General features: G+C 73.2%; 47 protein-coding genes, 1 tRNA gene and 1 pseudogene (2 of these 49 only partly in view). 24 read left to right on the top strand and 25 right to left on the bottom strand.

The features are described 5' to 3' along the window. The 4 genes and pseudogenes from ABZY20_RS18210 to ABZY20_RS18195 form a co-directional block, all read left to right on the top strand. Window positions 1-168: the end of a vitamin K epoxide reductase family protein gene (locus ABZY20_RS18210; RefSeq protein WP_356442529.1), read on the top strand. The gene continues 438 nt to the left of window position 1, outside the view; the window shows 168 of its 606 coding nt (coding positions 439-606); the start codon falls outside the window, past its left edge; the stop codon is at window positions 166-168. 159 nt (window positions 169-327) lie between these two features. Further along, window positions 328-785: pseudogene (locus tag ABZY20_RS18205) on the top strand (hypothetical protein). A gap of 116 nt (window positions 786-901) precedes the next feature. Next, window positions 902-1,408 carry a tyrosinase family oxidase copper chaperone gene (locus ABZY20_RS18200; protein ID WP_356442528.1) on the top strand — a complete coding sequence of 169 codons (507 nt, stop codon included), beginning with the start codon at window positions 902-904 and terminating at the stop codon, window positions 1,406-1,408. After that, the gene (locus tag ABZY20_RS18195) at window positions 1,392-2,258 is read left to right on the top strand and encodes a tyrosinase family protein (RefSeq protein WP_356442527.1); all 867 of its coding nucleotides are present in this window, start codon (window positions 1,392-1,394) and stop codon (window positions 2,256-2,258) included. Before ABZY20_RS18200 ends, ABZY20_RS18195 begins: the two co-directional genes overlap by 17 nt. A gap of 76 nt (window positions 2,259-2,334) precedes the next feature. On the opposite strand, the gene ABZY20_RS18190 is transcribed toward ABZY20_RS18195, so the two are convergent. From ABZY20_RS18190 to ABZY20_RS18180, 3 genes are all read right to left on the bottom strand, one after another. Beyond that, a complete protein-coding gene (locus ABZY20_RS18190) occupies window positions 2,335-2,688 on the bottom strand; it encodes a chaplin (RefSeq protein ID WP_356442526.1) in 354 nt (117 codons plus the stop codon). Between the two features lie 240 nt (window positions 2,689-2,928). Further along, window positions 2,929-3,888: a D-2-hydroxyacid dehydrogenase family protein gene (locus ABZY20_RS18185; protein WP_356442525.1), complete on the bottom strand. Its 960-nt coding sequence runs from the start codon at window positions 3,886-3,888 to the stop codon at window positions 2,929-2,931. Between the two features lie 199 nt (window positions 3,889-4,087). After that, window positions 4,088-4,163, bottom strand: a tRNA-Arg gene (locus ABZY20_RS18180). 321 nt (window positions 4,164-4,484) lie between these two features. Between ABZY20_RS18180 and ABZY20_RS18175 the strand changes: the two genes are divergently transcribed. The 9 genes from ABZY20_RS18175 (at window position 4,485) to ABZY20_RS18135 (ending at window position 16,066) form a co-directional block, all read left to right on the top strand. Then, window positions 4,485-6,092, top strand: coding sequence for a dynamin family protein (locus tag ABZY20_RS18175; protein WP_356442524.1), 1,608 nt, complete (start codon window positions 4,485-4,487; stop codon window positions 6,090-6,092). 3 nt (window positions 6,093-6,095) lie between these two features. Then, the gene (locus ABZY20_RS18170) at window positions 6,096-8,021 is read left to right on the top strand and encodes a YfjP family GTPase (RefSeq protein WP_356442523.1); all 1,926 of its coding nucleotides are present in this window, start codon (window positions 6,096-6,098) and stop codon (window positions 8,019-8,021) included. A gap of 252 nt (window positions 8,022-8,273) precedes the next feature. Continuing rightward, entirely contained in the window at window positions 8,274-8,750 is a 477-nt protein-coding gene (locus ABZY20_RS18165) for a single-stranded DNA-binding protein (RefSeq protein ID WP_356442522.1), read from the top strand. Window positions 8,751-9,027: 277 nt separating this feature from the next. Continuing rightward, window positions 9,028-10,443 (top strand): Cys-Gln thioester bond-forming surface protein, encoded by a 1,416-nt coding sequence (locus ABZY20_RS18160; protein ID WP_356442521.1) that lies wholly within the window; start codon window positions 9,028-9,030, stop codon window positions 10,441-10,443. Between the two features lie 532 nt (window positions 10,444-10,975). Next, complete coding sequence (locus ABZY20_RS18155; RefSeq protein ID WP_356442520.1) at window positions 10,976-12,250, top strand: hypothetical protein; 1,275 nt, start codon at window positions 10,976-10,978, stop codon at window positions 12,248-12,250. A gap of 96 nt (window positions 12,251-12,346) precedes the next feature. Beyond that, a complete protein-coding gene (locus tag ABZY20_RS18150; protein WP_356442519.1) occupies window positions 12,347-13,093 on the top strand; it encodes a hypothetical protein in 747 nt (248 codons plus the stop codon). Between the two features lie 227 nt (window positions 13,094-13,320). Beyond that, complete coding sequence (ettA, locus tag ABZY20_RS18145; RefSeq protein WP_356442518.1) at window positions 13,321-14,985, top strand: energy-dependent translational throttle protein EttA; 1,665 nt, start codon at window positions 13,321-13,323, stop codon at window positions 14,983-14,985. Between the two features lie 2 nt (window positions 14,986-14,987). Further along, entirely contained in the window at window positions 14,988-15,401 is a 414-nt protein-coding gene (locus ABZY20_RS18140) for a thioesterase family protein (RefSeq protein ID WP_356442517.1), read from the top strand. Next, window positions 15,398-16,066, top strand: a complete 669-nt coding sequence (locus ABZY20_RS18135) for a hypothetical protein (protein WP_356442516.1) — start codon at window positions 15,398-15,400, stop codon at window positions 16,064-16,066. Before ABZY20_RS18140 ends, ABZY20_RS18135 begins: the two co-directional genes overlap by 4 nt. 18 nt (window positions 16,067-16,084) lie before the next feature. Here the strand turns inward: ABZY20_RS18135 and ABZY20_RS18130 are convergent, their stop codons facing one another. Continuing rightward, window positions 16,085-16,498, bottom strand: coding sequence for a globin (locus ABZY20_RS18130; RefSeq protein ID WP_356442515.1), 414 nt, complete (start codon window positions 16,496-16,498; stop codon window positions 16,085-16,087). Between the two features lie 68 nt (window positions 16,499-16,566). Between ABZY20_RS18130 and ABZY20_RS18125 the strand changes: the two genes are divergently transcribed. Further along, window positions 16,567-17,550, top strand: a complete 984-nt coding sequence (locus tag ABZY20_RS18125; RefSeq protein ID WP_356442514.1) for a methyltransferase domain-containing protein — start codon at window positions 16,567-16,569, stop codon at window positions 17,548-17,550. 21 nt (window positions 17,551-17,571) lie between these two features. Here the strand turns inward: ABZY20_RS18125 and ABZY20_RS18120 are convergent, their stop codons facing one another. The 12 genes from ABZY20_RS18120 to ABZY20_RS18065 form a co-directional block, all read right to left on the bottom strand. Continuing rightward, entirely contained in the window at window positions 17,572-18,888 is a 1,317-nt protein-coding gene (locus tag ABZY20_RS18120) for an FHA domain-containing protein (protein WP_356442513.1), read from the bottom strand. 32 nt (window positions 18,889-18,920) lie between these two features. Next, window positions 18,921-20,267 (bottom strand): VWA domain-containing protein, encoded by a 1,347-nt coding sequence (locus ABZY20_RS18115; protein ID WP_356442512.1) that lies wholly within the window; start codon window positions 20,265-20,267, stop codon window positions 18,921-18,923. Between the two features lie 98 nt (window positions 20,268-20,365). Continuing rightward, the gene (locus ABZY20_RS18110) at window positions 20,366-21,769 is read right to left on the bottom strand and encodes a PP2C family serine/threonine-protein phosphatase (protein WP_356442511.1); all 1,404 of its coding nucleotides are present in this window, start codon (window positions 21,767-21,769) and stop codon (window positions 20,366-20,368) included. A 3-nt stretch (window positions 21,770-21,772) separates the two neighbouring features. Then, window positions 21,773-24,331 (bottom strand): tetratricopeptide repeat protein, encoded by a 2,559-nt coding sequence (locus ABZY20_RS18105; RefSeq protein WP_356442510.1) that lies wholly within the window; start codon window positions 24,329-24,331, stop codon window positions 21,773-21,775. Continuing rightward, on the bottom strand, window positions 24,324-25,682 hold the full coding sequence (locus ABZY20_RS18100) for a hypothetical protein (protein WP_356442509.1): 1,359 nt from the start codon (window positions 25,680-25,682) through the stop codon (window positions 24,324-24,326). Before ABZY20_RS18100 ends, ABZY20_RS18105 begins: the two co-directional genes overlap by 8 nt. A gap of 92 nt (window positions 25,683-25,774) precedes the next feature. After that, entirely contained in the window at window positions 25,775-26,803 is a 1,029-nt protein-coding gene (locus tag ABZY20_RS18095) for a glutamate ABC transporter substrate-binding protein (protein ID WP_356442508.1), read from the bottom strand. Window positions 26,804-26,832: 29 nt separating this feature from the next. Further along, window positions 26,833-28,284 (bottom strand): hypothetical protein, encoded by a 1,452-nt coding sequence (locus ABZY20_RS18090; protein WP_356442507.1) that lies wholly within the window; start codon window positions 28,282-28,284, stop codon window positions 26,833-26,835. 274 nt (window positions 28,285-28,558) lie between these two features. Beyond that, on the bottom strand, window positions 28,559-29,536 hold the full coding sequence (locus ABZY20_RS18085) for a BadF/BadG/BcrA/BcrD ATPase family protein (protein ID WP_356442506.1): 978 nt from the start codon (window positions 29,534-29,536) through the stop codon (window positions 28,559-28,561). Next, complete coding sequence (locus ABZY20_RS18080) at window positions 29,527-30,792, bottom strand: 6-phospho-beta-glucosidase (protein ID WP_356442505.1); 1,266 nt, start codon at window positions 30,790-30,792, stop codon at window positions 29,527-29,529. Before ABZY20_RS18080 ends, ABZY20_RS18085 begins: the two co-directional genes overlap by 10 nt. Window positions 30,793-30,796: 4 nt before the next feature. Next, the gene (locus ABZY20_RS18075; RefSeq protein WP_356442558.1) at window positions 30,797-31,027 is read right to left on the bottom strand and encodes a hypothetical protein; all 231 of its coding nucleotides are present in this window, start codon (window positions 31,025-31,027) and stop codon (window positions 30,797-30,799) included. Window position 31,028: 1 nt separating this feature from the next. Continuing rightward, window positions 31,029-32,240, bottom strand: a complete 1,212-nt coding sequence (locus tag ABZY20_RS18070) for an ROK family transcriptional regulator (RefSeq protein WP_356442504.1) — start codon at window positions 32,238-32,240, stop codon at window positions 31,029-31,031. Window positions 32,241-32,554: 314 nt separating this feature from the next. Beyond that, entirely contained in the window at window positions 32,555-33,646 is a 1,092-nt protein-coding gene (locus ABZY20_RS18065) for a mechanosensitive ion channel family protein (RefSeq protein WP_356442503.1), read from the bottom strand. A 311-nt stretch (window positions 33,647-33,957) separates the two neighbouring features. Between ABZY20_RS18065 and ABZY20_RS18060 the strand changes: the two genes are divergently transcribed. Next, the gene (locus ABZY20_RS18060) at window positions 33,958-34,494 is read left to right on the top strand and encodes an HNH endonuclease (protein ID WP_356442502.1); all 537 of its coding nucleotides are present in this window, start codon (window positions 33,958-33,960) and stop codon (window positions 34,492-34,494) included. 88 nt (window positions 34,495-34,582) lie between these two features. Here the strand turns inward: ABZY20_RS18060 and ABZY20_RS18055 are convergent, their stop codons facing one another. The 4 genes from ABZY20_RS18055 to ABZY20_RS18040 all read right to left on the bottom strand — a co-directional run bounded on the left by ABZY20_RS18055 (window position 34,583) and on the right by ABZY20_RS18040 (window position 40,132). Then, window positions 34,583-35,974 carry an FtsX-like permease family protein gene (locus ABZY20_RS18055; RefSeq protein WP_356442501.1) on the bottom strand — a complete coding sequence of 464 codons (1,392 nt, stop codon included), beginning with the start codon at window positions 35,972-35,974 and terminating at the stop codon, window positions 34,583-34,585. After that, complete coding sequence (locus ABZY20_RS18050; RefSeq protein WP_356442500.1) at window positions 35,971-36,657, bottom strand: ABC transporter ATP-binding protein; 687 nt, start codon at window positions 36,655-36,657, stop codon at window positions 35,971-35,973. Before ABZY20_RS18050 ends, ABZY20_RS18055 begins: the two co-directional genes overlap by 4 nt. Beyond that, window positions 36,654-37,187: a PadR family transcriptional regulator gene (locus tag ABZY20_RS18045; RefSeq protein ID WP_356442499.1), complete on the bottom strand. Its 534-nt coding sequence runs from the start codon at window positions 37,185-37,187 to the stop codon at window positions 36,654-36,656. The genes ABZY20_RS18050 and ABZY20_RS18045 overlap by 4 nt, the downstream gene beginning before the upstream one ends. A gap of 86 nt (window positions 37,188-37,273) precedes the next feature. Continuing rightward, window positions 37,274-40,132 (bottom strand): beta-N-acetylglucosaminidase domain-containing protein, encoded by a 2,859-nt coding sequence (locus tag ABZY20_RS18040; RefSeq protein ID WP_356442498.1) that lies wholly within the window; start codon window positions 40,130-40,132, stop codon window positions 37,274-37,276. Between the two features lie 221 nt (window positions 40,133-40,353). Between ABZY20_RS18040 and ABZY20_RS18035 the strand changes: the two genes are divergently transcribed. The 3 genes from ABZY20_RS18035 to ABZY20_RS18025 all read left to right on the top strand — a co-directional run bounded on the left by ABZY20_RS18035 (window position 40,354) and on the right by ABZY20_RS18025 (window position 43,160). After that, window positions 40,354-40,623 carry a hypothetical protein gene (locus ABZY20_RS18035; RefSeq protein ID WP_356442497.1) on the top strand — a complete coding sequence of 90 codons (270 nt, stop codon included), beginning with the start codon at window positions 40,354-40,356 and terminating at the stop codon, window positions 40,621-40,623. Between the two features lie 104 nt (window positions 40,624-40,727). Further along, entirely contained in the window at window positions 40,728-42,809 is a 2,082-nt protein-coding gene (malQ, locus tag ABZY20_RS18030; RefSeq protein WP_356442496.1) for a 4-alpha-glucanotransferase, read from the top strand. A gap of 63 nt (window positions 42,810-42,872) precedes the next feature. Then, a complete protein-coding gene (locus tag ABZY20_RS18025) occupies window positions 42,873-43,160 on the top strand; it encodes a hypothetical protein (RefSeq protein WP_356442495.1) in 288 nt (95 codons plus the stop codon). Window positions 43,161-43,219: 59 nt separating this feature from the next. Here ABZY20_RS18025 and ABZY20_RS18020 read toward each other — a convergent pair whose 3' ends face one another. Further along, on the bottom strand, window positions 43,220-43,732 hold the full coding sequence (locus ABZY20_RS18020; RefSeq protein WP_356442494.1) for a MarR family transcriptional regulator: 513 nt from the start codon (window positions 43,730-43,732) through the stop codon (window positions 43,220-43,222). A gap of 118 nt (window positions 43,733-43,850) precedes the next feature. Here ABZY20_RS18020 and ABZY20_RS18015 point away from each other — a divergent pair, with 118 nt between their 5' ends. Then, on the top strand, window positions 43,851-44,798 hold the full coding sequence (locus tag ABZY20_RS18015; protein ID WP_356442493.1) for an EamA family transporter: 948 nt from the start codon (window positions 43,851-43,853) through the stop codon (window positions 44,796-44,798). Between the two features lie 93 nt (window positions 44,799-44,891). Here the strand turns inward: ABZY20_RS18015 and pepN are convergent, their stop codons facing one another. After that, entirely contained in the window at window positions 44,892-47,471 is a 2,580-nt protein-coding gene (gene pepN / locus ABZY20_RS18010; protein ID WP_356442492.1) for an aminopeptidase N, read from the bottom strand. Window positions 47,472-47,673: 202 nt separating this feature from the next. Here pepN and ABZY20_RS18005 point away from each other — a divergent pair, with 202 nt between their 5' ends. Continuing rightward, window positions 47,674-48,159, top strand: coding sequence for a DUF1203 domain-containing protein (locus ABZY20_RS18005; protein ID WP_356442491.1), 486 nt, complete (start codon window positions 47,674-47,676; stop codon window positions 48,157-48,159). On the opposite strand, the gene ABZY20_RS18000 is transcribed toward ABZY20_RS18005, so the two are convergent. Then, window positions 48,156-49,172: an aspartate-semialdehyde dehydrogenase gene (locus ABZY20_RS18000; protein ID WP_356442490.1), complete on the bottom strand. Its 1,017-nt coding sequence runs from the start codon at window positions 49,170-49,172 to the stop codon at window positions 48,156-48,158. The genes ABZY20_RS18005 and ABZY20_RS18000 overlap by 4 nt on opposite strands. Before the next feature lie 407 nt (window positions 49,173-49,579). Here ABZY20_RS18000 and ABZY20_RS17995 point away from each other — a divergent pair, with 407 nt between their 5' ends. Together ABZY20_RS17995 and ABZY20_RS17990 are read left to right on the top strand one after the other, a co-directional pair. Beyond that, the gene (locus tag ABZY20_RS17995; RefSeq protein WP_356442555.1) at window positions 49,580-50,092 is read left to right on the top strand and encodes a sigma-70 family RNA polymerase sigma factor; all 513 of its coding nucleotides are present in this window, start codon (window positions 49,580-49,582) and stop codon (window positions 50,090-50,092) included. 1 nt (window position 50,093) lies between these two features. Next, window positions 50,094-50,852, top strand: a complete 759-nt coding sequence (locus ABZY20_RS17990; RefSeq protein ID WP_356442489.1) for a hypothetical protein — start codon at window positions 50,094-50,096, stop codon at window positions 50,850-50,852. A gap of 69 nt (window positions 50,853-50,921) precedes the next feature. Here ABZY20_RS17990 and ABZY20_RS17985 read toward each other — a convergent pair whose 3' ends face one another. Then, window positions 50,922-54,230, bottom strand: a complete 3,309-nt coding sequence (locus ABZY20_RS17985; protein ID WP_356442488.1) for a S8 family serine peptidase — start codon at window positions 54,228-54,230, stop codon at window positions 50,922-50,924. A 218-nt stretch (window positions 54,231-54,448) separates the two neighbouring features. Here ABZY20_RS17985 and ABZY20_RS17980 point away from each other — a divergent pair, with 218 nt between their 5' ends. Continuing rightward, window positions 54,449-54,928: an NUDIX hydrolase gene (locus ABZY20_RS17980; RefSeq protein WP_356442487.1), complete on the top strand. Its 480-nt coding sequence runs from the start codon at window positions 54,449-54,451 to the stop codon at window positions 54,926-54,928. A gap of 209 nt (window positions 54,929-55,137) precedes the next feature. Next, window positions 55,138-56,895, top strand: coding sequence for a TIGR03767 family metallophosphoesterase (locus ABZY20_RS17975; protein WP_356442486.1), 1,758 nt, complete (start codon window positions 55,138-55,140; stop codon window positions 56,893-56,895). 70 nt (window positions 56,896-56,965) lie between these two features. Here ABZY20_RS17975 and ABZY20_RS17970 read toward each other — a convergent pair whose 3' ends face one another. Further along, window positions 56,966-57,671 carry the 3' portion of a hypothetical protein gene (locus ABZY20_RS17970; RefSeq protein WP_356442485.1) on the bottom strand. The gene runs 335 nt beyond the window's last position, so 706 of the gene's 1,041 nt are visible here — the last part of the coding sequence; its start codon lies beyond the right edge, outside the window — the gene reads right to left on this strand; it ends in the stop codon at window positions 56,966-56,968.

The raw sequence follows: 57,671 nt of genomic DNA, 5'->3' as shown, positions 1-57,671 counted from the left end.
CCCCTGTTCTGGTACGTCACGTCGTTCGCCGTACGCCACCGCCTCCTGCCCGCGCCCGGCCCGGTGCGGCGCTTCCTCGACGAGTTCACCTGGGTGCCGCCGGTGCTGCACCTCGGCGTCGTCGGCATGCTCGTCCTGACGCGCTGGTGGGACTTCTGGACGAGCTGACGGACACGCTGACGGGCACCCGCGTCCGGCCGGGCGGTCCGTCGTACTGCTGCGGCAGCCGGGGGAATTGTGCGCTGGTGCGGCTCCCCGGCTCGTTACTCGGGACGCACGCTGAGCACACGCTGAGCCCCCCCACACGCGAAAGGGACCGTACCCCTGATGAAGCCGACCACCCGAGGAACCCTCGCCGCAGTGATCACGTGTGTGGCGGCCGCGGCCGGCGCCGAGAAGGCCTCGACGTCGAACTGCCCGAGGTCAAGGGGGAGCTGCCCGTGCCGCTGCCGGGCGCTCCCGAGGGGCCCCGCTACGTCGAGGGCCGGCTGCTTCCGGAGCGGGCCGTGCCGCAGCTGCCGGTGCACGGCGGACTGCCCGGCGCGGACGCTCGGGCGCCCCTGCCGCACCTCCTCGGCACCGGCTCCGACCACCTTGGCGTCGACGCGCCCGCCTCCGACCTGCGCACGCTGGCGCCGGGCCTCTCCGTCGACGCTCCGCTCACCTCGCCCCACGCCGGCGGCTTCGGCCTGCCCCAGGCGAAGCTCCCGCAGGCCGGTGTGCTCACCCCCGTGGTGCAGACGGTGCCGGCGGCGGCGGCCCTGGGCGTCGGCCCCCGCCTGTAGGCGGCGGACCGTACGCCGGACGTACGGGGCGTTCTCGTGTGGCCCTTGCGGTGGTGACCGCGGGGTCCTTCGCGCGGTTACCGCAGTGACAGCCCGAGCGGAATGAGGAGCACAGGATGGTCGTAGGGGCAGGCGGAGTACCGGTGGGTGCCGAGCACCGGCCGGCGGAGGACCGTGACGCGCGGCGGACGCGGCGCACGCGGCGGGGCGTGATGCGCGGGCTGGTGGTCGCCGCACTCGGCGCCGCGACCGTTCCCGTCGTCGTGTCCACCCGGTCGGAGGAGCAGTCCGGGGACAAGAACACGGACGTGCGGGCCGGGGACGGCATGTTCGAGGAGACGTACCGGGGCCGCCGCATCCGCGGCATCCCGGTCCCGGCCCCGGACCGGACCCTCGGGGACGTCGAGTGGCACGTCACCGTCGACGGCCGGCCGCTGCACCTGATGCGCCGCGCCGACGGCAGCTGGCTGAGCATGGTCGACCACTACCGCTCCTACCCCACCCCCCTGGCGGCGACCCGCGCGGCCGTCGACGAACTCGGCCCCGGCCGGCACCTGCGCGACCTGCCCCACCGCGGCCCGGGCGCGGACCCGGAGGAGGGCCCGCATGGCGTACACGCGTAAGGACGTCAGCACCCTGACGCGCAGCGAGAGGCGCCGCTTCGTGAAGGCGATGCTGGAGGTCAAACGGCGCGGCGAGTACGACGAGTTCGTGCGCATCCACATCGAGTACTACACCGCCGACGGCGAGGACGGCCTGCGCACCGCCCACATGGCGCCCTCCTTCCTGCCCTGGCACCGGCAGTTCCTGCTGGACCTGGAGAAGGCGCTGCGCCGGGTCGACTCCTCGGTGTCCGTGCCGTACTGGGACTGGACCCGCAACCGTTCGGCCACGTCCACACCGTGGACCGCCGACCTGCTCGGCGGCACCGGGCGGCGTTCCGACCGCCAGGTGATGACCGGGCCGTTCGCCTACGCGGAGGGCAACTGGACCATCAAGCACGGCGTGACCGACGAGGAGTTCCTCACCCGCGACCTCGGCCGCGCCCGCGACCCGATCCAGCTCCCCACCAGGACCGATCTGGAACGGGCCCTCAAGGACCCGCTCTACGACGCCTCCCCCTGGGACTCGACGGCCCGCAAGGGCTTCCGCAACAAGCTGGAGGGCTGGGGGAGCGGGCGGGGCAGCGCCTCCTGGCTCAACCACAACCGGGTGCACCGCTGGGTCGGCGGGGCCATGGTCGGCGGCGCCTCCGTCAACGACCCGGTCTTCTGGATGCACCACGCCTTCATCGACCTGGTGTGGGACCGCTGGCAGCGGCGCCACCGCGAGCACCGCTACCTCCCGGCGAAGCCGCCCGGGCCGGGCAGCGCACAGCACCGGCGGATCGTGGCACGCCACGAGAAGCTGCCGCCGTGGAACGTGACGCCGCAGCAACTGGAGGACCACAGCAGGATCTACCGGTACGCCTGATTCCTCCCCGAGCATGCGGAGAGCCCCGGCGCTCGAGGTGCCGGGGCTCTCCGGTGGGTGCACGGGGTGCGGACGATCAGCGGCCGTAGCCGTGGCCACCCGCGTGGTGACCGCCACCGTGGTGACCGTGACGCGGGTCGCCCTTGTGGTGCCCCTTGTGGTGCCCCTTGTGGTGCCCCTTGTGGTGCTCGGACTTGTTTTCGCACTCGTTGCCGAACGCCGGGTTGAGCAGACCGATCAGGTTGACGGTGTTGCCGCACACGTTGACCGGGATGTGGACCGGCACCTGGATGACGTTGCCCGACAGGACACCCGGCGACCCGACGGCCGCAGCCTGGGCGCCCGCGTCGGCCATGGCCAGACCGGCTCCGCCGAGCACCACGGCACCCGTGCCGAGCGCGACACCGGCCGCCTTCGCGATGCGAGACATCACGTTCTCCTTCTGACTGGATGAGCACGACGGCAGGGGGCGCCGCCGCACTCCCCGTTCAACGCGCCGTCCCATGGGGGGTCACGGCGACCATGGCCGGATCACCCGTCCTGAAGAGCCGGATAGAGCCGTCCGGGGGAGTCGGGCGGGATGGACGGGGTCGGGGGAAGGCTGGCGGGCGGGCGGACGGGGCGTCGGAGAGAGCGAGATGCGTGTGTGGGCGCGCGGGCGGACTGATCGTCAGGGAAGGCGTCGTACGGGTGCGCCGTCGAGGAAGGCGCGGATGTCCTCCACGGCGTGCCCGTAGTACGTCGCGTAGTTGGCGCGGGAGACGTACCCGAGGTGGGGAGTGGCGAGGAGACGCGGGGCCGTGCGCATCGGGTGGCCGGCGGGGAGGGGCTCGACGTCGAACACGTCGACGCCGGCCCCGGCGATACGCCCGGCGTGCAGGGCGTCGAGGAGGGCGTCCTGGTCGACGATGGCCGCGCGCGAGGTGTTGATCAGGTAGGCGGTCGGTTTGAGGAGGGCGAGTTCGGCGCGGCCGAGCAGCCCGCGGGTGCGGTCGCCGAGCACCAGGTGCACGGACACGAAGTCGCTGTCGGCGAGCAGTACCTCCTTGGACGCGGCGAGTTCCACTCCGACCTCGTCGGCGCGCTCCCGGGTGAGGTTCTGGCTCCAGGCGCTGACCCGCATGCCGAAGGCGAGGCCGACCTGGGCGACCCGGCTGCCGATCTTCCCCAGCCCGAGGAGCCCGAGGCGGCGACCGTGCAGATCGGCACCGACCGTGCTCTGCCAGGGGCCGCCCGAGCGCAGGGCCGTGCTCTCCTCGACGATCCCGCGGGCGAGGCCGAGCAGCAGGGCCCAGGTCATTTCGACGGGCGGCGTGGCCGAACTGGCCGTACCGCACACCGTGACGCCGTGGGCCTCGGCGGCGGCGTAGTCGATGACGGTGTTGCGCATGCCGGAGGCGACGAGCAGCTTCAGCCGGGGCAGCCGGGCGATCAGGGACCCGGGGAAGGGCACGCGTTCGCGCAGGGTCACCACGATGTCGAAGTCGGCCAGGGCGGCAGCGAGGGCGTCCTCATCGTCGAGGTGCGTGTCGAACGACACGACGTCGACGTCCTCCGCGACCACCGACCAGTCGGCGACCTCGGTCGCGACCTTCTGGAAGTCGTCCAGCACAGCACAGCGCAGCCGCACGTCACACCTCTCTCACGGCACGGGGTCCCCGGGTCATGCTCATGATCGCGTGCGGGTGGGGGTTGCGGGAAGGGCCTCCGGCCGGTGACCTGGCTGGGGGTGGGTCGGCCGAGGGCAGGGCCGAAGGCGGGGGAGGGGGCGGGAACGCGAAACGCCCTGGAGGGGGTCCCCTCCGGGGCGTTCTTGGTCTGGCAGGAGGTGGCGCCCCCGGCAGGACTCGAACCTGCGGCCAAGCGCTTAGAAGGCGCCTGCTCTATCCACTGAGCTACGGGGGCCGGGTGTGGTGGCCTCTGTCGTGGTGCCCTGGTGTGGGCCGTTCCGTGACGTTGCCGGGGACAAGGATAGGGCTCCCGCATCCTTGCCCCTGTTGCTTCGCCTCCGTGGCTCGATGTGGAGGTTCAGTGAAGCGGTCCTGATAATCGCAGGCAGGTACGAATCGTGCATCGCTTTTGGGGTCTGTCGCATCGGGTGTTGTGCACTCGTTATGCCTGGACTGTGCCCGTGTCCCAGTCGCCCCTTCCGTCCCTTCTGTTCCGTCGGCGCGCAGACATGCTCATATGCTTCAGAATTCCCCTAAAATTGGGCATTCTTCACATGTGGTGACCTTGGACGTACGGCCTCAGCTGCTCGACGCACTCTCCGCCCTGCGCGACCGTGTCGCCGCCGCACGCTTCCCGCTGCCCCTGGCGGGGGCCCCACGCGCGCGTGCCAACCGCGACGAACTGCTCGCGCAGCTCGACGACTACTTGGTGCCCCGCCTGCGGGATCCCGAAGCGCCGCTTCTGGCCGTCGTGGGAGGTTCCACGGGCGCCGGGAAGTCCACCCTGGTGAACTCCCTCGTGGGGCGGCGGGTCAGTGAGGCGGGCGTGCTGCGGCCGACGACACGGACGCCCGTGCTGGTCTGCCATCCGGAGGACCAGCACTGGTTCAGCGGCATGAGGGTGCTGCCCGACCTCACCCGCGTCTGGGTCCCCCAGCAGGACTCCGCCGACGACCTGCTGCTCCCCGGAGAGAACCCGGCGCGCGTGCTCCGCGTCGAGACCACCGAGACGCTGCCCCCCGGCCTCGCCCTCCTCGACGCGCCCGACATCGACTCCCTGGTCGCCGACAACCGCGTCCTGGCCGCCGAACTCATCTGCGCCGCCGACATCTGGGTGATGGTCACCACCGCCGCCCGCTACGCCGACGCCGTGCCCTGGCACATGCTGCGCACCGCCAAGGAGTACGACGTCACCCTCGTGACCGTGCTGGACCGCGTGCCCCATCAGGTCGTCAACGAGGTGTCCTGGCAGTACGGGGCCCTGCTCACCAAGGCCGGGCTCGGTCACGTGCCGCGGTTCACCGTGCCCGAACTCCCCGAGTCCGCCTGGGGCGGGGGACTCCTGCCCGCCAGTGCCGTCGCGCAGCTGCGCACCTGGCTCGTCCACCAGGCGCAGGACCCGGCAGCCCGGCAGCAGGTCCTCGCCCGAACGGCGTACGGCGTCCTCGACTCCCTCAAGTCCCGGATGCCCGAGCTGGCCGGCGCCGCGGCAGCCCAGTACGCCGCCGCCCTGCGGCTCACCACCGCCGTCGAGAGCGCCTACGACAGCGAGCACGCGCGCGTGCGGGGCCGGTTGCAGGCCGGGGCCGTGCTCGCCGGGGACGCCCTCAAACGCTGGCGCGCCTTCCCCCTGGACTGCACCGCCGGTGAACTCCTCGACGCGCTCGTGGAGAGTCTGAGCACCCTGCTGCTGTGTGCCGTCACCGCCGCCGACGAGCGCGTCGACGACGCCTGGCGGCGCGAACCGGCGGCGTCCGCGCCGGAGCTCACGGCGCGCGAGCCCGCCGCGGACAGCGCCGAACACCGGATCGGCATCGCCGTACGGCGCTGGCGGCGCGAGCTGGAGGAACACGCCGAGGACGAGGTCCGCGAACTCGACCGGAACCTCGCACCCGACCCCGAGCTGGTCGCCGCCCTGGTCGCCACCTCCCTGCTCGGCGGCCGCCGCGGGCGGACGGCCGGGGAGGGGCTCGCCGAGCGGATCGGCGCCCACGGCGCGCTGCGGCTGCGCGACCGGGCCGGACGGCTGCTCACCGCGCACGTGGACCGCGTCCTGCACGCCGAACGCGAACGCAGGCTCGCCCCCCTGGACGCACTCGACGTCCATCCCGAACCGCAGGCCGAACTCATCGCCGCGCTGTCCGTACTGCAGAAGGAGAGGTGACCGGTGACCGCCATCACTGACCAGGATCACACCGAGCACGCCGACCAGCCGGACGACGCGAACCAGGCGGGATCCGGGGCGGGGTCCGGGTCGGGTTCCGGGGCGGGGCCGACGGAGCGGGCCTCCGCCGGGGAGGCCGGCCGGGACAGCGGGAACTCCTCCGAGGGCGGGCACGCCCGCGTGGAGAACGCCCGCGTGGAGAACGCCCGTACCGCCTCCGCGCGCTCCACGGACGGCTCGGGCACCTGGGACGACGGGCTCATCGCCCGCCGGGTCGACGAGACCGCCGAGGCCACCCGGTACCCCCCGCAGGACAGCCGCTCCGCCGCCGCGCCCGCCGTGACGCCGCTGGTCTACGACGGGCCGCTGCGCTCCCGGCTCGAGGCCCTGCGCGAACTCGTCGGGCTCTCCCGCACCCGGCTGGACAGCCGGACCCTGTCGGAGGCCGGCCGGGTGCTCGACGAGGCGTCCGCGCGGCGCAGGCTCTCCGGGCAGCACACCGTCGTCGCCATCGCGGGCGCCACCGGCAGCGGCAAGTCGCAGCTGTTCAATGCGCTCGCCGGGGTCGCCATCTCGGAGACCGGCGTACGGCGTCCCACCACCGCCGCGCCCATCGCGTGCAGTTGGAGCGACGGCGCCGCGAGCCTCATCGAACGGCTCGGCATCCCGCCCCGGCTGCGCCGCCGCCCCCTGCCGACCGGCGACGGCGAGTCCCAGCTGCGCGGGCTCGTGCTGGTCGACCTGCCCGACCACGACTCCGCGGCCGTGCAGCACCGCGAACACGTGGACCGCATCCTCGCGCTCGTCGACGCGGTGATCTGGGTCGTCGACCCGGAGAAGTACGCCGACGCCGTCCTGCACGAGCGCTATCTGCGGCCGATGGCGGCGCACGCCGAGGTCATGTTCGTCGTCCTCAACCAGATCGACCGGCTCCCCGGGGAAGCCGCCGAGCAGGTCCTCGACGACCTGCGGCGGCTCCTCGACGAGGACGGCATCGCCCTGGGCGAGTACGGCGAACCGGGCACGACGGTGCTCGCCCTGTCCGCGCTCACCGGGGACGGCGTCGGCGAACTGCGGGAGGCGCTGGGGCAGTTCGTCACCGAGCGCGGGGCACCGGCCCGGCGTGTCTCGGCCGACGTCGACATCGCGGCGGCACGGCTGTGGCCCGTGTACGCCACCCAGCGCCGCACCGGGCTCAGTGAACAGGCCAGGGAGGAGTTCTCCGACCGGCTCGCGGACGCCGTCGGCGCCACGGCGGCGGGCGAGGCGGCCGAACGCGCCTGGCTGCGCAACGCCAACCGCGCCTGCGGCACGCCCTGGCTGCGGCTGTGGCGCTGGTACCAGGACCGCGGCGAGCCCAGCACGGGACGGCTCTCGCGCACCCAGGCCGACGAGGAGGCGACCGCCCGGCAGCGGGTCGAGCAGGCGGTGCGGACGGTGGCCGACCGGGCCTCGGCCGGACTGCCCCTGCCCTGGGCCCAGGCGGTGCGCGAGGCGGCCGTCCGCGGGGCGCAGGGCCTGCCGGAGGCGCTGGACGAGCTGTCCGTGCGCGCGGGAGTGCCGACCGGGCGGCCCCCGCGGCCGGGGTGGTGGCCGGTGGCCGTGCTGTCCCAGGCGAGCATGACGATCCTTCAGTTCCTCGGGGGACTGTGGCTGCTGGGCCAGATCATCGGGTTCATGTCGCCGAACCTGGGCGTGCCGGTGCTGCTCATGGTCATCGGCATCGTCGGAGGTCCGCTCATCGAGTGGAGCTGCCGCATGGCGGCCCGCGGCCCCGCCCGCCGCTACGGAGAGGAGGCGGAACGGCGGCTGCGGGAGGCGGCGGCCGGGTGCGGGAGGGCGCGGGTGCTGGATCCGGTGGCGGCGGAGCTGCTGCGGTACCGGGAGGTCAAGGAGCAGTACGGGAGGGTGGTGGGGGTGGGGCGGTGATCGCCGTGGCGGGGGTGGGGCGTTCCCGCCCTTCGTTCTCGCTCTCCGTTTCCGGCCTCCGCTCCCGCCCTCCGTTCCCGGGCGCGTCACCCCTCCGGGTGGCGGAGTTGTCCACAGGCTGGGGGCGGTCCACAGCGATCGGCGGGCCCGGTCCGGCGGCGGCAGTCTGGTGGGACGCAGCCGTACGGGACGGGCCCGTACGCGTGTCGGCCCGGTGACGCAGTCCGGGCGAGGGAGAGGGAGGGGTACGCGATGAACGAGACGATGGTGTGCGCGGTCGGCAGGGTGGCGACGCAGCCGGTGTACCGGGAGCTGGCGTCCGGACCGTCGGCGAGGTTCCGCATGGCGGTCACCGCGCGCTACTGGGACCGCGAGAAGAACGCGTGGACGGACGGGCACACCAACTTCTTCACGGTGTGGGCCAACCGCCAGCTCGCCACGAACACGGCGGCGTCGCTGACGGTGGGCGACCCCGTGATCGTCCAGGGCAGGCTGAAGGTGCGGACGGACGTGCGCGAGGGGCAGAGCTGGACCTCGGCGGACATCGACGCGGTGGCGGTCGGCCACGACCTGGCGTGGGGCACCTCGGCCTTCCGGCGGGGAAGCAGGCACGAGACGGCGGCGGGCGCGTCCCAGCCGGAGCCCAACTGGGAGACCACGCCCGAGGGTTCACCCCAGGCTCAGGACCCGCCCGCCCAAGTGCCTGCGCAATCAGCGGCGTTGACGTGACATGCACCACTGAGACGACTGACCGAACTGCGGCTTATCGACGGCTGTGCACCGTACGGCCGACGGTAAAGCGTCGATAAGCCCTGCTCACAAGGGGTCTTGGCGATAACGATTCCGATTCGGATCACTCGTCGGACCCTCTGACCGGCGGGCGGGCTCCGTCGCCTCCCTAGGATGCCGGACATGGCTCCGGAGGCTCATGGAGCCCCAGAGGCGTCTGATTCTGCTGGTGGGACCGTCCCCCCACGTCCACGGGTCCTGCTCGGAAGGGAATGCGGTGGTTGCTTCGTTCTCGGCGGTGTTCGTCCGCAGGCGAGGGGCGGCCCGCTCAGCGGCCGCGACGCTGGTGTCCGGGCTGGTCGCCACGGGTGTGCTGGCCGGCGCCGGGAAGGCGGCGGCCGACGAGGACGAGGCCACGCGGAGCCAGGGCGGAGCGACCGCGACGATAGCCGGGCTCAAGACGTACGGCACGGCCGTCATACACGGCGACACCGGTGACCAGCAGGTGTCGGCGGGCCTGTTCGAGATGTCCGTCGAGGGCGGCGGCATGCTGCAGACGTACTGCGTCGACCTGCACAACCCCACGCAGCGGGACGCCAAGTACCACGAGACGCCCTGGAGCGGCACGTCCCTGGGCGTCAACAAGGACGCCGGCAAGATCCGCTGGATCCTGCAGAACTCGTACCCGCAGGTCAACAACCTTGCGGCACTCGCCCGGAAGGCCGGCGTCCGCGGAGCGCTGACCGAGCAGGACGCGGCGTCGGGCACACAGGTGGCGATCTGGCGCTACTCGGACGACATGGCCGTCGACGCGCTCGACCCGCAGGCCGAGCAACTCGCGGACTACCTGCAGAAGAACGCCCGCGACCTGCCCGAACCCCGGGCCTCGCTCACCCTCGACCCGCCGGCCGTCTCCGGGCGGCCGGGCGAGCGGCTCGGCCCCGTGACCGTGCGCACCAACGCCGCCAGCGCGACGATCACGCCGCCCGCGGACGCCGCCACGAGCGGGGTGCGGATCGTCGACAAGCAGGGCAAGGCCGTGACCACCACCTCCGACGGCGGACAGGTGTTCTTCGAGGTGCCCGAGGACGCGACGGCCGGATCCGCGGACCTGACCGTGCAGGCCTCGACGACCGTGCCGGTCGGCCGCGCCTTCGCCTCCGAGAGCCGCAGCCAGACGCAGATCCTGGCCGGGTCCAGCGAGTCGACGGTGTCGGCGACGGCCGGGGCGACCTGGGCGGAGGAGGGCGCGATCCCGGCCCTGTCGGCGGCGAAGAACTGCGCCGAGGGCGGCGTCGACATCATCGCGTCCAACAAGGGCGACGCGCCCTTCACCTTCGAACTGGCCGGCCTGGAGCACACCATCGCGGCGGGCGAGACCAGGACGATCACGGTCCCCCTCCAGGAGGACCAGGCCTACGACCTCACGATCACCGGCCCCGACGGTTTCACCAAGCGTTTCACCGGCATGCTCGACTGCCAGACCCAGGCGGGCGCCCCGGACACCACGACCCAGACCCTCAGCGAACCGACCCCCCTCGCTGACGGCGGCACGGCGGCGGACACCAACCTCGCCGAAACGGGCAGCTCCGGCGTCACGCCCCTGATCGCGGGCATCGCCATCGGCCTGGTCGTCATCGGCGGAGCGACCCTGATCGTGCTGCGGCGCAGGGAGACGTCCACGGAGGGCTGACGGGGGCACACTTTCTGGGCGTCCCTCACACGGTCTCGTGCCGCAGATGCGCGAGCCCTTCGACGGCCTCCAACCGCTTCCGCAGGGTGGAGTCCCGGGGGCCCGTGCGGTGGTGCGGACGAGCATGTGGCACTGCGGATGCGAGTCGTCGTAAGACTTGTCTTCTTCTTCCCCCGGGGATCGCGTTGGGCTGCACCTGGATCGCAGGCCGCCGGTGTCGGCGAGGTGATGGACGCCCAGGAAGCTGTTCTCCCGCTCGACTCTTAGTTCCAGATGGGCGCCGATAAACCCTACGAGGTCATCGGCTGGGTTGGTGCGGGAACCGTGAGGGGCGTAGTCGGCCATGGTGCGGGGACCTACCCCCGTACGAGCGCCGGCTTCAGCGCGGTGGGAGACACCGCCGCCCCGCCAGTGTCGTTGCCGGCTGTGTCTGGACGCGGTGCTCATGAGGCCCACGTCAAAGGTTCGGGTCCGTCACACCGAAGGGCTGGCTTGGCTGGCACCCGCACCACTGAGAGCCGACGATTCTTGCGTGAATGAAGCTCCCCGAGAAAAGCGGCGCAATGGCCTGAGCGGTATCGACACCCGTGATCGAGTTACTGCCGTGCTCATGATGTGCGGCCTGCTGGCCGGTGCGTGGATCGTCGGAAGAATCGGCCTGCTCGATGCGGGGGGAGCGCTTTCCTATCTCGGGAGGATGACCGGGTTCCTCATGCTTGCCGCTGCGGCGATGGCGGCACTGGGCGCGGTGGCGGTGTTCGACTTCTGGGGCAAGAGAAGCAATCGCCTGTCCGGTCCCGTTGTGTTGCTCGCAGTTCTCACGGTCCTGGTCGCCGATTTCATGCTTCTGGCAGTTCAGATCCAAGGGGGTGAGTTCACGCCGTACCTGGTTTTATGGATCACACTGGGGGTCTGGTCAGTTTGGGCGCTCTGGGTGATGCTGCACCGTGAGCGTGTGTGGAGTCAGATCTCGGCGCCGCGTTCGTTCGCGATCGGCGTTTTCATCACCGGGCTGGTAGCGGTCGCCAATTTCTCTTACTCGCAAATCTATCAGCCATACACTGCTCCTCAGCTCGTTCTTACCCGGGCGAAGTTCGGAGAGTCGGTCGTGGGAGAGGAAGGATACGCGAGAATTATCGTCCACGCCGAATTCAAGAACGAAGGCAAGGTGGCGGCTCACCTTATTCACGCGAGCTACAGCGTGACCGGGCGGAAGGCCGTCATGTCGGGCAAGCCCACCTCAAGCGAAGAACGCTTGCAGGCCCTCGTGGCCGACCAGGAAATGAATAGAGACGTGGATAGCGTTGCGCGGACGGTCCTTAAAGTGGGTCGCCTGCTGAAACCGGGCTTTTACCTCGAACCGGGCGAAAGCGTCTCCGAGGAGCGCCTGATCGAATTGCCGAAAGGCAAGCTCTACGATGCACTGGAGTTGGAAGTTCATGGTTTGGTGGCCAGGAAGGACCGGCTGGTGCTCGGGGTGGAGACAAGGCGACATCCCTGGAAAGCGGACGAGGTGAGCCTGCCTGATTGGATCACTCCGGAAGGCGACCCCGCTCGCGGTTCGTCATATGCTCACTACACCTACAACATGACACCGAGCAATACGATTCTCGAGTTCACGCGGCGACCCGTACATCTGGACCTCTGGTGGGTTTTTGGCCCGTACGAACCCATCCTGTCAGCGGCGCTGGCCGGAAAGGGAGAGGAATCCGTCGAGCCAAGCACGGGTGATTGGGAATCCTGGTTCACTCGCTACGGCCTCAGCGAGACAACGAGTGGCAGAGTGGAATTGCCGCTGGGTGGTTGACCCGGCCCTCCGAATCCGCTCCGCACCCCATTTGGCGCAGCACGACAGGTCGGCTTCGTCGCGATGCGTCTAGCCTGACCCTGGAAAGGAGATCCCATGGTGAACTCGTACCGCACGACGGCCTTGTGTGTCGGTGCCTCGCTTGCTCTGCTGGTCGGCTGCGGGGGAAAAGGCACCGATACCGCTTCACCCGAGCGGGCAGCTCAGCGGGCCACTCCTGCGGTGGAAGGGCAGGGAGCTGCGTCGGCCACCGAGCTGGAGGCCGCTTTGCTCACTCCCCAGGATGTGGCAAAGGCGGTCGACGGTCTCGACGACCTGAAGGTCGACGTCAAGGAAAGCGCGGACGATCCGGATTCTCCCGGCGGTTGGCCCTTCCTCAAGTTTATCGAGGGGGACGCGATGTGTGAGAAGATGCTGGGTCCGCATCCTGAGCCCACTGACGCCTGGGCGTGGGTTCTCATGGATCGCGACAAGCCGGGTGTCGTGGCCGAAGAGATCGATTCATTCGGCAATGAGGCCCCTGCTCAAGATCTCATGAGCGAGAACAGAGACCAGTCCAAGGGTTGTCGCAAGTTTGTGGCAGAAGGCGACGGCGGCACACGCTACAACTTCACCTACGAGCCGATCGATCTGCCCACGACGCTGGGCGACGAAAGCAGCGGCTACAAACTGGACGGTACGGCAGTCGACGACCCGTCTGTGACCTTCGACTTCCATCAGGTCGAGATCCGTCAGGGTTCCGATGTCATTTTCCTGAGCACGGGCGGGGAGGACACGGACGAGGAGAAGACCATCGACTTGGGCGAGGCGGCGCTCAAGAAGTTCTCGGCCACCTCCGCCTGACGCCGCCGGATCCACGGCGACAGAGGCATCCGAGGGCCGTCCCCGGGCCGTGCGATCGCGCCCTAGGCTGCCGACGGCGTCCGGCGGCGGCAGGCGAGTCGGCGTCGTCAACCGCAAACGCCCAGGTCACAGCGCCCCACCCCAACGCGTTTCCGCCCAGGGCTGGCGGTACGGCAAGATGGGGTGTATCTGCCCACTGCCAGTTTCAAGCTGCCGGACGGTTTCTCTTGGCTGAGTTCATTTACACCATGCGCAAGGCGCGCAAAGCGCACGGCGACAAGGTGATCCTCGACGACGTGACGACGAGCTTCCTTCCGGGGGCGAAGATCGGCGTCGTCGGCCCGAACGGCGCCGGAAAGTCGACGATCCTGAAGATCATGGCCGGGATCGAGCAGCCGTCCAACGGTGACGCCTTCCTCACTCCCGGTTACACGGTCGGCATCCTGCTCCAGGAGCCGCCGCTGACCGAGGACAAGACCGTCCTGGAGAACGTCCAGGAGGGCGTCGCCGGGATCAAGGGCAAGCTCGACCGGTTCAACGAGATCGCCGAGCAGATGGCGACCGACTACACCGACGCGCTCATGGAGGAGATGGGCAAGCTCCAGGAGGACCTCGACCACGCCAACGCGTGGGACCTGGACGCCCAGCTGGAGCAGGCCATGGACGCCCTGGGCTGCCCGCCCGGCGACTGGCCCGTCACCAACCTCTCCGGTGGTGAGCGCCGCCGCGTCGCGCTGTGCAAGCTGCTGCTGGAGCAGCCCGACCTGCTGCTGCTCGACGAGCCCACCAACCACCTCGACGCCGAGTCGGTGAACTGGCTGGAGCAGCACCTCGCCAAGTACCCGGGCACCGTCGTCGCCGTCACCCACGACCGGTACTTCCTCGACAACGTCGCCCAGTGGATCTGCGAGGTCGACCGCGGTCGCCTCTACCCCTACGAGGGCAACTACTCCAAGTACCTGGAGACCAAGGCCGCCCGCCTCAAGGTCGAGGGCCAGAAGGACGCCAAGCGGCAGAAGCGGCTGAAGGAGGAGCTCGAATGGGTTCGCTCCAACGCCAAGGGGCGGCAGGCCAAGTCCAAGGCGCGTCTGGCCCGCTACGAGGAGATGGCCGCCGAGGCCGACAAGATGCGGAAGCTGGACTTCGAGGAGATCCAGATCCCGCCGGGCCCGCGTCTGGGCAACGTCGTCGTCGAGGTCAACGGCATCAGCAAGGCCTTCGGTGAGAAGGTCCTGATCGACGACCTGTCCTTCACCCTGCCGCGCAACGGCATCGTCGGCATCATCGGGCCGAACGGCGCCGGCAAGACCACCCTGTTCAAGATGATCCAGGGCATCGAGGAGCCGGACTCCGGCGACATCAAGGTCGGCGACACCGTCAAGATCTCCTACGTCGACCAGAGCCGCGAGAACATCGACCCGAAGAAGAGCCTGTGGGCCGTCGTCTCCGACGAGCTGGACTACATCAACGTGGGCCAGGTCGAGATGCCGTCGCGCGCCTACGTCTCCGCCTTCGGGTTCAAGGGCCCGGACCAGCAGAAGCCGGCCGGTGTGCTCTCCGGCGGTGAGCGCAACCGCCTGAACCTCGCGCTCACCCTGAAGCAGGGCGGCAACCTGCTGCTCCTCGACGAGCCGACCAACGACCTCGACGTCGAGACCCTCTCCAGCCTGGAGAACGCGCTGCTGGAGTTCCCCGGCTGCGCCGTCGTCGTCTCCCACGACCGGTGGTTCCTGGACCGCATCGCCACGCACATCCTCGCCTACGAGGGCGAGTCCAAGTGGTTCTGGTTCGAGGGCAACTTCGAGTCGTACGAGAAGAACAAGGTCGAGCGGCTCGGCGCGGACGCCGCCCGTCCGCACCGCGCCACCTACAAGAAGCTGACCCGGGGCTGATCTTGCGGCACATCTACCGCTGCCCGCTGCGCTGGGCGGACATGGACGCGTACGGCCACGTCAACAACGTGGTGTTCCTCCGCTACCTGGAGGAGGCCCGTATCGACTTCCTGTTCCGCCCGGAGAAGGACTTCCAGCAGGGGTCCGTGGTGGCACGCCATGAGATCGACTACAAGCGGCAGCTGGTCCACCGGCACCACCCGGTGGACATCGAGCTGTGGGTCACGGAGATCAGGGCGGCGTCCTTCACCCTCACCTACGAGGTCAAGGACGGCGACGTCGTCTACGTCCGCGCCTCGACGGTGATCGTGCCGTTCGACTTCGAGGCCCAGCGCCCGCGCCGGATCACCGAGGAGGAGCGGGAGTTCCTCCAGGAGTACACGGACGACGCCGAGGAGGAGGCCGTCGCGGCATGACGGTGCTCCATCTGGCGGACGAGGGGGAGGCGGCGGATCTCGCGGCCTTCCTCTCCCGGCTGCTCCACTACGACCGCGGGGCGGCGGTGCGCCTGCAGGCCGCGGGCACCGCGCTCGCCGTCTTCGGTCGGCCGCCCTCCTTCGAGGTGCTGGCGATCCGCGCGGTACGGCTGGCGAAGCCGTACGAGAAGGGGCTCGAGGTCACGCTGGACGTGACCGTGTCCGCCGGTGAGTTCCTGGAGTCGGTGGACGAGAGGGCGGCCACGGTCGTCGTGCCGGAGGCCGTGACGGGGCCGCCCTGGACCGGTGTGCTGCCGCCGCGCGGCGGCTGGTCGCCCGAGCCGGGGCTGCCCGCGCCCGACGCGCTCCGGTCGCTCGTGGCCGCCGCCGTCGCCGAGTTCCGCACGCGTACCCAGGACTTGCCGGAGGAGCGGCGCAGCCGGGCCGAGCTGGACCGGATCGGCCGGGACATCTGGTCCCGCACGGTCGGGGACACCCGGCTGCCCGTCCGGGCCGTGCACGCCGCGCAGTCGCTGGGGTTCCTGCGGCCCGGGGCGCCCCTGGCACTGTTCTCGTCGGGCGCCTGGCTGCGGCTGCGCACCCCGTACGGCTCGATCGCCGTACGGCACACCGGGCTGGGGACGCTGGGCGTCAGCGTCCGCTGAACCCGCCCCGGGCCGGTGTCAGCCCGGGGTGTTCACCATCGACGCCGCCGCGTACGTCAGGTAGCTCCACAGCGTGTGCTCGTGCTCCTCGGACAGCCCGAGCTCCTCCACGGCGACCCGCATGTGCTTCAGCCACGCGTCGTGCGCCGCCCGGTCGACCGTGAAGGGCGCGTGCCGCATCCGCAGCCGCGGGTGGCCGCGGTTCTCGCTGTACGTCGTGGGGCCGCCCCAGTACTGGATGAGGAAGAGCGTGAGGCGCTCCTCGGCCGGGCCCAGGTCCTCCTCCGGGTACATGGGCCGCAGCAGCGGGTCCTCGGCCACTCCCTCGTAGAAACGGTGGACGAGCCGACGGAAGGTCTCCTCCCCGCCGACCTGCTCGTAGAAGGTCTGCTCCTGAAGCGTGCCGCGCCGAATCTCTTTCACGCGCTCCATGGTCTCAGACGCACCGGCATAGGACTCAAGACCTAGGACCCGGCCACCCCTCCCCCTACTGTGGAGGCATGGGCGGGCACGCTCCCGGCAGGGAACTCGACGACCTCGCCGCCTCCGCGCGGGCGGCGCTGGTGCGGCGCATCGAAGCGCGCGGGACCTGGACCGCCGACCCGCGGTGGCGGCAGGCCTTCGCGGAGGTCCCGCGCCACCTCTTCGTGCCGTACTACTACGTCGGCGTCGCCGGCGGCTACGAACGCCGCTGGGGCGAGAGCCCCGACCCGGTCGCGCGGGAGCGGTGGATGCGCGGCGCCTACGAGGACACCCCGCTGGCGACCCGGCTGCGCGACGGCGAGCTGCTGTCCTCCAGCAGCCAGCCGTCCCTGATGGCGGACATGCTGGCCGCGCTGGAGGTGGCGGACGGCAGCACGGTCCTGGAGATCGGCGCCGGCACCGGCTACAACGCCGCGCTGCTCGCCCACCGGCTGGGCGACGACCGGGTCACCACCGTCGACCTCGACCCGGAGATCACCGAGTCGGCCCGCCGGCACCTGGCCGCCGCCGGGTACCACCCGGCCGTCGTCACCGGCGACGGCACCCGGGGCGTGCCCGAGCGCGCGCCGTTCGACCGGATCATCGCGACGTGCGCGGTGAGCAGCGTGCCGCAGGCCTGGCTCGCGCAGAGCCGCCCCGGCGGCCGGATCCTGATGCCGCTCGCCACCGGCCTGGTGCTGCTCACGGTGAGCGGTGCCGCGCACGCCGAGGGACGCTTCCTGCGCACGCCCGCCTACTTCGTGCCGCTGCGCGGCGCCAAGCGGCCCGGCGCCGAACCGCTGCAGCTGGGCGGGGTGCCGCACCGGGCCAGGGAGGACGACCTGTTCCGCTTCCTGCTGGCCCTGACCCGCGGCAGCCTCGATCCGCAGGAGGCACACGCGCTGTGGGAGCAGGAGGGCAGGCCGCGGCGCGAGCGCTACGGCATCACGGTCAGCGGCGAGCGGGCGTGGGCCTGGCTCGACGACCCGGAGGGGCCGTACGCCTGGCCCCTCCCGGCCTGAGCGGGCGCACCCGGCGAGGGGTCAGCCCCGGCGGATGGTGATCGTCGTCCAGGCGCCCACGTGCACCCGGTCGCCGTCCTGCAGCGGTACCGGGACGAACGGCTGGATGGGCTCCTCCGAGCCGTTGACCGTCGTGCCGTTCGTCGAGTTCTGGTCGACGACCGCCCAGCTGCCGTCGGGCTGCTGGACGAGCACCGCGTGCTGGTGCGAGACGCCCGGGTCCTCCGGCGGCACCGACAGGTCGATGTCGGGGGTGTCGCCGGTGGAGTGCCGGCGGCGGCCGATCGTGAGCTGGTTGCCGGTGAGCGTGCGCTGCTGCTCGGGCGAGTACGCGGGCAGGTTCAGGCCCGCGGCCTCGGGGCCGGAGCGCTGCATCATCGCCATGAAGTACTCGCGGTCCGGGCCGATCGTCGCGGTCCACGTCACCGGTCCCTGCGGCGCCTGGGGCTGCTGCGGGAAGCCGCCGGGGCCGGGCGGGGCCTGGGTCGCGCCGGGCTGCGGATAGCCGTAGCCGCCGCCCTGGCCGGGTCCGCCGGGGCCGCCCGGGCCGGTGGACGGCGGGGAGATCACCCAGTCGTCGTCACCGCCGCCGAAGGACGGACCGCCCTGCTGCGGCGGCCGCCGCGTCTCCTGCGGGTATCCGGGCGGGGCCGGCGGAGCGGACTGCTGGAAGGCCTGCGGGCCGCCACCGGGACCGGGACCGCCGGGGCCACCGGGCCCGGGCGGGGGCGGGACCGGCCGTGAGGGGTCGGCACCGTATCCGGGCGGTCCGGGCGGGCCACCGAAACCGCCGGGGCCGGGACCGCCAGGGCCAGGACCGCCGGGGCCGCCAGCGCCTCCGGGACCGCCGGGGTGGCCGGACGGGTCGCCGAAGGGCGGGATCGGCTCGGCCGGGCGGTTCATCTGCGAGGGACGCGAGCTCTGGTAGTCGTACGCGTCACCGCCGCCGTACGACGGACCCCCCGGGCCGGGCCGGCCCGGCGGCTGGAAGCGCACGCCCGGGCCGGGACCCTGCGGCGGGGCGGCCGGGGTGTACGAGGTCGCCGTGTTGGTCAGGAAGTTCCACCGGCACTCCTCGCAGAACGGCGCGCCGCCCTCGCGGGGCGTGCGGCACTGCGGGCACAGCTCCGGCTCGGCGTTCGGCACGGCGGACAGGTGCGGCGGGCGGGCACCGGGCTGGCCGCCCGGGCCGCCGGGACCGGCGGGGGGCGGGAAGCCGTAGCCGCCGGGCGGGGGCGGCGGGGGAGGAGGCGGAGGCACGGCACCCGCCATGCGGTGACCGCAGACCTCGCACCAGTCGTCGGAACCCGACTGGTGTCCGTTCGGGCAGGTCGGCATGTCGGCGCGTCCCTCCTTCGATTCCTTCTAGGTCACTTCTTCACGCGGACGGTCTTGGTGGACCGGGTCTCGAGCGTCATCTCGTCGGCCTCCTCGACCTTCGCCTTCAGTCGCACAGTACCGGTCGCGGCGTCGACCACGTCCACCACCTTCGCAAGCAGTTTCGCAGTATCGGCGTTGCCGGAGGCACTCGCGAGCTGAACGGCCCGGCCCAGTTTGGCCGTTGCTCCATCCATATCGCCCGCTTTGCGGAGGTCCAGCCCCTGCTGGATGACCTGTGCCAGTTCGGCCTGCCCGGTGTAGTGGGCGACCTGGGGGTTGAGGGACGTCGAGGCGACCATGTCGTCCGTCCACACGGCCCGCACCAGGCCCTGCGCGCCGAGGTTCCGGACGCTGCCGTCGGGCTGCGGGACGACCAGCGAGACGCGGGCCGCCAGCATCTCCTGGCCGATGTGCGCGGCCGGGACCTCCACACAAAGGTGGTAGTCACGGGACTCGTCCCCCCAGGAACCCAGGGGGTAGTCGCCCGCCCGGGGGCCCGCCTCGGTGCGCCGGCCGGTCAGTTCCTCGACGGTCGGGGCGACCTGCTTGACGAACCGCACCGTCGTGCCGACCGGGGTCCACAGCCGCAGGGAGACGTCCGCGACCTCCTTGCCCATCGCCGTCTCCATCATCCGCGTGAAGTCCGCGGCGAGACCGGCCGGGTCGGCGACGATGTCGGCGGTGCCGAGCAGGGCGGAGGCGATGCCTGTGACTTCTTTCACTTCCCAGTCGGTGCCCACGCCGCGCGCGTCACAGGTGAAGCGCCCGGCGCACGCGTCGAGGGCGGCCTTCAGATCCTGGGCCGACTCGTGCTCGTTGCGGCCGTCGGTGAGCAGGATGCCGTGCCGGATGGCGACGTCGGCCGAGGAGAGCAGGCGGTCGGCCAGCCTCAGCCAGGTGCCGATCGCCGTGCCGCCGCCCGCGCTCAGTGCGCGCAGCGCCTGTCTGGCCTGCGCCCGGGTGGTGGCGTCGGCGGCCGCGAGGCGGCCGCCGCCCGGGTAGACCTCCTTGGCGACGTGCGTGCCGCCGATCACCGCGAAGCGCACGCCGTCGCGCAGGGTGTCGATCGCGGCCGCCGTGGCGTCACGGGCGTTGCGCATCTTGGTCGGCGGGTAGTCCATCGAGCCGGAGCAGTCGACCATGAGGGCCACGGCCGCCGACGGGCCCTGGCCGGGCGCGTAGAGGTGGGGCGAGGCGACCGCGCTGCCGGTCGTGCCGCCGCCGGTCGCCGTCACGGTGACGATCGCGTTGACCTCGCCGGCGCCCTCCGGCAGGTACTCGTTCTGGTAGACGTCCACCGAGAACCGGGGCACGTTCGACTTCGAGAAAATGGCCATGCCAGCTTCGATCCCCCTTCAAAGCCCCCGCCGCGGCGGGGTGATGACGTGGGCGGACCGGTCCCCTCCGGTCCGCCGAGGCGTCCCCGTACGTGGCCTCAGGCCGATCCTGCCCCCTGGGGGACGGCGGGGAACGGCACGAGGGCCACTGTTACGTTGTCGTGGCCCCCGCCGTCCAGGGCGTGGCCGACGAGCACCCGGGCGCTGTGCAGCGGATGCGCCGCCGCGTCGAGCGGGAGGATCCGGGCCATCTCCTCGGCCGCCTCCGCGTAGTTCCACAGGCCGTCCGTGCAGACGACCACCACGCCCGGGCGGTCCGGCTTGAACGCGGCGGTGTGCGGCTCCAGTTCGTAGGCGTCCGCGCCGAGCCAGCCGGTGATCGCGTGGGCGCGCTCGTCGGCGTAGGCCTCGGCCTCGTTCATCAGGCCCGCGGCGACCATCTGCGCGGCCCACGAGTCGTCCTCGGTCAGCCGGGCGGGGGGAGCGGTGCGGTCGACCGGGACCCAGTAGGCGCGGCTGTCGCCGACCCAGCCCACGATCAGCAGGCCCGAGGTGACCACCGCGCCGACGATCGTGCAGGCCGGGGCGTTCTGGTGCGGGGCCTGCTCGCGGGCCGTGGCGGGCTCCTCCGCGAGGGCGTTGACGGCGTGCGAGGCGGCGACGATCGCGTCGTGCATCGCCGCTTGCGGATGCGTGCCGCGCGGCAGGGCGGCCAGCAGCGACTCGCTCGCCGCCTTCGACGCGGCCGACGAGGCGTCGTCGGGGCGGGTCGCCGAGGAGACGCCGTCGCAGACGATCGCCACGGAGACCGAGGAGCCGTCCGGCAGCGCGGTGGTGCCGACGGCGAACGCGTCCTCGTTGCGGTGGTGGCGCAGGCCGCGGTCGCTGACCGCGGCCACCGGGCCGGACTCCTGCTCCATGTGGTCCCGTTCGCGCGGCTGGGCGTGGCCGCAGTTCTCGCAGTAGCCGTCGTCGTCCACGCGGCCGGCCCGGCAGGCGACGCAGACCTTGCCGCCGGCGCCCGCGGCCTGCGCCGCGGGGTCGGCGGACACCCGTGGGTCCGGTGCCTGGAGGAGGTACTCGTCGGGCTGTGTCCGAGGGGCCTCCGGTGCGGCGTGCCCGCCGGGCTGCGCCCGCCGGTCGAACCGCACGCCCGCGGCCGGGGCCGGCGGGCTGCCCGGGGGCGGGGGTGCGTCCGGCGGCAGGGCGGAGCCGCCCGGGCCGGGGCCCGGTGGCAGGTGCCCCGCTCCCGGGGCCGCCGAGGCGTCCGGCCCGGGGGCGGGCCAGGCCGCACCGGCGGGGGGCGCCGGCGGGGGCTCGGACCACGCGCCGGCCGGTGGGCCCTGCGCGGGCACCGAGCCGTTCATGGCGATGGTCGGGTTGTCCTGAGGCCGTGCCGGCACGGCGGACAGGTCGTATCCGCACGCGCCGCAGAAACGGTCACCCGACTCGAGGGGTTCCTCGCAGCTCGGGCAGGCGGACAACTGGGGCATCTGCGACATCAACTACACCCACGTCCGGGGGCGGTAACGATTGGCACGTTCCACCAGGTCGATCCTCTCCTCGCCGCCGCGCGCCAGCCGGGCCAGCATGCGGTACGAGCGTTCCAGTCCGAAACGCAGACCCCGCTCGTCCAGGCCGCTGCCGAGCAGCGTCCGTCCTCCGGCGGCGGGAGGAGCGGAACCCTGGCCCCCGGAGAGTACCCAGTCCAGGGCGCAGCCGAGGACTTCGGCGGACAACTGCTCGCGTCGCGCCGGATCCAGACCGTACGCCTCCAGCGCCTCCACCTGCGCGGCCCCGGCCGTCAGGTCCTGCAGGAACGGTACGTCGGATGCCGTCGCCGTGCGCCCGCGCAGCCGCGCCCGTACGGCGGCCACCCGCGCCGCCGTGTAGTGGATCGAGGACTCCGGCACCGACTCCAGCGTCCGTACGGCGCCGCCCCGGTCCCCGGTCGCCAACCGCACACGGGCCAGCCCGAAGGCGGCGCTGACGTAGCTCGGGTCGGTCGACCACACCAGCCGGTAGTACTCGGCGGCGTTGTCGAGCTGCCCCAGCACCTCCGCGCACAGCCCCAGCGCCAGCTTGGGCGCGATCTCGCCCGGGAAGGCGTCGTAGATCGCGTCGAAGGCCAGCGCGGCGCCCTCGTCGTCACCCGTCACCAGCGCGGCCACGCCCCGGTACCAGACCACCCGCCAGTCGTCGGGCCGCTCGCCCTCCAGCACGGCCAGGGCCTGGAGCGCGGCGTCCGGCTCCCCGGTCTCCAGCCAGGCCCGGACCTGCCGCAGCCGGGTCTCCGTCGAGGGGGCCGGGGCGGCGGCCAGGGCGCCGAGCAGCTCCGCGGGTGCGGAGGTCATCAGACCGGCCAGGAAACCCGCGTTGGGGTCGGTCGGATCGACCCGGGGGACCGGCAGGGCGAGAGCGGCGGACGCGGTGTCGACGGGCTTGACCAGCCCGCCGGCGGGGCCGGGGCCCTGCGCGGCGCCGGGCCCCGGCACGGCCGCGCCGCCGAGGCGGCGCCAGCCGCCCGCCGCCCGCGCCCCCAGCCGGGACACCTCCCCGTCCAGCCCCGGGAACAACTCCGTGTCCGTCACCCGCAGTTCCGGCCCGAACAGGGTGGACAGGGCGGGGCGGGCACGGCCCGTCTGCAACGAGACGACCTCGCGCAGGACGCCCGTCAGCTGCTCGGCCATCTCCTGCGCGGAGGCGAACCGGCGCGCCGGGTCGGGGTCCGTGGCGCGCACCAGCAGGCGGTAGAACGACTCGTACTGCCGGAAGACCTCGATGTGGTCCGGATCGGGCAGGGAGTCGGCGTACACGTTCGTGTAGCCCTGGAAGTCGAAGGTCAGCACGGCGAGGGTGCGGGCGACCGTGTACAGGTCGCTCGCCACCGACGGGCCGGAGTCGGCCACCTCGGGCGCCTGGTAGCCGACCGTGCCGTAGATGGCCGACTCCTCGTCGTCCATCCTGCGCACCGCGCCCATGTCGATCAGCTTCAGCTGGTCCTCGGTCTGGATCGCGTTGTCGACCTTGAAGTCGCAGTAGAGCAGGTTCCGGCTGTGCAGATGGCCGAGCGCCTCCAGCGCCTCGATGCCGTACGCGCAGGCCTGCTCCACCGGCAGCGGGTCGCGCCGGCCCTGCGCCGTGCGGCGGGCGTTGGCGATCTCCTTCAGGGACTTGCCGCCGACGTACTCCATGACGATGTAGCCGTCGAGTGAGCCCGTGCGCTGGTCCAGGTGCTCGACGAAGTTGTAGATCCGCACGATGTTGGCGTGCTCGATCTCCGCGAGGAAGCGCCGCTCCGAGATCGCCGCCGCCATCGCGTCCTGGTCGCCCGTGTCCAGCAGGCCCTTGAGGACCACCCAGCGGTCCGAGACGGCCCGGTCGACGGCCAGGTAGATCCAGCCCAGGCCGCCGTGCGCGAGGCAGCCGACCACCTCGTACTGGCCGTGCACCACGTCCCCGGCCCGCAGCTTCGGCACGAACGAGTACGGATGGCCGCACTTGGTGCAGAAGCCCTCCGTGCGCCCCGGCCGGTCGCCGCGCGCCCGGCCCACCGGCGCCCCGCAGTCCGAGCGCGAGCAGAACCGCTTGCGCTCCGGCACCTCGGCGTGGTCCAGCACCATCGCGCGCGGGTCGGGCCGCGGGATCGGCGGCACCTGCACCAGCCCGGCGCCCAGCCGCCCCCGGGACGACGAACCGGCCGCGGAACCGGAACTGCGCACCGACACCGAGCGGCCCGTCGACCTGCCCGACAACGACCGCGACAACCGCCCCGACACCGAGCGGCGCGACTTCGACGACTGCGACGACGTGCGCGAACTGCCGCTGCCGGAGCGGGAACCGGCGCTGCCCGCGGACCCGCGCGAGCCGCCCCGGCCCCCGGCGGTGATCCCCGTCGCGGGCGAGCCGACCATGCCGTTGCCGGCGACGACCGGGGCGAGACCGCAGGTGTCGCAGTACAGCTCGCCGCCGCCCACGTCCTCGTAGGCGCCCTCGCAGGAGGGGCGCTGGCAGGCGCGGGTGCCGGGCCGCGGCTCCCGCGCCGCCTGCGGTTGCTCACTCATGGATGCCCCCCGTCCTTCCCGCGCCCGGCCCCCTCCGGTCGTCCTCGGCGCCGCCCTGCCCCGGCACCCGCGGGCCGCCGAGCAGTTCCGCTGCCGCCTGCTGGTAGCGCAGCACCGCCTGTTCGGCGGCGCGCAGGTCGCAGGGGGCGCTCCACAGCATGCGGCGCGCCTTCTCGTAGCGCTCCACCAGCAGCGCGTCCTCGGCGAAGCCGTGCCGGGCGACCTTCGCCTTGTAGGCGTCCAGCCGCCCGCGCAGCTCGGCGCGGACCGCCAGCGGCGCGGTGACCGCGGTCAACGACTCGCGGGCGCGCAGCAGTTCGTCCTCCGCCTTCTGCTCCAGCGCCTCCAGCAGCGGGGACAGCCGGTGCCACTGCGCCTGTCTGCGGTACTCCGCGGCCGCCGCCAGCTGCTCCTGCAGTGCCGTCGGCGGACCGCTGACGACCGGTACCTCCGTCGCCGCGATCTTCGCCAGCACCTCGCCGCGGGCGGTGCGGGCCTCGGCGAGCGTGCGGTCCGCGCGGCTGAGCACGTCCCGCAGGTGCACGATCCGCTTCTCGGCGTCCTGACGCACCGTCAGCACCGCGTCGATCTCCCGGCGCACGTCCTCCAGGGCGCGCGCCTCACGGTCGTACACGGTCGTGTCCGGTCTGCCGCCACCCGGGGCCGAACTGCCCTCGGCGGCCGACCAGAACGCCAGCGGGTCCGAGATCACCTGCTCGCGCAGCTTCGTCAGCGTGCGCGTGATGCGCTCCAGGTCGTCACCCGCCGGGTGCTCACCGGGGCGCACGCCCACCGAGTGCGCCAGCCGGCGGGTGCGCTGCAACTCGGCCGACAAAAGGTCGATGCGGGCCGGCAGCGCCGACCAGACCGCGTCGGCGGCGACCACCATGTCCAGGCTCGTCGCGTACAGCTCGTTCATCCGGTCGACGAGGGAGCGGAGCGAGTAGCGCTCGCTGAGCTTCGTCGGACCGCCGTGCGGCGCGGGCGCGTTGGCCGTCGCCGTGGCGCTGCCCGCGACCGTGACCGACTCGCCGGTCAGCAGCTCCGTCAGGTCCACCAGGTCCTCGCGGCTGGACCAGCGGCGGCGGGAGCGGATCTCACGGGCGGAGCGCAACGCGTCCGTGTACGCGTCGAAGTACGTCCACAGCAGCGTGATCGACGCCTCCGTGGACGTCCAGCGCTCCCGGGTGACGCCGGTGAGCTCGGCCCCCTCCAGGAGTCTGCGGCCCGCGTGGTCCTGCAGGGCGAGGAGCGAGGTCTCGATCGCCTCGTGCTCCGCGCCGAGCCGCGCCAGCGCACGGTCCACCTCGTCCCGGTCCATCACCGGCCCGGTGGGTCCCGTGTCGCCCATCGATCACCTCTCGCTGCGGTTGTGACGGTCGGGGAGTAGGAGTGGGGGCTTCGTCCCGGGGCGGTGCGCCCCGGGGTGGTGCGTCCCGGCCCTCAGCCGGTGCGGAGGTACTGCGGTGCCGGGGGTTCCGACTTCTTCGCATCCTTGCCCAGTGTCGCCGACAGCCATTTCCCGTACGACGCCTGCCAGCCGTTCTCGGTGTCCTTGCGGTAGTCCACCAGGATCTGGTTGACCCGGCGTACCAGATCGTCGGCGTCCTTCTTCATCGCCACGCCGTAGTACTCGGCAGTGAAGGCGTCGCCCTTGAGCTCGACCGTCGGATCCTGTGCCGCCTGGCTCGCCGCGAGGGCGCCGTCCGTGACGACCGCGTCGACCTCGCCGAGCTGGAGCCGCACCAGGCAGTCGAGTTGGTTCGGGACGGTGGTGGAGATGTCGGTGGACCGCGGGAGACGGCCGGACTCGCGGTCCGCCTCCAGCGTGGAGTACGCCGTGGAGCCCGCCGCCGTGCAGACCCTGCGGTCGGCGAGCGACTCGTCGTAGCCGCGGACGGGGCTGTTCCGCGGGGCCAGGACCTGCTGGCCCGTCCTGAAGTACGGCGCGGAGAAGGCGACGTCCTCGATACGGGCGCAGTTGATCGTCATCGTGCGGACGACCATGTCGACGCGGCCGTCCTGGATCGCGGGGATGCGCTGGTCGGTGGGGATCGCCTTGAACTGGACGGCGTCCGCATCGCCCAGGATGTCCTCGGCGATGCGGTGGACCAGGTCGATGTCGAAGCCCTCCAGCTCCGCGGTCCTGCCGCTGTTGGGGTTGCGGTAGCCCCAGCGGTAGCTGTTCTGGTCGACGCCGACGACCAGTCTGCGCTTCTCGCCCTCGCGGTTCTTGATCGCCTCGATGGTCTCGCCGTCGGCGGAGGAGGGCGCGAGGGTCTGCTTCTCGGGGTCCTCGCAGTCCTCCGCCGCCGCGCTCCGCGGCTGGGTGGTCCGGCTCGCCGCCGCGGCGGACCGGTCGGCCGTGGTGACCGCGGTGCGCGGGAGGCAGAGCGCGACGAACGCCACCAGAAGGCAGACGACCGCCATCGCCGTCACGCCGCCCCAGCCCTTGAGCGTGCTGCCTCGCATCGGCCTGCCTCCTTTCGCCCGTGACCCGTTCACCGGTACTCCGAGAGCCTGCGGCCGATGCCCAGGAGCGCGCCGGCGGCGCCCAGGACCGCCAGGGCCGCCGCGCCCGCCGGGAGGCCCGTCAGCGCGTCCCGGCCGTCGCCCGCCGCGCGCTGGAACTCGGTCTCCTCGTGCGCGAGGGCCGTGCGCAGGTTCGCGTCGACGCTGTCGAAGCACTCGCCCGTGGCGTTCCCGGTGCCGATGACCATGTCCAGCGCCCGCTGGTAGTCGCCGTTCTCGTCCTGGCCGCGGGCGGCGGTGTGGCGCTTCTGCCACTCCTTCATGTTGCCCACCGCCGTGGTGACCGGCTTCTCTCCCGCCGCGTCGTCGGCCAGCTCCCCGGCTGCCGCCAGGTACCGGCCGAGTGCCCTGATGTCCGTGCCGAAGTCGTAGTCGTAGGCGTCGTAGGTGGTGCCGCCGACCTTCTTCGTCTCCGCGCCCCGGGCCACCAGGGTGAGGTTCTCGTTGCCCCGGGCCTTGAGCGAGGCGATGCGGGCGTCGTGCAGCACGTTCAGGGAGCGGACGCCGTGGTCGTAGGAGTCGTCCAGGCCCGCGCGGGCGACGCTGTGGCCGATCACGAGCCAGAGCAGTACGACGGTCGCCGTCGCCGTGGCCGTCACCAGGCCCTGGTTCAGGACCCTGTTCGTCCGCTGGTAGGTGCGGTGCTGGGCCCAGGCGAGGGCGGCCAGGGCGGCGACGCCGAGCGCGATGGCGGCCCAGGGGTAGGGGCGGGCGTCCGCGTAGTCCGCCCGGAGGCGCTGGTTCTCCTTCTTGTAGAGGTCCTCCGCGGCCGGGAGCATCCGGGTCTGCATCTTCTCGTTGGCGTAGCGCAGGTAGGCGCCGCCGACGGGGAAGCCCTGGCGGTTGTAGGTGCGGGCGCGTTCGATCAGGCCCTTGTACTCGGGGAGGAGTCTGTTGAGTTCGGCGATCGTGGCGGTGGACGGGGAGTCCGGGTCGGCGTTGGCGGCGGCGTTGACGAGCTTCTCGGCCGCCGTGCGGATGTCCTTCTCGTAGCGCTCGCGCGTCGCCGCCGGTTCCTGGCCGCCGGCGAGGAAGCCGCTGGACGCGGCGGTGTTGGCGTCCGCGAGCGAGCGGTAGATGTCCGCCGCGTCGGAGCTGAGGGGCTGACTGCTGGTGAGGACGTCGTCGGCGGCGGCCGCGCGGTCGGTCATCTGCCAGGCGGCCACGGCGCCGAAGGCGAGGACGAGGGCGGCGAGGAGGGCGCCGATGACGCGGAGGCGGCCGGGCTCGGTGGTGGCGGCGGCGCGGATCCGGTCGAAGCCCTCGGCGAAGGCGGTACGGCGGGGAGGCTGGGGCGTTCGGGGGCTCGGGGAGGGCGTGGGGGCCGGGCCGCTCGGGGGAGACGCCTGGGCCGGGACGGCAGGCAGGACGGGCAGGCGGGAATTGCCTGGTGGTGTGCTGCTCTTCGGCGTGTTCGTCACCGTGACCTCCCCCATGGTCATCCGTCGCCGCAAGTATCGCCGCCGGGACCGACATCCGCACCGGCCTTGCCTCGATCTTGATCGGATCGCAGCGTGGAGCACCACCCCTGTCCAGGTACACGTTCGGGGGAATGGATCGGTTCCCGCGGGGTGAGGTGGGGGTCCCTGCGGCGGCCCGCCGCCCGTCGACGCGCCGACCGCTGCGGGCCGACACTCCCGGCACGGCCCCGTCCGTACGTGCGCGTGCGGCAGCGCGGACCGTCATCGGCTCGGCTCAGGGCGTGCCGCCGTAGTACGCCCTCAGCCGTTCCTGTGCTCCCTCCTCGGCGCCCACGGTGTCCAGTCCCAGCAGGGCCGCCCCGAGGACCGGGGCGGCCCTCACCACCCGCGGTACCGCCTTGGGGGCCCGTTCGGCCAGCAACGCGCTGATGCGGTCGTTCAGTTGGGGGTGTTCCGCCGCCAGGACCCCGCCGCCCAGGAGGACGGGGACCGGTTCGTCCAGGAGGCCGAGGCGGGTCAGGGCCACCACCGCCATGGAGACGACCTCCTCGGCCTGGCGCTCCACGAGACCGCGGGCGATCGGGTCGCCGTCCGCGGCGGCCGCGAACAGGACCGGTGCCAGCTCGTGGCGCCGCCGCGCCGGGACGCGCCCCAAGTGGAGTGCCTCGACGAGGGCATGCATCGAGGGCAGGCCGAAGTGGGCGGGGAGGGCGCGGGCCAGGGCCGTCGGGGCGCCGCGGCCGTCCTCCGCCCGGGACGCGTGCCACAGCGCCTCCTCCGACAGGCCCCAGCCGCCGCCCCAGTCCCCGGAGACGCGGCCCAGCGCGGGGAAGCGGGCGGTCCGGCCGTCGGGGCGCATGCCGACGCAGTTGATGCCCGCGCCGCAGACGACCGCGACGCCCCGGGGTTCGGTGACGCCGGCCCGCAGGATGGCGAAGGTGTCGTTGCGGACCGCGACGGTGCCGGACCACGCGCGCGCGTGCAGTGCGGCCGCCAACTGCTCCTCTTCCACGGGGAAGTCGGCGTTGGCCAGGCAGGCCGAGACATGGGTGACGGAGGTGAGTCCGGCGCCGGCGAGGGCCTGTGCGACCGTCTCGGACAGCTCGCGCACGGCCGTGTCCACCCCTACGGCCGGCGGGCGGAAGCCGCCCCCGCGTGCCGTCGCCAGGACCTCTCCGGCCGGCGTCACGATCGCGACGTCCGTCTTGCTGTTGCCCGCGTCGATCGCGAGGACCCGTGCGGTCACGCCCACGTGAGGTGCTCCCGGTTGTGGGCGATCAGCCGGTCCGTGAGCTGCTCGGCCTGCGCGTACTGGCCGACGAGGGGGTGCGAGAGGAGGGCGCGGAAGACGCGGTCCCGGCCGCCGTGCAGGGCCGCTTCCAGGGCCAGGTCCTCGTACGCCGTGACGCCGGCCATCAGACCGGCGTAGAGCGGATCGGGCGGGCTGACGGCGAGGGGGGACGCGCCCTTGGGGCCCACCGCCGCCTGCACCTCGATCACCGCGTCGTCGGGGAGGAAGGGGAGCGTGCCCCGGTTGTACGTGTTGACCACCTGGTAGGGGGCGCCCTCGCCGCCCAGCAGGGCCGCCGCCAGGTCCACCGCCGCCTCCGAGTAGTAGGCGCCGCCGCGCCGGGCCAGCAGGTCCGGCTTCTCGTCGAGGGCCGGGTCCGCGTACATCGACAGCAGCCGGCGTTCCATCGCCGCCACCTCGGCCGCCCGGGAGGGCTTGGTCCTGAGCTCCCCGACCACCGCGTCGTGCGCGTAGTAGTAGCGCAGGTAGTACGACGGGACCACGCCCAGGGTGTCGAGCAGGGCGCGGGGCAGGCGCAGGTCGGCCGCGATCGCGTCGCCGTGGGAGGCCAGGAGCGCGGGCAGGACGTCCTCGCCCTCGGGGCCGCCGAGGCGGACGCCCGTCTCCCAGGTGAGGTGGTTCAGGCCCACGTGGTCGAGGTGGAGGTCCGCGGGCGCGACACCCAGGAGCGCCGCGAACTTCCGCTGCAGGCCGATCGCCACGTTGCACAGGCCGACCGCCTTGTGGCCCGCCCGGAGCAGGGCGCGGGTCACGATGCCGACCGGGTTGGTGAAGTCGATGATCCAGGCGTCCGGGTTGGCGCGGCGGACCCGGTCCGCGATGCCGAGGACCACCGGCACGGTGCGCAGCGCCTTGGCCAGGCCGCCGGCGCCCGTGGTCTCCTGTCCCACGCAGCCGCACTCCAGGGGCCAGGTCTCGTCCTGTTCGCGGGCCGCCTGGCCGCCCACGCGCAGTTGCAGCAGCACCGCGTCGGCGCCGTCGACCGCCGCGTCCAGGTCGGTCGTGGTGGTGACGCGGCCGGGGTGGCCCTGGCGGGCGAGGATACGGCGGGCCAGGCCGCCCACCAGGTCCAGGCGGTCCTGGGCGGGGTCCATCAGGACCAGGTCCTCGACGGGCAGGGTGTCCCTCAGGCGGGCGAAGCCGTCGACGAGTTCGGGGGTGTAGGTCGAGCCTCCGCCGACCACGGTGAGTTTCATGAGTTCAACCCTTCACTCCGGTGAGCGTGCCACCCTCGACGAACGCCTTCTGCGCGTAGCGGAACTGGAGGAGCGCCACAGCGGCTATGCCCGGTCCGGTCGCCGGCGGAACGACCTTGAGGAGGGTGCGCGGGTCCGCGCAGCCGTCGGCCGTCGCCGCGTCCGGGTCCTCGGCGTCTCGGGCATGGTGCAGCTCCCTTGGGGCACGGGTGGGGGGAACGCGGGGGCGGGCCAAGCTAGCGGGAGGTGTCGAAGACCTCGTCGCGGGTGGTCGCGAGCGCGCTCTCCAGCGCGCCGCGCAGGACGGGGTGTTCACGGACGTCGCCCAGGACCAGGCGCGGGCGGGACGCGGCCAGTTCCTCCAGCTCGGCCTGGACGAGGGCGCGCAGCGCCTCGCCGCCGGAGGTGAGGGCCGCGCCGCTCAGGACGACGAGCTCGGGGTCCAGCACCGAGACCAGGGAGGCCAGTCCGGTGGCCAGGCGGGTCGCGTACGCCCGCAGGAGGGCGCGGTGGGCGTCGTCGCCGTCCTCAGCGGCCCGGGCCAGCAGGAGTGCGGCGGCCTCGGTGTGCGAGCCCGGCGGGATGTCCGCGATGCCGAGTTCACGGGCCAGGCGCGGGACGGCCTGGGAACCGGCCAGCTCCTGGTAGCCGCCGCTGTTGGCCCGGGTGACCTGGCGGACCAGGGGCGCGCCCGGCACCGGCAGGAAGCCGACCTCGCCGGCGCCGCCGGTCCAGCCGCGGTGCAGCCGGCCGCCGAGGACCAGGGCCGCTCCCAGGCCCTCCTCGTTCCACAGCAGCACGAAGTCGGCGTGCCCGCGGGCCGCGCCGAGGCGCTGTTCGGCGAGCGCGACCAGGTTGACGTCGTTCTCGTACTCGAACGGCATCGGCAGGGCGGCGGCGAGCTCCTCCAGGAGGGTGGGGGAGTGCCAGCCGGGCAGGTGGGAGGCGTAGCGCAGACGGCCGGTGGCGGGGTCGAAGGCGCCGGGCGTGCCGATGACGAGGCGGCGGACGTCGTCCCGGGTCAGGCCCGCCGCCTTCACCGCCCCGTCCAGGGCGTCGGTCACCTGCCGCACGACCGGGGTGCCGGTGCGTCTGCCGGGCGTGGGCAGCTCGAAGCGGCCGACCGTGCGGCCGGTGATGTCGGCGACCGCGGCGAGGATCCGCCGGGGGGTGACGTCCAGCCCGGCGGCGTGGCCGGACGCCGGGTTGACCTCGTAGAGCTGGGCGCTCGGTCCGGGCCGGCCCGCGGTGGTGCCGGTGGCCAGGACCAGCCCCGCCGCCTCCAGACGGGCCAGGAGCTGGGACGCGGTCGGCTTGGACAGGCCGGTGAGCTTGCCGATCCGGGTGCGGGACAGCGGCCCGTGCTCCAGCAGCAGGTCCAGGGCGGCCCGGTCGTTCATGGCGCGCAGGACGCGCGGGGTGCCCGGCGTGCCGGCGGATCCTGCCATGCGTGTCCCCACCTGCCCTTCGGCGGCTCAGCTTCCCAGTGACCGGGGGAAGTCCATCGGCGGGGCGCCGGGGGATCGCCCTTCGGGCACTGTTAGGAAGGTTTCCTATTGGTGGCAGAAGGTATGCCCGCCGGTGGGCGGGCGTCAATAGGGGTTGCCGGGTGCTCTGCGGGCGGGGACGGGGTGGGAAGAGGACCGCCTCCGCCACCCGGCCCGCAGAGAACGCGGCTCCCGCCACCCCCCCCCCGCACGCAAAGAGGGCGGCCCCCGGCTCTGCCGGTTGCCGCCCTCCTCGCAGGTGCTACTTCGTCGTGCTACTTCGTCGTGCTCGTCGGTGTCAGCGGGGAGGCCTGCAGGGACTGCGGGGACGACGTGCTGGCGTAGGCCGACGGGGCCGCCATGGCCGCCGTCGGGTCGGCCGGGGTCTCCTCCGCCGTGGCCGTGGCGCCGCCGACGATCTGGATGTCCGCCGCGTCGAAGGCCCGCTTGATGCGCCAGCGCAGCTCGCGCTCAACCGTCAGGGACTTGCCGGGCATGGTCTTCGCCGAGATGCGCACGACCATGGAGTCCAGCAGCACGCTGTCGAGGCCCAGGACCTCGATCGGGCCCCACAGCAGCTCGTTCCAGGGCTCCTCGGCGCTCATCTTCCCGGCGACCTCGTCCAGGGTGGCCTTGACCTTGTCCAGGTCCTCCGAGGCGTGGACCGTGACGTCCACGTTGGCGGTGGCCCAGCCCTGGGAGAGGTTGCCGATGCGCTTGACCTCGCCGTTGCGGACGTACCAGATCTCGCCGCCGTCGCCGCGCAGCTTCGTCACGCGCAGGCCGACCTCGATGACCTCGCCGGAGGCGACGCCCGCGTCGATGGTGTCCCCGACGCCGTACTGGTCCTCCAGGATCATGAAGACGCCGGACAGGAAGTCCGTCACCAGGTTGCGCGCGCCGAAACCGATCGCGACACCGGCGACACCGGCCGAGGCCAGCAGCGGCGCGAGGTTGATCTGGAAGGTGCCCAGGACCATCAGCGCGGCCGTGCCGATGATCAGGAAGGACGCCACCGAGCGCAGCACCGAGCCGATCGCCTGCGAGCGCTGGCGGCGGCGCTCGACGTTGACCAGCAGCCCGCCGATCCCGGAGCCGTCCACGCTCTGGCCGCCGCGGTTCATGCGGTCTATCAGCTTGGTGATCGCCCGTCGCACGACGACCCGCAGCACCGCCGCTATCACCACGATGAGCAGGACCCGCAGGCCGATCGCGAGCCACGTCGACCAGTTCTGCTCGACCCAGCCGGCGGCGTTCGTCGCGCTCTCCTGGGCGTCCTGGAGTGAGGGCACTCTCGGTGTCTGGGTCTCCGTGGGGGTCGGCGACGGAGACGGGCCCGCGGCGAGCAGGACGGCGGACAGGGACACGGCAGGTACCTCCAGGTGCAGCGGTCTGCCCCGGTGCGGTGGTCCACGGGTCGAGGTCACGGTTGGGTCACCGAGGGGGCAGAACCACCACACTAACGGGGCATTGTGGGTGCTCGCGCAGAATGTGTGAAGGAGAGACGGTCCTCACCTGGGCTTGAACAGGCCATGATCCTGGGGATGATTCAGATGTGGTCGAAAACACTCCCAGCCCGTTACGGGGACATGGTGGCGCTTCCACCAGGCATGAGGAGAGACTGACTACGGATCGTCCCGGCGCGAGCCACGCGCCGCCGGCGTACAAGGAGGCATCCGTGCCGCACGTCCTGGTCCTCAACGCGTCGTACGAGCCGCTAGGTGTCGTACCGCTCCGCCGCGCGCTCGTCCTCGTCCTCGAGAACAAGGCCGTCTGCCTCGAGGAGTCCGGCGCCTATCTGCACAGCGCGACCGTCACAGTCCCCGCACCCAGCGTGGTCCGGCTCAAGCGATTCGTGCGGGTTCCCTACCGGGGGCCCGTTCCTCTCACCCGCCGGGCGCTCTTCGCCCGCGACGGGGGCCGGTGCATGTACTGCGGTGGCGTCGCAACCAGCGTCGACCACGTCATCCCGCGCAGCCGCGGGGGCAAGCACGTCTGGGACAACGTGGTGGCGTCCTGCCGCCGCTGCAACCACGTGAAGGCCGACCGCCACCTGATCGAGCTGGGCTGGCGGCTGCGCCACAAACCCGCCCCGCCCACCGGCCTCGCCTGGCGCATCATCGGGACCGGCCATAGGGACCCGCGCTGGCTGCCGTACTTGCAGCCGTACGGCGCGGACGACGCCCTGGCCCGGATCGACGGCATTTCCGCCTGACGACGATCCGGGCCTTCGTGTTGGCGTGCCCGGCACCGGACCGGCCCCGGGAACCCCCGTTCCCCGGGGCCGGCGGCCCGGCGCGCCCTCACGCGTAGCGCAGCTCCCCGGGGCGCACCGAGCGGCGCAGCAGGGGCAGCGAGGTCGCCGCGGCCAGCAGGCAGGCGGCGTACACCGCGACGGGCACCAGGAGCGTCACCCAGGGCACCGGCCGGCCGGCGAGCACGGCGTACCAGACGCCGATGCCCTGGCCGCCCAGGCCCGCGAGCAGGACGGCGGGGGCCAGCGGCAGCGCGGTCTCCAGCAGCAGGGCGCGGCCGAGGACCGCGTGCGGCACCCCGGCGGCGGCCTGCGCGGCCAGGCCGCGGCGGCGGGTGGCCAGGGACTCGGCGGTCCCCACGGCGAGCCCGGACAGGGTGATCGCGAGGGCGACCGCGACGGCGGCGCCGGTGAGGTCCAGGCCGGTGGCGTAGTAGCCCACGTCCCCGCTGAAGTTCCTCTCCTCGCGCACCAGGCCCAGGAGCACCTCGCGGATGCCCAGGAAGCCGGTCCCGGCGAGCGTCACCAGCAGGACCGCCCCGTGGGTGCGCGCGGCCGCCCAGGGGTCGTCGCGCAGCCGCTCCGCGGCGATCAGGGTGGCCGCCGAGCCCGCCCGGGCCGCGAGGAACCGCCCGATCGCCCGCGCCGCGGCCCCGGAGAGCCACACCGCGCCCGCGCCGACCGCGAGGACCACGCCCATCAGCGTCAGCGGCGCTCCGCCGCCCGGCCGGCCGGACCCGCCGGGGGAGGCGGCGAACGCGGTGAGCAGCGCCGTCAGCGCCACGAGCAGCAGCCCGGCCAGGAACAGCAGCCCCGGGCCCCGTCCGGAGCGCGGCCCGACCCGGCGCACCCAGCCGAGCGGCGAGGCCACCACCCGGCGCAGCGCCAGCGCGCCCGCCGCCGCGCCCAGCAGCGGCACGGCCACCGCGACCAGGGCGATGCCCGCCCAGGCCGCCGGGGCGGGCCGGGACCACAGCCGCAGCAGCAGCGGCACGGCGAGGACGACGGCCGCGGCCGAGCCCAGCAGACAGGCCGGCCCGGTCTCCAGCGCGGCGATCCGCCGCACCTGCCACGGCGTCGCCCCGGCCAGCCGCAGCCCGGCCAGCCGCCGGTCGCGGTGCACGGCGCCGATCCGGGCGCACTGCCCCAGGAACCCCAGCACCGGCACGAGCAGGAGCAGCAGGCCGGCGACCACGCCGGAGCGGGTGCCGGGTTCGTCCAGCAGTCCCGCGGCGACGGGCACGTCGGCGCTTCCGCGCACGGCGGCGAGGGCGACCGCGGTCAGGGCGAACCCCGTCGCGAGCGCGGCTCCCGCCGCCGTGAGCGCCACCCGCCACCACTCGCCGCGGTCGGAACCCCGGGTGAGCTGCCAGGCCAGCCGCAGATCGGACCGCAGGGATCCGGTGCCGGCCGGCGGCGGGGAGTCGGGCCCGGTCCTCATGCCGTCACCCCCAGCGGCGCCGGCGCGCCGTCCCGCAGCCGCACTTCCCGGTCCGCGTACGCCGCCACCTGCGCGTCGTGCGTGACCAGCAGCACCGACGTGCCCGACTCGCGGGCCGTGCGCACCAGGCACGTCATGACCTGCTCGGCGGCCAGCGAGTCCAGTGCCCCCGTCGGTTCGTCGGCGAAGACGACCCTCGGGCCCGTGACCAGGGCCCGGGCCAGTGCGGCGCGCTGGGCCTGGCCGCCGCTCATCCCGCCCGGCCGCAGATCGCCCTGCCCGCGCACCCCGAACCGCTCCAGCCACTCACCGGCCAGGGACCGGGCCCGGGCGCGGTCGGTGCCGGCCAGCAGCAGCGGCAGGGCGACGTTGTCCAGCGCCGTCAGCTCGGGGATGAGCTGCCCGAACTGGAACACCACGCCGAACTCGGTGCGGCGCAGCTCGCTCAGCCGCTTCTCGGGCAGCTCCTCCAGACGCCGGCCGTCGTAGGTCACCGAGCCCTCGTCCGGGCGGACGATCCCGGCCAGGCAGTGCAGCAGCGTCGACTTCCCGCTGCCGCTCGGGCCGGTCACGGCGAGGATCTCGCCGGCGCGCAGCGCCAGGGAGACGCCGCGCAGCGCGGGGGTCCTGCCGTGTGCCTTGATCAGGCCGCTCGCCGTGAGAAGCGGCACGGGTTCGCTCATGCTCGGTCGACCTCCGCGGTCAGGGTGGTGAGCCGGGCCGCCGTGGTGTTCATCCAGCGGAGGTCGGCGTCGAGGTGGTTGAGGGCGTAGTCCGCCGAGAGCACGGTCGCCAGGTCCGCGCCCGGGGCGGCCTTCAGGGCGGTGAGTTCGCGCATCCGCTCCATGTGGGCGGCGCGCTGGGCGCCGAGGTACGCGGCCGGGTCGCCGCCGGAGAGGATCGCGACCACGACCTTGGCGAAGATCTCGTTCGTGACGAAGGGCGCGGGCGGTGCGATCTGCCCGGCCCAGCGGGACAGCTCGCGCGTCCCCTCGTCCGTCGAGCGGTACAGGGTCCGCTCCGGCCCGCCGTCCGAGTCGGTGCCCTCGACCTCGGCGAGGCCGTCCCGGACGAGACGCTGCAGGGTCGTGTAGACCTGCCCGTAGGCCAGCGGGCGGGCCTGCGGGAAGCGTTCGTCGTGCCGCCGCTTGAGGTCGTAGCCGTGGCTCGGCCCCGTGGCGAGCAGGCCCAGCAGGATGTGGCGGGTGCTCATGACGATCATTATGCACTGAGTACATGTACTGAGTGAATAGTGGGCGGGAAAAGATCCCCCGCAGATCCGGGGAGCCGCTCCCGTCACTACTCCGTGACGGCGTAGACCTCCGCCGACCACAGCGAGTACCCGTACGCCGTCGCCCGCTTCTCGCCCTGGACGCGCACGAAGCGCACGTCCCGCTCGTCCATGCGGACGCTCTCCCGGCCACCCCGGCCGTCCCGCACCGCGGCCGCCGTACGCCAGCGGCGGCCGTCCGGCGACACCTGGACGCGGTACGCCGAGGGGTGGGCGTCCTGCCAGTGCAGCACGACCCGGCCGAGCCGGGCCGGACGGGGCAGTTCGACCTGCCACCAGGCGCCGTCGTCGACCGGGGAGGACCAGCGGGTCGCCGGGTCGCCGTCGTTCGCCGCCCGCGCCGGGAAGTCCGGCGTCTCGTCGCCCGAGGAACGGGCCGTGCCGGTGCGGGCCAGGTCGGGGCCGCCGGTGGGCGGGAAGGCCCGGACGGTCAGGGAGCGGGCCGCTCCCGCGAAGCGCAGCCGCACGTCGTACGACCGCATCGGCGCGCCACGCTCCACGCTCACCTCGACCGGCACCTCGACGGTCGTGCCGCGCGGCACGGTCAGCCCGCCCTCCGGCACCCTGACCCGCACGCCCTCCGGCGCCTCGACGGTCAGCCCGCCCCGGGCGTCGGCGGGCCGCAGCGAGCCCAGCCGGGCCGTCAGCCGCTCGGTGCGCCCGCTCTCCACGTCCACCCGGTCCCGGTCCAGCCCCAGGGCGGTGGCGGGGGAGTCCGTGAACCAGGGGACGAGATGCCGCAGGCGGGCCGGGGAGGGCCCGGTGACCCGCACCGCGTCCACCAGCCGCCCGGCCGGCAGCCTGACCTCCGTCGCCCCGGATGCGTCCAGCGGGGCCGCCTCCCGCCAGCCCCGCCCCGGCTCGTGCACCTCGACGGCGCCCCGGGTGCCCGGGTCGGTCAGGGCCGTCACGGCCGTGAGGGCACGGGCACGCGGGAAGCGCAGGGTGCGGCCGTCGCCGGGGTTGCGCGGCGGCTCGTGGCCGATGCCCGACCAGTCCGCGTACGCCTTCTGCGCCCGCTGCAGGAAGGGGTCCAGGACGTCCGTGCCGACCTCGGCCCGGGACGACCCCAGCCGGTCCCGCAGCGAGCCGAGCCTGCGGTACGCCGTCCAGGCCGCCGCCGTGTCCCCGGCGCTCTGCGCGTCCAGCATGCCGAGCGCGGCCGTGCCCGCCTCGCCGTAGCGCGCCAGCTGCTCCGACCAGGGCGCGACCTCGGCGCCGAGGCCGGTGCCCGCCAGCCGCCGGGGCAGCTCGCGCAGCACGGTGAAGGCCTGGCGCAGCCGCCGCTCGGCATCTCCGCCGGACCGGGCGCCCCCGGCCGTACGGGACCGCCAGTACGCCTCGGTCAGCGGGCGCAGGTACGCCGACTCCTCGTCGTCCAGGACGGAGGAGGCGTCGTTCCCGGCGAGCGCGGCGATGGCCTGCTCGCGGCTGCGGTCCCCGCCCGCCAGGTCGGCGATCGCGGCCCGCCAGGACTCCCCGGGCCGGTAGGAGCGCGGGTTCCAGGCGTAGTCGGCGGCGGTGAACAGCGGGATGCGGGACGCCTCCGGCTGCTGCATCGCGTTGGCGAGCAGGGCGGCCGAGCCGGTCGCGACGGCCGGCTCACGGCCCCGGTAGGGGCCGAGGAAGACCCGGCCGGGGTCGTAGTCGTTGACCGGGTAGTTGTCCATCGTGACGAGCGGATGCGCGAACGCCTCGCGCGCCTCGGCCAGTTCACGGCCCGTGATGGTGCGGGGCACCACCCCGACGCCGGTCCACGCCACCTCGACGTCCGCGGCCAGGGCGCGCGCCAGGGCCCGCCGGTAGTCGGTCGTGCCGTCCTCGTAGTACTCGGTGGGCATCAGGGACAGCCGGGCGGCGCCCGGATGCCGGTCCGCCAGGTGCCGGGCCACCGCGTTCGCCACCCGCGCCTGCGCCCGCGCGGCCGCCCCGGGGCCGGAGCCGAACCGCTCGGCGTCCTCCTCGCAGTGCCACTCGCTGTAGCTGACGTCCTGGAACTGCAGCTGGAAGGCGCGGAAGCCCAGCGCCCACATCGCGTCGAGCTTCCGGTTCAGCGCCCGCACGTCGGCGTCGGAGGAGAAGCACATCGCCTGGCCCGGGGCCACCGCCCAGGCGGGCGTGACGTGGTTGCGGCGCGCCCGCTCGGCCAGCTCCCGGAACTCCGCCCGCTGCGCCGCCGGGTAGGGCTCACGCCAGCGCGCCTGCCGGTAGAGGTCGTCCCCGGGCGCGTACTGGTAGCGGTTCTGCTTGGTGCGCCCCATGAAGTCGAGCTGCGCCAGCCGCTGGCGGTGCGTCCACGGCGTGCCGTAGAAACCCTCGGTGATCCCGCGTACGGCGGTGCCCGGCCAGTCGCGTACGACGGCCGCCGCGATCGTGCCGTCGGGGCGCGTCAGCTGCCGGAGCGTCTGCACGGCGTGGAACAGGCCGTCCGGGCCGGTGCCGGTGAGGACGACGCCGTCCGCGCCGACGGACAGGTCGTACCCGCCGGAGGGGAGGGCGTGGCGGTCGCCCGGGCGGACGGGCAGCGTCCGCGCGCGCACGGTCAGGGCGCCCGGCCGGGCGGAGTCCGTGATCTGCCGTGCGCCGGCCCGCCGCAGCAGCGCGCGCAGGGCGTCCACGGCGTACGGGTCCGCCTGCGCGTCGGCGATCAGGGCGACCACGTCCGGGACGGCCACCGGGGCGCCGCCCGGGCGCAGGGTCTGCGGGCGCGGCCAGACGGAAAGGCCAGGCGCGGCGGTGTCCGGGACCGGTGCCGCGGTCGCGCCGGGCGGTGCCGGGGCCGCCACCGCGGCGGGCGGCGCGGCGAGGCTTCCGGCGACGACGGCGACCGCGAGAGCCGCCGCCCGCTTCCCGTGCCGCAGTCCCACAGGCCCCTCCGATTGCGTTCGACCGGCGGAACGAGCCCACCACCCGCCCGGTGCGGGTGTCAACGAGAGTGGTCGTTGTGGCCGATTTTGCCGGAATATGGAGGGCGTGGAGGGGAGTGGAATGTGAGCAGGAGCACGATGTCCGGTCCAAGGCGTCTGCCTTCGCGCCGACTGGGTAGGGCTGCGATAACCCTGAAGCCGTACCCGATGAGGAGGCCCCCGTGGCTGCGATGACTTTCCTTCCGCTCCCGGCCCCGTCCAAACCCGTGGCGGACACGTCCGCCGACCTCGACCCGCACTACGACGACCCCCGCTACGACGACCCCCACTACTGCGTCTTCAGCGCCGAGAGCACCTGCGCCGAGCCCCCGCTGACCAGCGAGCCCCCGCTGCCCGACGCCGAGCCCCTCACCAGCGAGCCGCCGCTCGCCGACTCCGCTCCCCTGACCAGCGAGCCCTCCGCCTTCGTCCCCGACTTCACGAGGTCCTAGGAGCCGCTCCGGTGGACCTGCGCGGTGGCGCGACGTCCGGCACGCCCGCCCGCCGCACCGCACCCCCGTCCTTCCGCCCGCAGATCCACCAGAAGGGCCCCTAGATGACCGCACCGCGGCCGGTACCGCCCTCCGAGGACCTGTCCCGCCTCGCCGCCCTGCACGGCGTGGCCACCTCCTACAGCCCCTCCCCGGACCGCACGGTCGCGGCCTCGGCCACCGCGGTCACCCTGGCCCTGGCCGCTCTCGGTGTGGACGCGAGCACCCCGGGCGCGGTCCGGGCCGCGCTCGCCGCCCGTGAGCACGAGCTGGGCACGCGGCTGCTGCCGCCCACCGTCGTCGGCTGGGGCGCGAGCCCCCCGGCGGCCCTGGCCGCCCTGCCCGAGGGCACCCGGCTGCGCATCGAGACCGAGCAGGGCGAGACCCGCGCCTCGGCCGGGCAGCTCCCGCCCGGCGTCCACCGGCTGTCCGCCACCGCCCCCGACGGCCGCACGGCGGACGCCCACCTGATCGTCGCCCCGGACCGCCTGCCCACCCCCTCCGGGCGCTCCTTCGGACTCCTCGTGCAGCTGTACTCGCTGCTGTCCCGCCGCTCCTGGGGCATGGGCGACCTGGGCGACCTCGCCGAACTGGCCGGCTGGGCCGGGCGGTCGCTGGGCGCCGGGTTCGTCCAGGTCAACCCGCTGCACGCGGCCGTGCCCGGCGCCCCCACCGACCCCTCCCCGTACCGCCCCTCCTCGCGCCGCTTCCCCGACCCCGTGCACCTGCGGATCGAGGACATCCCCGAAGCCGCCCACGTCGCGGACCCCGAGCGGCTGCGCACCCTGGTGGAGCGGGCCGGCCGGCTGCGCGACGCCGTGCTGACGCAGGGCGCGCTGATCGACCGGGACGCGGTCTGGGAACTCAAGCGCGAGGCGCTGGAACTGCTCCGCGAGGTGCCCCTCGGGCCCGGCAGGCGCGCCGCCTACTGCGACTTCCTCGCCGAGCAGGGCCAGGCGCTGGAGGACCACGCCACCTGGTGCGCCCTCGCCGAGGTGCACGGCTCCGACTGGCACCGCTGGCCGACCGGGCTGCGCGACCCCCGCTCCGCCGAGACCGCCCGGGCCCGCAACGGCCTGATGGACCGGGTCGACTTCTGGTCCCGGCTCGCCTGGCTCACCGACACCCAGCTCGCCGCCGCCCAGCGCGCCGGACGCGAGGCCGGCATGCCGGTCGGCGTCGTCCACGACCTCGCGGTCGGTGTGCACCCCGGCGGCGCCGACGCCTGGGCGCAGCAGGACCACTTCGCCTCCGGCATGTCGGTCGGCGCCCCGCCGGACGCCTTCAACGCCCGCGGCCAGGACTGGGGCCTGCCCCCGTGGCGCCCCGACCGCCTCGCCGCCTCCGGCTACGCCCCCTTCCGCGAGCTGCTGCGGGCCCTGTTCCGCTACGCCGGGGCGCTGCGCATCGACCACGTCATGGGCCTGTTCCGCCTGTGGTGGGTCCCCCAGGGCCACCCGCCCACGGAGGGCACCTACGTTCGCTACGACGCCGAGGCCATGCTCGCGGTGCTCGTCCTGGAGGCCTCCCGGGCCGGTGCGCCGGTCATCGGCGAGGACCTCGGCACCGTCGAGCCGGGGGTGCGCGAGGCGCTGCGCGAGCGCGGGGTGCTCGGCACGTCCGTGCTGTGGTTCGAACGCGACTGGGAGGGCGACGGCCGCCCGCTGCCCCCCGAGAGCTGGCGCGCCGACTGCCTGGCCACCGCCACCACCCACGACCTGCCCTCCACCGCCGCCCGCCTCACCGGCGAGCACGTCGAACTCCGCGACAGCCTGGGCCTGCTGACCCGCCCGCTTCCGGAGGAACGCGCCGAGGCCGCCGCCGACACGGGGGAGTGGCTGTCGCTGCTGTCCGCCCTCGGCCTGCTGGAGGGCACCGGCGGGGGCGGTGACACGTCCTCGGAGGAGGCGCAGATCCAGGCCGTCCACCGCTTCCTGCTGCGCACGCCCGCCCGCATGATCGGCGTCTGGCTCCCGGACGGCGTCGGCGACCGCCGCCCGCAGAACCTCCCGGGGACCTGGGACCAGTACCCGAACTGGCGCCTGCCGATCGCCGACGCGGAAGGACGCCCCCTGACCCTGGAGGAGCTGGCGGCCTCCCCGCGGCTGCGCGCGCTGATGGAGGTCCTCAGGGAGGGCGGCACCTGAGGCGCGGGCCCCTTACGGCACCCCGGGCGCGCGGCCCCTCGCGGCGTTGGATACGTTGGCACCGTGGACAAGAAGAACGCCCTGCGCGCCGGCGCCCTGGCAGCCGGTACGACGCTGATGATGCTGCTCATGTCGTCCCCCGCCTCCGCGCTGACCCGCGACGACGGTGACGACCCCGGCCCGGGCCTGAGCGTCATCGAGACGCTGGGCCTCTTCGTCGTGGCCCCGATCGTGCTCTACCTGATCATCCACGTACTCGTGATGATCGGTGACAAGTCGCACCAGAAGAAGGACCCGACCAGCTCCAACATCACCACCAAGGCCGGCGCGCAGAGCGAAGCCAAGGCCTGACCCAGGTTCTTCCCGCCGAGGGCGCCGTCGCGGTCACCGCGACGGCGCCCTCGGTGTCGTCAGGGCCGTTCCGTCCCGGCCAGCAGCTCCCGCAGCAGGGCGGCCAGCTGACCGGCCCGTTCGCCGTCGAGGGCGGCCAGCGCCCGGGTCTGCGCGGCCAGTCCCGCCCCGACCGCCTCGTCGACCAGCGCGAGGCCCTTGTCGGTGAGGGTGACGTGCAGTCCGCGCCGGTCGTGCGGGTCGGGTGAGCGGCGCAGCAGGCCCGCCCGCTCCAGCTTGTCCAGCCGGCCCGTCATCCCGCCCGTGGTGAGCATGAGCGTCGCGGACAGCTGCCGCGGTGAGAGCGTGTAGGGCTCGCCGGAGCGGCGCAGCGTCGCCAGGACGTCGAACTCCCCGCGCGAGATCCCGAACGGCGCGTACGCCTGCGTCACCCGCTCCGCCATCGCGTGCGAGATCCGGTTGATCCGGCCGAAGACCTCCATGGCGGTGGTGTCCAGATCGGGCCGGACCCGCGCCCACTGCTCGATGATCGCGTCGACGGGGTCCTGGCGCTGCTCCGGGCGTTCGCTCATGGCACGAGTATCGGCCCCTCTTCGGTCACCCGCAAGAAAGCAGCCGTTAAGCAGCTTGACCGAAAGTTGCTTAGAGCTAAGCTACTTTCTACTGACCTACTTGGAAGGGTGTGCCGCCGTGACCGCCTCCCGCCCCGCCGTCGTCGCCCTCACCGCCCTCGCCCCCGTCTCCTGGGGCACGACCTACGCGGTGACCACCGAGTTCCTCCCGGCGGACCGCCCCCTGTTCACCGCCCTGGTGCGGGCCCTGCCCGCCGGACTGCTGCTGCTCGCCCTCGCCCGGGTGCTGCCGCGCGGCGCGTGGTGGGGGAAGGCGGCGGCGCTCGGCGCGCTCAACATCGGCGCCTTCTTCCCGCTGCTGTTCCTGTCCGCCTACCGGCTGCCCGGCGGTCTCGCGGCGGTCGTCGGCTCGGCCGGGCCGCTGTTCGTGGCGGGGCTGTCGGCGCTGCTGCTCGGGCAGCGGCCCTCGCGGCGCACGCTGCTCACCGGGGCCGTGGCGGCGTTCGGCGTCAGCCTCGTCGTGCTGCGGGCGGCCGGGGCGCTCGACGTGATCGGGCTGCTGGCGGCCCTCGCCTCCACGCTCTCCATGTCCGCCGGCGTGGTCCTCACCCAGCGCTGGGGCCGTCCCGCCGGTGTCGGCCCGCTCGCCCTCACCGCCTGGCAGCTCACCGCGGGCGGCCTGCTCATCGCGCCGCTCGCCTTCCTGGTGGAGGGCGCTCCGCCGGCCCTGGACGGCCGGGCCGTGGGCGGCTACCTCTATCTCGCGCTCGCCAACACGGCCGTCGCGTACTGGCTGTGGTTCCGCGGCATCGGCCGGCTGACCGCCACCCAGGTCACCTTCCTCGGCCCGCTCTCCCCGCTGACCGCGGCCGTCGTCGGCTGGGCGGCGCTCGGGCAGGCGCTGACGCCGCTGCAGCTGGCGGGCATGGCGCTGGCGCTCGGGGCGACGGTGGCGGGGCAGTTCGTCACCCGGGGGCCGCGGCGGGCGGCCGCCGCCCCGGGTGCGGGCGCGGGCTCGGGTGCGCGGGGCCCGGCGGTGGCGGCGGACCCGGCGCTTCGACCGTGAGGCGTGCCGGTCGTCCCGGTCGTCCCGGTCGTCCCGGTCGCAGGAGCGGGGGCCGCGGGACGCACAAGAGTCCCGCGGCCCCCGCTCAGGGAGTCACTCCGCGGCCGCCGCGTCCGCCCGCTGGGCGCGCAGGGCCCGCTCCACGCCCGCGCGGGACTCCGAGACCAGCCGGCGCAGGGCCGCGTTCGGCTCGGCGGAGGCCAGCCAGGCGTCCGTGCGGTCCAGGGTGTCCTGGGAGACCTGGACGGCCGGGTAGAGACCGACGGCGATCTGCTGGGCCATCTCGTGGGAGCGGGACGCCCAGATGTCCTTGACCACCTCGAAGTACCGCTCCGTGTACGGGGCGAGCAGCTCACGCTGGTCGGTCTGGACGAAACCGCCGATGACCGCCTCCTGCAGGGCGTTCGGCAGCTTGTCGGAGTCCACGACCGACGCCCACGCCTCCGCCTTCGCCTCCGGGGTCGGACGGGCCGCCCGGGCCGTGGCCGCGTGGCGCTCGCCGGCGGCGGTGCGGTCACGGTCGTACTCGGCCGCGATCTCCGCCTCGTCGAACCGGCCGACCGCCGCGAGGCGCTGCACGAACGCCCAGCGCAGCTCCGTGTCGACGACCAGGCCCTCGACGGTCTGCGAACCGTCCAGCAGCGCCTCGAGCAGGTCCAGCTGCTCGGGCGTGCGGGCCGTCGCGGCGAAGGCACGCGCCCAGGCCAGCTGGTGGTCGCTGCCCGGTGCCGCCGCCCGCAGATGGGCCAGCGTCGCGTCGGTCCAGCGGGCCAGCAGCGCCTCACGGGCCGCCGGGTCGGCGTACAGGTCGATCGCCAGCTTCACCTGGCGCTGCAGCGACTGCACGACACCGATGTCGGACTCCTTGCCGATGCCGGACAGCACCAGCGACAGGTAGTCGCGGGCCGGCAGTTCGGCGTCGCGGGTCATGTCCCAGGCCGACGCCCAGCACAGGGCCCGTGGCAGGGAGGACTCGAAGTCGCCGAGGTGCTCGGTGACGAAGGCGAGGGACTGCTCGTCCAGGCGGACCTTCGCATAGGACAGGTCGTCGTCGTTGAGCAGCACCACGGCCGGGCGGCGCCTGCCGGCCAGCTGCGGTACGGCGGTCAGCTCGCCGTCCACGTCCAGCTCGATCCGCTCGTCGCGCACCAGCTTGCCGCTCGCCTCGTCCAGCTCGTACAGGCCGACGGCGATCCGGTGCGGACGCAGCGTCGGCTCGCCCTTCGCGCCCGCGGGCAGCGCCGGGGCCTCCTGGCGGATCGCGAAGGAGGTGACGACACCGTCGGCGTCCGTCTCGATCTCCGGGCGCAGCACGTTGATGCCGGCCGTCTGCAGCCACTTCTCCGACCAGGTCTTCAGGTCACGCCCGGAGGTCTCCTCCAGCGCGCCCAGCAGGTCCGACAGTCGCGTGTTGCCGTAGGCGTGGCGCTTGAAGTACGCCTGCACACCCCGGAAGAACTCGTCCATGCCGACGTAGGCGACGAGCTGCTTAAGGACGCTTGCGCCCTTGGCGTAGGTGATGCCGTCGAAGTTGACCAGGACGTCGTCCAGGTCCCGGATCTCCGCCATGATCGGGTGGGTCGACGGCAGCTGGTCCTGCCGGTACGCCCAGGTCTTCATCGAGTTGGCGAAGGTCGTCCAGGCGTGCGGCCACCGGCTCCCGGGCGCGTGCGCCTGGCAGGCGATGGAGGTGTACGTGGCGAACGACTCGTTCAGCCACAGGTCGTTCCACCACTCCATGGTGACGAGGTCGCCGAACCACATGTGGGCCAGCTCGTGCAGCACCGTCTCCGCGCGCACCTCGTACGCCGCGTCCGTCACCTTCGAGCGGAACACGTACTGGTCGCGGATGGTCACCGCGCCCGCGTTCTCCATCGCGCCCGCGTTGAACTCCGGCACGAACAGCTGGTCGTACTTCTTGAACGGGTACGCGTAGTCGAACTTCTCCTGGAACCAGTCGAAGCCCTGGCGGGTCACCTCGAAGAGGGCGTCCGCGTCGAGGTACTCGGCGAGCGAGGGACGGCAGTAGATGCCGAGCGGCACGGACTGGCCGTCCTTCTCGTACACGCTGTGCACGGAGTGGTACGGGCCGACGATCAGCGCCGTGATGTACGTCGAGATGCGCGGCGTCGGCTCGAAGACCCAGACGTTGTCCTGCGGCTCCGGGGTGGGGGAGTTGGAGACGACGGTCCAGCCCTCGGGCGCCTTCACGGTGAACTGGAAGGTCGCCTTGAGGTCCGGCTGCTCGAAGCTCGCGAACACCCGGCGGGCGTCCGGCACCTCGAACTGCGTGTAGAGGTAGGCCTGGTCGTCGACCGGGTCGACGAACCGGTGCAGACCCTCACCGGTGTTGGTGTAGGCGCAGTCGGCGACCACCCGGAGGACGTTGCGGCCGTGGAGCAGCCCGGGCAGGGCGATCCGGGAGTCCGCGAAGACCTCGGCCGGGTCCAGCGAGTCCCCGTTCAGGGTCACCTCGTGCACGGCCGGCGCGACCAGGTCGATGAACGACTCGGCCCCGTTCCCGGCGGTCACGTCGAAGCGCACCGTGGTCACGGACCGGTAGGTGCCGCCCTCCTGCGCGCCGGAGAGGTCGAGCTCGATCTCGTACGAGTCAACGGCGAGCAGCATCGCCCGCTGCTGCGCCTCTTCGCGGGTCAGGTTTGTGCCAGGCACGCGGTCATCTCCTCGTTATGGGTGGGTTGCGCCATCTTTCCACGGCGGATCGGCGTCCGGCGACGACCCGGGCGTCATCGAGGGTTACCCCTAACAAGGCGAGGGTTTCAGGGGGCGCGCACAGCCCCGCAGGCCGCACGGAGGGAACACGACGTCCGGATTCCGCCGGTGCGCGCCCCGCGCGCGGGCGAACCTGACGAGCATGAGGACGACGACGTACACCGCCCGCCCGCTCACCCCGGGCGCCCTGGAGGAACTGCGCACCACCGACGACGCGGGCCGCCCCACGACCGGCGCCACCGACACCGAGGGCGGCGCCCCGCTGCGCTGCTGCCTGCGCCGCAGCGAGCCGGGCGAACGGATCGCCCTGGTCTCCTACGCGCCCCTGCGCCGCTGGGCCGCGGAGACCGGCGCCACACCCGGCGCGTACGACGAACAGGGCCCGGTGTTCATCCACGCGGACCCCTGCGAGGGCCCGCCCGGCGACGCCCCCCTGCCCTTCACCGGCACCCACCGCATCCTCCGCCGCTACTCGGCACGGGGCCACATCCTGGGCGGACGCCTGGTCGGACGCCGGGAGACCGTCGAGCATGCCCTCACGGAAGCATTCGACGACCCGTCCGTGGAGCTCGTCCACGTCCGGGCCGTCGAGTACGGGTGTTTCCTCTACGAGGTGCGCAGGAACTAGCCCTTCAGCTCCGCCGCCACCAGCTCCGCGATCTGCACGGCGTTCAGGGCCGCGCCCTTGCGGAGGTTGTCGTTGGAGACGAAGAGCGCCAGGCCGTTGTCGACCGTCTCGTCGCGGCGGATGCGGCCCACGTAGGACGGGTCCTTGCCGGCGGCCTGGAGGGGGGTCGGGATGTCGGAGAGCTCCACGCCCGGGGCGTCCTTGAGCAGCTCCGTCGCGCGCTCCGGGGAGATCGGGCGGGCGAAGCGGGCGTTGACCTGGAGGGAGTGGCCGGAGAAGACCGGGACGCGCACGCAGGTGCCGGAGACCTTCAGGCCGGGGATCTCCAGGATCTTGCGGGACTCGTTGCGGAGCTTCTGCTCCTCGTCGGTCTCGTTCAGGCCGTCGTCGACGATCGAACCGGCCAGCGGCAGCACGTTGAAGGCGATGGGGCGCTTGTAGACGCCGGGCTCCGGGAAGTCGACCGCCTCACCGTCGTGGGTGAGCTGGTCCGCGTCGGCGACGACCTTCTGCGTCTGGCCGTGCAGCTCGGCCACGCCCGCGAGACCGGAACCGGAGACCGCCTGGTACGTGGCGACGACCAGGGCCTCCAGGCCCGCCTCCTCGTGCAGCGGACGCAGGACCGGCATCGCCGCCATCGTCGTGCAGTTCGGGTTGGCGATGATGCCCTTGGGGCGGTTGCGGATCGCGTGCGGGTTGACCTCGGAGACGACCAGCGGCACCTCGGGGTGCTTGCGCCACGCCGAGGAGTTGTCGATCACCACGGCGCCCTGCGAGGCGACCTTTTCGGCCAGCGCCTTGGACGTGGCACCGCCCGCGGAGAACAGCACGATGTCCAGACCGGTGTAGTCGGCGGTCGCCGCGTCCTCCACCGTCACGCCGTCCAGCTCCGTGCCCGCGGAACGGGCCGAGGCGAACAGGCGCAGCTCGGTGACCGGGAAGTTCCGCTCCGTGAGGATCCTGCGCATGACCGTGCCCACCTGTCCGGTGGCTCCGACGATTCCGACCCTCACGGTGACTCCCTCTCCTGCGTCTCTTCACGTGCTCGTTGCTTGGCCGAGGCTTTTCCATCATGCGGCCGACCACGCCCCGTCTGTCCACTTCTTTGCCCGGTCTGCCCGGAGAGTGGGACGACGGGCCCCGGCCCATGGTTGCGGACCTGCGGTGGCGACCCCGCTGAGCTGCAGGAATTCATCCCGCAAGGGTCGTGCGCCGCAAGCTCGCCTGCCCATGCCGGACCCGGCCACACGGAAGTGTGACGTACGCCTCCGTCCGTCCCGGCGGAAATCCGTCCCGCGGACCGCCGAACGTTCCGGGCCCTGCCGGCGTCGTAGGAGAAACACGGTGAGGGGGGTGGCTTGTGCTGCTGCGCGGAAGGGCCCGGCGCGGCCGGGAGGCGTACGCCGGTGGCGGTGATCCGCTGAGCGGGGCCGATCCGCCGAGCGGGGCCGATCCGCTGGACGCGGCACAGGAGCGCCGGGTGCGGGCGGTGCTCGCGCTGGGCGGCGTGCCGCAGGCGGACCTGCCGGACGGGGTGCAGCAGGTCCGGCTGCGGCTGCTGGAGCGGGCCGCGAGCGGCCGGGAGGCACCGCGGGACGTCTCGGCGTGGGCGGCGGTCGTCGCCTCCAACCTCGCCATGGACTGGCACCGGGCCAAGCGCCGCCAGGAGCGCCTCGGGGAGCGGCTGGCCGCGCTGCGCCAGCCGGCGCACCCCTCCGGCGAGGACAGCAGCGTGCTGTCCGTCGCCGTCGCCCAGGGCCTGGACGAGCTGCCCGACGCCCAGCGCCAGGTCGTCGTCCTGCGCTTCTACGCCGATCTGCCGGTGAAGTCGATCGCCGAGCAGCTCGGCGTCCCGGAGGGCACGGTCAAGAGCCGGCTGCACACCGCGGTACGGGCCCTGCGCGCCCGCCTGCACGAGGACGAGGTGGTGTGACGTGACCGCCGAACACGACGAGGCCGACGCGACGATGGCGGCGATCATCGGTGAACCGCCGGCGGACGAGGCCCTCGCGGACGACGCCTTCCTGGAGGAGTACCGGTCCGCCACCGCCGACGTGGCGGTGCTGCGCGCGCAGCTCGGGCTCATCGGGCGGGCCCTCGCCGGGCCCCCGGGCCCGCCCGCGCCGGACACCGGCGACCGCGCCCGGGTGATCTCCCTGCCGGCCTCCCCGCCCGCGCGGCGCCGCCGGGCCCGGCCCGTGGCCGTCGCCCTGAAGGGACTCGTCGCGGCCGCCGGGGCCTGCGTGGTGCTCGGCACGGGCTGGCTGGCCGTGCAGAGCGGCGGCGTCGGGGCCGGGGACGACCAGGGCGCGCGGTCCGCCGCCGACAGCGCCGCCGGGCGGGCGCAGAGCGGCGAGGACGCCAAGCTCGGTCACGCCGGGTACCTCGCCTGCGCCCGGATCGTCGTCGAGGGCACCGTCGCCGGGGTCGAACCCCTCCCCGGCACCGGCCGGGACCGGATCACCCTCGACGTGGAGCGCTACTACAAGCCGGACCGGGGCGGGAAGCGGATCACCTTCCCCCGGGAGACCGGCGCCGGGCCCCGGCTCGGGGCCGGTGACCACGTCCTCGTCGGCATCCCCGGCGGGCGGGACGAGCCGGACCTGTGGGTCACGGGCGAGCGGGAGGTCGACGGCGCCCGGGCCTGGATCACCGAGGCCCTGCCCGAGTCCCGCACGATCGGCTGCCGGTAGGCCCGCGGGCACGAAAGAGGGCGGGCGCCCCCCTGAGGGGACGCCCGCCCGAGCCGATGCCGCGAACCGCTACGGCACGACCTTCTCGATCTTCACGCTGCCCAGGCCCGCGACCGTGCCGCGCGCGTTGACCAGCTGGACCTGACCGAAGAACTCACGGCCCTCGGGAGCGGCCGCCGTGGCGGTGACGCTGGCCGAGACCGTCGCCGAGTCGCCCGTGCCGAGCTTCACCGGCGCCGCACCGTCGACGCTCACACTGCCGAGCGAGGCGGAGAAGAACACGTCCAGGTAGTCGTACGCGGTGGTGCCGGCCGGCACGCCGTAGCCGACGACCTCGACCGTGTAGGTGCCGGCGGCCGGGGAGGGCACGGAGACCGACTCCTCCGAGTCACCGTCGGCGGAGCTGCCGACCTGCTTGCCGTCGGCGTCGTAGACCGCCAGGTCCAGGTCGGCCGCGGTGTCCGAGACGTTGCCGATGCTCACGTCCAGGGACTTCGCGCCCGCGGGCACCTCGACCGTCGTGGTCTGCGTCTCGCCCTGCTTGATCGACGGGCGGGCCGCCTTGGAGGAGCCGAGCGGGCCGCCGACCAGCTTGCCGTCGATCGCGGCGAAGCCGTTCGTCACCTTCCAGGAGGCGGCGGCCGGCGTGCCGACCTTCGCCTCGGGCACGGTCACGGTCTCCGGGTCGAAGGCCGCGCCGAGGACGGCGACGTCCAGCTTGAACGGGTTGTCCAGCAGCGGCGACGTCCGGCGCGACTCGACCTCGATCTCCCACACGCCCGGCTGCGGGTTCGCGTACGAACGCAGGTCGGGGCGGCAGGTGTTGGCCGGGTTGGCGTAGTTCGGGTAGCAGTTGATCGTCGACGTCGGGTCGGCCGGGACGCCGTACGGGTGGATGGAGATGAACCGGGTCTGGCTCTTGTCCTTCAGCCCGCTCATCGCGACCTCGAGCGACTTCGCGCCCTCGGGGACGGTGACGAAGTAGTGCTTGGAGCTGTTGCGCTGCACCGAACCCTGCGCCGCGAAGGTGTACTTCAGCGGCTCGGAGACGACCACCGTGTTCAGGACCTGACGGTCGATGCCCTCGGTCCTCGGGTCGTCGACCTCCAGGATCGCGCTCTTGATGCCCGCGGACCTCGGAGCGGCCTGGACCCTGACGGTCACCGGCTTGTTCAGCGGCAGCTTCACCTCGTCGGAGCCGACGACACGGAACGTGCGGCCCGCGTTGTTCTCGAAGTGCAGCTCGTGCCGGATCGCCTTGTCGGCGCCGGACGTACGGGTGATCGTGACCTCGTAGGTCTTCTTCTGACCGGCCTTCAGGCCGCCCTCACGGTCGTACAGGCCGGTGCCGAAGCCCGGGGTCTTCAGGAACTGGTCGATCGCGGTGTCGACCGGCGCCTTGACCGTGTAGCCGTGCGAGGTGGCGCCGTCGCGGATGGCGTCCCAGGCGTCCTCGATGTTCATCAGGCCCGCGCCCTCCTCGTACGCCTGCACACCCTTGATGTGGTCGGCGGTCGAGGTGAGGGCCGTGCGCAGGGTCGCCGGCGTGAGGTCGATCTTCTTCTGCTTGGCGGCCGAGATCAGCAGCGCCGAGGCACCGGCGGCCTGCGGGGACGCCATCGAGGTGCCCTGCAGCATGCCGTAGCCGGCCGGCAGGGAGTAGCCCGCCTCGGCGACCGGGGCGCCCGGCAGCCAGGTCTGGATGGTGTTGACCGAGGCACCCGGGGCGACCAGGGTCGGGGTGAAGCCGCCGTCCTCACGCGGGCCGCGCGAGGAGAACGGCATCATCGCGTACTTCTTCTCCACGGCCGAGCCGTAGTTGGCGGCCCAGGTCTCCTTGGAGACGGACGCGCCGACCGAGATGACCTTGTCGGCCAGGGCCGGGTCGCCGATGGTGTTGGCGCCGGGGCCGGAGTTGCCCGCGGAGATCACGAGCTGGACGCCGTAGGTGTCGATGAGGCGCGTGTACAGCTCGGCGCGCGCGTTGTTGCCGTCGTTCAGCGCCGGCAGACCGCCGATCGACATGTTGACGATGTCGACGCCGCGCTTGGTGACGAGGTCGATCATGCCCTCGGTGAGCGCCACGTTGGTGCAGCCGCCCGACCAGGTGCAGGCACGGGAGGAGACCAGCTTGGCGCCGGGCGCGGCACCGTTCATCTCGCCGCCGAACAGCCCGTTGGCGGCGGTGATGCCGGCGACGTGCGTGCCGTGCTCGGACTCGATGACGCCGATGTTGACGAAGTCGGACTTCTTGCCGACCCAGGAGCCGCCCAGCGGGTCCATCGGGACGTCCTTGCGGATCTCCACGACGAACGGCTGCCGCTCGGCGACGTCGGTCTTCGGGTCGTCGGTGCCGAACCACCCGATCTGGAAGCCGTCCTTGTACGGCTTCATCGGGGTGTCGTCACCGAAGTCGTTGTTGTTGTTCAGGTCGACCCGGACCGTGCCGGCCGCGGCGTCGTAGAGCACGCCCCAGACGTCGGTGGTGTCGCCGTCGCGGTTGGCGTCGCCCTTGGCGTCACCGCCGGTGGTGAACGACTCCCGGAAGAGGCTGACGGAGTACGAGCCCGCCGGCGCCTTCCAGGACTGGCCCTGGTAGGTGAAGTCCGTGCCGGACACGGCCGTCACCATCGGGCGCCAGGTGGAGTCGCCGTCCACGAGCGGGTCCGTCGCCGTCACCCAGTCGACGATCTTCCGCTCGCCGGTGGTGGTCTTCTGCAGCGCCGGGTGGCCGAGGTCCACGCCGGAGTCCAGGATGCCGATGGTGACACCGCGGCCGTCGGCCTTCGGGTGGTCCTCGACGAAGTCGACCGCGCCCGTCTCGAACGACGGGTTGTACGGGTTCTCCGCCGGGGTCTTCTTGCCGGGCGCCGGGTAGCCGCCCGTCGCCTTGGCGCCCTTGGCGGCGTCCGCGCTCGGCGTCGGGTCGTCCAGCGGGATCTCCTCGCGCAGGTCGATGCCGTGCACGGAGGAGAGCTTGGTGGCGGCCGCGATGGCCGAGTCCGCCCGGGAGGTCGGGACCGTGGCGCGGACGTACCCCAGCTTGTCGTCGGCCCGGCCCACCGAGCCGCCCTTGACGGCGTCGAGCTGCCCGGCGACCTGCTCGGTCTGCCCGGGAGCGGTGGCGATCATCATCGTGACCGTCTTGTCGCCGTCGGCCTTGGCCTCCGCGAGCAGGTCCGCGTCGTCCGAACCGAGCTTGTCGTGCGCGGCCTTGACGTCGGGGTCGGCGGGGACGGAGGCGCCCGGCCCGTCGGCCGCGAAGGCCAGGGGGACCGGCGCGGCCGCGCAGAGCGCGGCGACGAGACCGGCGGCGACGGCGATACGTGCCGAGCGTCTGGCGCCCGATATCGGATCGCGGGGGGTGGGAGGGGTCATCGGCATCCCTTGTGAGTAAAGGAACGAGCAGTAAGCGACCGGGGTCGGTCGGTCCTGGTCGCATCGGTCCGAAAACGGCCCGGACGATCGCACAGCCTTACGCAAGGGGAAGTTCTTTGGGGAGGGTTGACCGAAACGAAATGGATGTATGGGGAAAACCCCCGATGCGTTTTGCGGGTATCGGTCCGGAAGGCGGCGAAATCGGTTAACGTCCCGGAGTGCGACGGAAGTTGAGGGTGGCGGCCTACGCCATATGCGTCCGGGACGGACAGATCCTGCTCGCCCGCTCACCCGCTGAGGACGGCACCCCCGAGTGGGTCGTGCCCGGCGGCGGCATGGAACACGGCGAGGACCCCTACGACACCGTGCGCCGCGAGGTGGAGGAGGAGACCGGCTACCGCATCGAGGTGACCGGACTGCTCGGCGTGGACTCCTCCCGTCGCGTCCTGCGCGACCGATTCGGACGCACCGTCGACCACCACGGCGTGCGGCTCGTCTACGAGGGCCGGGTCACCGGCGGCGAACTGCGCTACGAGGTGGGCGGCTCCACCGACCTCGCCGCCTGGCACGCCCTGGACGCCGTGCCCGGTCTCACCCGGGTGCCGCTGGTCGACACCGCGCTGCGGCTGTGGCGGGAGCGGCCGGTCACGGGCCGGCCGGCCGGCGCCCTGGAGCAGGGGCGCTACCCCGGCAGATGAACGCCGCGTGACCGCCTCCGGGCGGCTTCGGGAGCGGGCGGCGACACGCGGGGTGGCCCAAGATCCACGTTCGGTGATCGGCGCTGCCCGTTGCCGCCGCGTTCACGCCCGGGTCATCCCCGGTGCCAACGATCCAGTACGAGCGGGACGTTCGCGAGACGAACGCCCCGCGACACTGCCGACGCGTTCGCACTCGGGGAGAGAAGCGCATGTCGCGCACACGCTCAGCCGCCGGCTCAGGCCAGGGCATCCACCGTCGTTCCGTCCTCGCCGCCACCGGGGCGGTCGCCCTGTCCGGGGGTGCCGGCTACGCCCTGCGGCCCAGCGACAGCCAGGCCGCCACGGCCGGCGAGACCACCGCGGCCGTGGCCGCCTCCTCCCGGCGGGCACCGGCCGCCCCCCTCGCCCCCTACACCCGGGGCACGACCCTCGCCGGCGTCGCCACCCCGCGCGGCGGCTCCGGATACCGGCGCCTGGGCGACGGGCCCGGCTGGCGCCGGGTCGTGCGCTCCGAGCTGGCGGCGCCCAAGTCCGGCCGCGCCGGGCGCCGTACCGCCCTCGCCGCCTTCGTGCAGCTCACCGACCTGCACATCATCGACGCCCAGCACCCGCTGCGCCTGGAGTACCTGCGCTCGGCCGACGTGCACGCCTGGCGGCCGCAGGAGGCCCTCACCGTGCAGGGCGCCATCGCGCTCGTGGAGCGGATCAACGCGCTGCGCGGAGCCCCCGTCACCGGCGCCCCGCTGCACTTCGCCATGACCACCGGCGACAACACGGACAACAACGCCAAGTCCGAGCTGGAGTGGTTCCTGAAGGTCATGAGCGGCGGCCGCATCACGCCGAACACCGGTGACCCGCGCCGCTACGAGGGCGTGCAGAACAGCGGCCTGCCGCTGTACTGGCAGCCGGACGCCGCCGTCCGCGACCGCGACAAGCAGGCCGGTTTCCCCCGCCTCGAAGGCTTCCTGAAGGCCGCCGTCCGCGAGGTGCGCAGCCCGGGCCTCAACCTGCCCTGGTACTCCACCGTCGGCAACCACGACTCCCTGCCGATGGGCTGCTACGCCTCGCACGGCGACTCCTACCTCACCGAACTGGCCGTCGGCGGGCGGAAGCTGATGAGCGTCCCGGCGGCCGAGGCGCAGCGGCTGCAGACCCTCATCAAGAAGGCCCGGGACCCCGAGGGCGTCCGCTGGCACGAGTTCCTCACCGCGCACGCCCGTTCCATGCGCCCGGTCACGCCCGACGAGAGCCGCGCCCCCTTCACCCCCGCCGAGTACCTCCGGGCGCACCTGGACCCGGCCCACCGGGGCGTGGGCCCGGTCGGCCACGGCTACTCCTCGGCCAACCTCGACGCGGGCACGCAGTACTACTCGTTCCGGATCTCCGACGACGTCATCGGCATCAGCCTGGACTCCACCGACCCGGCCGGCCACTACGAGGGTTCGCTCGGCACGGCCCAGCTGCGCTGGCTCGACCGGACACTGCGGCTGAACAAGGACTCCTGGGCGGTGGTCTTCAGCCACCACACCAGCAAGACGATGACCAACCTGCGCCGCGACCCGGCCCGGCCCGGCGAGCGGCGGCACGACGGCCAGGAGGTCCTGGCCCTGCTCGCCGGCCACCGCAACGTGCTCGCCTGGGTGAACGGCCACATCCACAAGAACGTCATCACCCCGCACTCCGCGTCCGGCGGCCGCTCCTTCTGGGAGATCTCCACCGCCTCGCACGTCGACTTCCCGCAGCTGGCCCGGATCGTCGAGCTGACCGACAACAAGGACGGCACGCTCTCGCTGTTCACCACGCTGGTGGAGTCCTCGGCCCCGCACCGCACGGACTTCGCGGACCTGTCCCAGACGGGTCTGGCGTCCCTCTACCGCGAGCTGTCCCTCAACGCCCCCGGCGCCCGCACGACCCTCGCCGGCGACCCGGAGGACCGCAACACCGAGCTGGTGCTGAAGAAGGGCTGAGTGCCACCGACCGCCCTGGCAGGACGGGGCCGCCGGCACCCCGGCGGCCCCTTCGCTCCCCTCTCGCTCACTACCGCGGCAGCACCACCACATGCGCGGCCGGATCGCGGTCCGCCGACGCCATCAGCGCCGTGCGGATCACCGTCGCCTGCTGTTCGGGGCAGTCGCGCAGCTTGCGCGGTGTGATGTGGACGACCGTGATGCCCAGCCGCTCCAGGTGCTCGCGCTTGCGGGCGTACTCGGACCACAGGGTGTCGTCGTCCTGCCGGGGCGCCCGGGTGTCCAGTTCGAGCGCGACGGCCTGCTCGGGCCAGTACGCGTCCAGGCCGCCGAGATAGGGGCCGCCGGGCAGGCGCAGGTCCACGTTCCATACCGGGTCGGGCAGGTCGAACGCGCGGACCATCCGGTACAGGCGGTCCTCCGCGATCACCCGGCCCTCGGCCAGCAGGGAGTCCACCGCGTCAAGCACGTGCGGGCGGTTCAGCAGCCGCGCCTCGGTGAGCTCCCGGACCACCGAGGCCGGGTCGCAGTGGGCGCCGCGGACCGCCTCCGTCATCAGGCGGCGCACGACGACCGCGTCCGACAGCCCGGCCACCGCGTCGGCCAGCGCGCGGGCCACCGGGGCCACGGGCAGGCCCGTGACCTGCTCGGGCGCGGGCAGCACCGGCGTGCGCACGATGCGCGCGCAGCCGGTCGAGCGCAGCCGGCGCAGCCGCGGCACCAGGACGTCGATCACGTCAAGCGACGGCAGCGGGGGAGTGCAGGAGAAGCCGTGC

The sequence above is a fragment of the Streptomyces sp. NPDC006624 genome (assembly GCF_040611555.1).
GTDB lineage: Bacteria > Actinomycetota > Actinomycetes > Streptomycetales > Streptomycetaceae > Streptomyces.
This window is presented reverse-complemented; position numbering and strand designations above follow the sequence as displayed.

What these genes read in the sequence shown, in the direction of transcription:
- ABZY20_RS18200 (WP_356442528.1), top strand. Translation starts at nt 902, where the DNA reads ATGGTCGTAGGGGCAGGCGGAGTACCGGTGGGTGCCGAGCACCGGCCG.
- ABZY20_RS18195 (WP_356442527.1), top strand. Translation starts at nt 1,392, where the DNA reads ATGGCGTACACGCGTAAGGACGTCAGCACCCTGACGCGCAGCGAGAGG.
- ABZY20_RS18190 (WP_356442526.1), bottom strand. Translation starts at nt 2,688, where the DNA reads ATGTCTCGCATCGCGAAGGCGGCCGGTGTCGCGCTCGGCACGGGTGCC.
- ABZY20_RS18165 (WP_356442522.1), top strand. Translation starts at nt 8,274, where the DNA reads ATGAACGAGACGATGGTGTGCGCGGTCGGCAGGGTGGCGACGCAGCCG.
- ABZY20_RS18150 (WP_356442519.1), top strand. Translation starts at nt 12,347, where the DNA reads ATGGTGAACTCGTACCGCACGACGGCCTTGTGTGTCGGTGCCTCGCTT.
- ABZY20_RS18135 (WP_356442516.1), top strand. Translation starts at nt 15,398, where the DNA reads ATGACGGTGCTCCATCTGGCGGACGAGGGGGAGGCGGCGGATCTCGCG.
- ABZY20_RS18130 (WP_356442515.1), bottom strand. Translation starts at nt 16,498, where the DNA reads ATGGAGCGCGTGAAAGAGATTCGGCGCGGCACGCTTCAGGAGCAGACC.
- ABZY20_RS18125 (WP_356442514.1), top strand. Translation starts at nt 16,567, where the DNA reads ATGGGCGGGCACGCTCCCGGCAGGGAACTCGACGACCTCGCCGCCTCC.
- ABZY20_RS18120 (WP_356442513.1), bottom strand. Translation starts at nt 18,888, where the DNA reads ATGCCGACCTGCCCGAACGGACACCAGTCGGGTTCCGACGACTGGTGC.
- ABZY20_RS18115 (WP_356442512.1), bottom strand. Translation starts at nt 20,267, where the DNA reads ATGGCCATTTTCTCGAAGTCGAACGTGCCCCGGTTCTCGGTGGACGTC.
- ABZY20_RS18110 (WP_356442511.1), bottom strand. Translation starts at nt 21,769, where the DNA reads ATGTCGCAGATGCCCCAGTTGTCCGCCTGCCCGAGCTGCGAGGAACCC.
- ABZY20_RS18105 (WP_356442510.1), bottom strand. Translation starts at nt 24,331, where the DNA reads ATGAGTGAGCAACCGCAGGCGGCGCGGGAGCCGCGGCCCGGCACCCGC.
- ABZY20_RS18100 (WP_356442509.1), bottom strand. Translation starts at nt 25,682, where the DNA reads ATGGGCGACACGGGACCCACCGGGCCGGTGATGGACCGGGACGAGGTG.
- ABZY20_RS18095 (WP_356442508.1), bottom strand. Translation starts at nt 26,803, where the DNA reads ATGCGAGGCAGCACGCTCAAGGGCTGGGGCGGCGTGACGGCGATGGCG.
- ABZY20_RS18080 (WP_356442505.1), bottom strand. Translation starts at nt 30,792, where the DNA reads ATGAAACTCACCGTGGTCGGCGGAGGCTCGACCTACACCCCCGAACTC.
- ABZY20_RS18070 (WP_356442504.1), bottom strand. Translation starts at nt 32,240, where the DNA reads ATGGCAGGATCCGCCGGCACGCCGGGCACCCCGCGCGTCCTGCGCGCC.
- ABZY20_RS18055 (WP_356442501.1), bottom strand. Translation starts at nt 35,974, where the DNA reads ATGAGGACCGGGCCCGACTCCCCGCCGCCGGCCGGCACCGGATCCCTG.
- ABZY20_RS18050 (WP_356442500.1), bottom strand. Translation starts at nt 36,657, where the DNA reads ATGAGCGAACCCGTGCCGCTTCTCACGGCGAGCGGCCTGATCAAGGCA.
- ABZY20_RS18045 (WP_356442499.1), bottom strand. Translation starts at nt 37,187, where the DNA reads ATGAGCACCCGCCACATCCTGCTGGGCCTGCTCGCCACGGGGCCGAGC.
- malQ (WP_356442496.1), top strand. Translation starts at nt 40,728, where the DNA reads ATGACCGCACCGCGGCCGGTACCGCCCTCCGAGGACCTGTCCCGCCTC.
- ABZY20_RS18020 (WP_356442494.1), bottom strand. Translation starts at nt 43,732, where the DNA reads ATGAGCGAACGCCCGGAGCAGCGCCAGGACCCCGTCGACGCGATCATC.
- ABZY20_RS18005 (WP_356442491.1), top strand. Translation starts at nt 47,674, where the DNA reads ATGAGGACGACGACGTACACCGCCCGCCCGCTCACCCCGGGCGCCCTG.
- ABZY20_RS17985 (WP_356442488.1), bottom strand. Translation starts at nt 54,230, where the DNA reads ATGACCCCTCCCACCCCCCGCGATCCGATATCGGGCGCCAGACGCTCG.
- ABZY20_RS17975 (WP_356442486.1), top strand. Translation starts at nt 55,138, where the DNA reads ATGTCGCGCACACGCTCAGCCGCCGGCTCAGGCCAGGGCATCCACCGT.